The organism is Paenibacillus sp. FSL H8-0104 (assembly GCF_038050215.1).
Lineage (GTDB): Bacteria > Bacillota > Bacilli > Paenibacillales > Paenibacillaceae > Paenibacillus > Paenibacillus amylolyticus.
On record NZ_JBBOTC010000001.1, the window covers coordinates 6,459,213 to 6,516,883 of the forward strand.

The window sequence follows — 57,671 nt, forward strand, 5'->3', positions numbered from 1 at the left end:
TTGAGGTAACTCCCAGTATCTGCGCAACGGAAGGGAGATGTTAAATTCCGTCTCATTTTCCTTCACACTGCTCACCTGAATACGGCCATGCATGAGAATGGCAAGATTCTGGCTTACAGCTAAACCTAGATTGCTTCCAATCAGTTTTTGGATATTCAAATTTTCATCTTGGCTGTTAAAGGTTTGTGTCTTCTTGTCCGATAACATCTGACCCGTGTACTTCACCTTGAGCTGAAGTGTACCGGTCTCCTCCAATTCTCCTCCGTTCACCACTGCTGTGATCAGAACGGAACCTTCACGCGTTGAATCGAGAGCATATTGAATGACGTGTGCAAGCAACTGTCCAATCTTGACTTCATCACCAACAAACACTTGAGATACATTCAGTTCAAGATTTAATCCCAGCTCAATGTTCTTGCCCGTCGCAATCCCGGCATAGAGATACACGGTATTCTCAATGGTGCCTACCAGATCAAACGGATCATCATGTATAACCGTTTTACCTGCTTCATTAATGTTGAAATTCATCATATTATTCAGCAAGGAAAGCAGAATATTGCCGCTTGTCTCAATCATGTTCACATATTCGGACTGCTCCTCAGGCATATCCGGTGTGCGCATCAGATCTGTCAGTCCCAAAATACCGTTCAAAGGATTGCGAATCTCGTGACTCATTAGCTTCAACATCTGTGTTTTGGTCATAGCCTCAGATTCGGCACGTTCTTTCTCTGCCTGGAGCTGTTCTTGCATTTGTTCCGAATCACTCAATTTCTGCTCCTGAACATGCAACGTGCTTTCCAGATCAACAACATAACCCAGGAATACAGCCATTGCCTTCAGTGTCTTCATATCGGTTTCGCTGATCACATAACCAGGATCATCCATCAGACAGATGGTACCAAATGTTTCGCCCGATCTTCTCATAATAGGCACGCCCACGAAGAAGCGATTGCCAAGTCCGCTCGTAACGCCCATGGATCGTGTCATCGGATGTTCACATGTATCCGGGATCGTAAGAACGCTACCGTTGTCTCTTAATACCAGGCTGCAATATGAATCCGTAAATGGAAGTGCACTGCCTTTAACAACTAACTCTTCCGTACGATTAAAGGCCTCCAAAATGACATTGGTCACCCCGTCATTCGTGGCAACAAAGATGGTATTGACCTTCAATATACCACTTAATACGTCTACGATATGAGCCGCAGCTTCCTTTATATCTTCATAGAAGCCTCTTGTAATGCCTTCTGCCGTCCCCATGATTCACCCCTCTTATCTTAGCTGCACTTTCAAATCTGTATTTCAGAATGTTTAATCACGTACAGGGGTCATCAAAAATCCGAATAGCTGTCACAATCTATACTTATATGATTAACACCGTAGAAGTATAAGAGAATCATACTCCCTGCCTATTGCCCATTTGTGGACAAAAGCAGGTCTTAAACGGATGGTTTAACGACCGCGAATTCATTGCAACTCGCCTTTTCAGCTTGATTAAAGTCCATCTTGTCCGACTTCGGATATTATACTTGCAGAATAACTAGAAATTATACGCTTCCGCTCAGACTTTGGGAACCTTTATCCGTAGCAATTAAAGGAAAGTCCACTTTGTTCAGTAAGCTGTGTGATCATTATCACACCCAAAAAACCACATATAGTTTATAAATGGATAAGACGAATCTACATATAGTATTTAACGTGAATTGAATGATAACCAAAATCATTTTAGGAGGAACCTTACATGAACATGCTTGAGTATGCCACCCCACTGGCATCCGATCTATTATCCGACCTGGGAAGACGAATTATTGGCGCAGAAGACGCCGATACGCTGAGGGAAAATGCGAATCTGAACGGGGATTCCTTCAGTGGTAAGATGAGCAGGCTCGGTTCGGAGACCGCCAAGTGGCATGCTCTGCGTCATGTGTTGCCGGAAGAGCTTGCCCAAGCTGTGGAGAATGGGGATCTGTATGTACACGATCTGGATCAGTATGCACTTGGAACGACCAACTGTATCTTTATCCCGTTTGACCGTCTCCTTGCTGCGGGTTTCAACACAGGTAACGGATCGGTTCGCACACCTCAGACGATCATGTCTGCCATGGCTCTGGTTGCGATCATCTTCCAATCCCAGCAGAACAGTCAATATGGCGGTGTATCGGCCAATAAAATTGACTGGGATCTGGCCCCTTATGTACAGCGATCGTTCCGCAAACACTACCGCAAAGGGCAACGGCTCTTTGGTGAAAATGTTCTGATCGGGGATGAACAGCTTCATCTGGATAGCATCGAAGCGAAGAATCAATGTCCGCGGGCATATGCCTTCGCCTATGAAGAGACTGAATTGGAGACAGGACAAGCTGCTGAATCACTGATTCATAACCTGAATACGATGAGCAGCCGGGCGGGTGGTCAGATTCCATTTACTTCACTGAACTATGGATTATGTACTTCTGCGGAAGGACGGTTGGTATCACGCTCGTTGCTGGAAGCAACCATTCGTGGCCTGGGCAACGGGGAGACTCCCGTGTTCCCTCAACATATTTTCCAATGTAAACAGGGGATCAATCAGGCTCAAGGAGAGCCGAACTATGATCTGTTCCGGCTCGCAGTCACCTGTTCATCCCGGCGGATGTATCCTAACTTTGTCAATGTGGATGCCTCTTTCAATCTGCCTTTCTATCATCCGGAAGATCCGGATACGATCATTGCAACTATGGGATGCCGCACACGTACACTGGCTGACCGGTTTGGTCGCAATCGTCAAAGTGGTAAAGGTAATCTGTCCTTCAACACCATTAACCTCGTGAAGCTCGGCATCCGGTTTGGCATCTGCCAAGGTGCAAGAGCTGTCGCTGACCGAGCCGGATTCTATACTGCTTTGGAGTCAGTTATGCATAATGCCGCTTCCGGCCTGTTGCACCGCTACCGAATTCAGACATTGCAGCCTGCCAAGGCATCGGACTTCATGATGCGGGAGGGTGTATGGGAAGGTGGAGAACAGCTTGGCCCGAACGAGCCGGTTGCCGAGCTTTTAAAGCATGGAACATTATCTCTTGGTTTTATCGGTCTCGCGGAATGTATGACAGCTCTCTATGGGCGCCATCATGGGCAGGATCCTCATGTACATCGCGAAGCGCTCAACATTATTCGGACCATGAGAGAGTTCTGTGACCGGATGAGCGAGCAGCATAACTTGAATATCACACTGTTTGCCACACCTGCTGAAGGGTTGTCCGGCAAATTCACGAAGATCGACAGAGAGCGTTATGGCATTATTCCCGGAGTGAATGATCGGGAGTATTATACGAATTCATTCCATATCCCGGTCTACCACACGCTTCCAGCATATCGGAAGATTGAACTGGAGGCCCCATTCCACACTTTATGTAACGCGGGTGCGATCTCCTATGTGGAGCTTGACGGAAACGTTCGGGCCAACACCGCAGCTTTCCTGCGAATTGTACAGTATGCACTGGCGCAGGATATCGGTTATTTCTCCATTAATCATCCAATTGATCGCTGCCCTGCATGTGGTTATGAAGGCGTCATTGGGGATGTATGCCCAAGCTGTGAAGCCCATGAGAACCATGTACACTTCCAGCGGTTACGCCGCGTAACTGGCTATCTGACCGGAGATTACAAAGTACGCTTCAATGCTGCGAAGCAAGCCGAAGTGCGGGATCGGGTGAAACACCGGTGAATCTATATGGTTACATCCCGGAATCGGTTAATGAAGGAATCGGCCTGCGTGCCGTGTTGTTCATCAGCGGATGCCGTCACGCCTGTCCGGGCTGCTTCAGTCCGGATTCATGGAGCTTTCGAGCGGGTGAGCCCTTTACAGAGGAGCGGCAGCAGCAGATTCTGCATGAAGTGACGACCCATCCGTTACTGGATGGCGTTACGTTGTGTGGTGGTGATCCCTTTTTCTCGGCAGCAGAATGTACGTCTTGGGTCCAGCAGCTCCGCGCTACACGTCCTGATCTGACGGTATGGGCCTACACGGGATTCGAATATGAAGAACTGATTACCGACCCTGCAAGAGCGGAGCTTGCCCGGTTGTGCGATGTGATTATTGACGGTCGATACGTTGAAGCAGAGCGTGATGTTTCCCTTCCCTTCCGCGGCAGCCGGAATCAGCGTTTGATTGATGTCCGTGCAACACTAGCCACTCGAACCATCGTTACAATGCAGCTCAGTATGCTGTAAACATTGGTTTTATTCCCCTCACCAACTAACAAGGCACGGGTCCCCAGCGGACTCGTGTCTTGTTGGCGTATAGTGGTCTGCTTTAAGAAATAGGTTTTATCCATTCTCTCTATTTTCTTCTCTATTGCATGACGATATATAATATAGGTAGTTACTAAGTTAGCATTTAAAATTTAACCGTTTACATAAGGTAACCAGGGAGGAATCATCTTTTATATGGATATTGTTCAAGCATTAATTACATGTATGCCTTTCTTTCGAGATACGATTCGTCAGGATGTAACCCTCTCCGTTATTGATCATGAGAAATTCCTATATTTCTCAGCAGGGGAATCGTTAAAGCAACTGAATTATCAACCCGGCGACCCTCTGTTGGATGGAAATCGAAATTTTGCTGATCTCAACGGCGGTACCGTCAAACGATTCGATCACTACCCTAAAGATTTATTCGGTGTTCCTTTTGACGTGGCTTTTATCCCCATTAAAAATGAAAAAGGTGAAGTCATCGCCCTGTTCAACCTGCTCTACAGTATGGATGACCAGGACCAGCTGCAACAGCTCATGGATGCTACCGAAAATCTGACCAACCAGTTAATTGACAGTGTACAGCATGTAGCTGCACACTCCGAGGAACTCAGTGCCACAACCGAAGAGATCCGGAATAATTCCAAACAAGCCGTACAGAAATCAGGCAATGTAACTCAAGTCGCCAGCTTCATTCGTGAAATCTCCGAACAAACCAATCTGCTCGGCTTGAATGCAGCCATTGAAGCTGCTCGTGTAGGTGAAGCAGGTGCAGGTTTTGGCGTTGTTGCCAAAGAAATTCGCAAACTGTCTGTGGATACCAAAGAAGCAACGGCCCGTATTGAAGATTCTCTTCTCTCTGTTCGGCAATCCATTCAAGGCATGGAGAATGAACTTGGTGAGATCACTGCCAGCTCCCAAGAACAGGCTGAACTCGTAAACAATTTCATGAGCACAATTGAGCAGCTGAATGAAACCAACAAACAATTGAAGCAATTTGTGCAAAAAATGATTACGTTTGACGGAAAATAAAAATACGTTTAATGGACAATAAAAAATGCGTTTGATAGCAAACAATAAACAAAAGCCTCCGAATAAGTTCGGAGGCTTTTTCATGAGTTATTTGACTTAACGAATCTTGAAGTGACTGATGCGCACGCCTGCAGACAACACAATGTATACATCCTGCGCACCTGATGCACCTGTGAGTTCAGCCTTCACGGTAGACCACTGCTGGGCTTCACCTTGCGCCAGTTCCACACGTCCTGCGAGCGTACCGTCTGGTGAACCGAGTCGAACTTCTAACACAGCACCTGCTTGTTCTGCGGAGACACGCGCTTCAATTGCTGCTGCCCCACTACCCAGATCGGCATCCTTGAAAGCAATCCATCCTTGCTCTCCAACTACACGGACAGCACTTCCGCCCTCTTTGCTCTCATCCAGATCAACACCCAGGTAAGCATCATAATTCTCGGCACGAGTAGCCACACCTAGATTACGGGCAGGGATCGTCTCTCCTTCTACCGTCAGGTCTGCAACCAGTTGGACATCAGAGGATGACTTGGCAACCATGATGGAGTAAGTTCCACTTTCCACGACATACCGATCACGAGTTACATCCCAGATTGCCAGTTCCTGAACAGGCAAGGTGAAGCTGACTTTCGCTGTAGCTCCCGCTTCGATATGAAGACGACGGAATCCTTTTAACGTTTTGAGTGGACGTTTCACCCGGGATTTGCCTGCACGAACGTACAACTGTACAACTTCGTCACTGGCGATTGAACCCGTATTGCTCACATCTACAGTTACCGTAACGTTGCCCTCTGTACCCACTTGAGCTGGGCTAAGTTCCAAATTGCTGTATTTAAACGTTGCATACGTCAGACCATGTCCAAACGGATACAATACATTACCTTCAAAATATTGATATGTCCGACCAGATTGAATGATATCGTAATCCTTGATGTCGGTCAGTTGATCTGCCGATTGTACCCATGTCATATTCAGACGGCCTGCTGGTGCATAGTCGCCATACAAGACGTCAGCTACTGCGTTACCCAGTTCCTGTCCTGCGTGTGAAGTATACAATACCGCCGGGATGTTCTCCTGAACCCAGTTGGATGTGAACGGATAACTACCCACGATGACAACTACCGTGTTCGGGTTCGCGGCATAGACCGCCTCAACCAGACGTTGCTGGGATCCGGCGAGATCCAGACTTGGACGGTCAATCTCTTCTTTACCATTTACAAGCGGATTATTACCAACAAAAACAATCGCCGTTTCCGCAGCCTTAGCCGCTGCTACCGCTTCTTCAAGTCCGTTCACAATCACATCCTGCTTGAACGTCTCTGTGGCACCAAAGGTTTTCAGTTCTTCGGACACTACTAATGCATCGTTTCCACCATTAGGTGCAGTCACCGTTTTGCCATTCCAAGTAGTCAGACCTACACTGCCATCCTCTTGTGGCAACAGGTGGAATACTTCCTTCACGAACCAGCCGTATACTTCATCAGCGGAAGCCGTTACGGTCTCTTCATCTGTGGTCAGATATTTGCCGTTGCTTTCGGCCTGCAAGTTATAACTTCCGAAGCCCCAGTCGGAAACCATGAACGTCTCCGCTTCTCCCGAAGCAATCACAGGTGATTTTTCACCTTCTGCCAGTCCAATTTTCTTCCCACTGGCTACGGAAGTTAACGTAATACGGTCATTACCATCCTTAAACGATACTTTATCGTTGCCTACTTTGCCACGGATCGCCTCAAGTGGGGATACGTTATACGGCATGGTGCCTGCATACCAGTCACGATAGACGGTTCCGCCCAATTGACCAATCACAGCCACTTTACCAGCTTTTGTTTTGTCCAGCGGGAGCGTGCCTTTGTCATTTTTGAGCAATACCACTTGTTCTCTTGCGGCTCTGAGCGACAGTTCTTTTGCTTTCTCCGTCATCATGGACTCTTCACCAATAGCAGCGTACGGGTTGTCTTCTTCCGGATCGAACTCGCCTAGACGGAAACGCACACGGAACGTATTGAACAACGCCTTATCGATGTCATCCATCGTGAGTGTACCTTGTTCCAATCCTTCACGCAGTGCCTGTTTGGACAGCTCAGCATCATCGGTGATGCTATCAATTCCGGCCTTCACGGATTCTACGGTACCTGGTGTGTGGGAATCATAGTATTTATGATCATTCTTGATGCCCATTACGTCGCCTGCATCACTGACAATGAAACCATCCATGCCCCATTCGCCTTTGACAATCTCGTTCACAAAAGGATGCAACAACGCTGGCGTACCATTAATGGAGTTGTACGCTGTCATCATGGACTGTGCGCCGCCTTCCTTAAATGGCTTCTCAAACGCCTTCAGATAATATTCACGCATGTTACGTGGATCAATGCTGGACGAACCACTTCCGCGATCCACTTCGTTATTATTGGCGAGGAAATGCTTCAAGGTAGCGACCGCTTTGTAATACTTTGGATGGTCACCCTGGATTCCTTTGACCAATGCTGTTGTCAGCTCGGCTGTCAGTTCCGGGTCTTCACCATACGCCTCTTCATTCCGTCCCCAGCGCGGGTCACGTTCCATATCCACTGTAGGTGCCCACAGCGTAAGACCGTTCACTGCCGGATTTCGTTTATAAAATACACGCGCCTCGTCTCCGAGTACGGAGCCAATCTCTTTCATCAGATCCGCATCCCATGTGCATGCAAGCCCCACCGGTTGTGGGAAGGATGTTGCTTCTCCAAGCCAGGCCAAGCCGTGGGCCGCTTCTGTACCATGTTTGTATGCAGGCACACCCAGGCGGTCTACTGCCGGCTGATATTGCAGCATGGATTCAATTTTTTCATCTTCCGTCAAGCGGGATACAAGGTCCTTCACCCGGGTGTCTAACTCTAGTGCTGTATCTTGAAACGGATATTTCGTTTGGTTGGTCGTCATATAGAATCTCCTTTGGTTATCGGTAGTTAATTAAAATGATAGCGAATACATATATTAAGAAAAAACGGGGTTAATTCGGATGAAATCTTTCTTCCGATGAATCAATTAATCCTTTTATAATCAACGTTTATAGGTGTGAAACCTGATCTCCTTTTCAAAACCTAAAACGATTTCGGTAATCTTATCATATAGCATATTTAACAAAAAAAACAGAGGTTCTGCGCAGGAAATTGTGAACATCCCCTCTGCAAAATCTGAACAACACCGTTTTTTCCTGGCATAGTCTGGCAATCATGAATAAGAGTACAACGATGTGCGCTGAACAACACCCCATACGATAGATTGAAGATAATCAAGGAGGAAAAAAAATGAGCGACAATCAGCAGCCCAAGACGGGTCTGCCCCCGGTCCCCGAATCGCTGTGGCGTGCTACGCACCAATTCGATGCCTATCCAAAACTGACCGAAGATATCACCGCGGATGTAGCGATTATTGGTGCCGGTATTGCCGGGATCACTACAGCCTATCTGCTCGCACAGACGGGTATGCGTGTAGTCGTGCTAGAAGCTGGAAAAGTATTGGATGGCACGACCGGTCATACCACGGCCAAGGTATCTGCACAGCACGGTGTCATATTTGATGAAATTATGCATCACTTCGGACAAGAACAGGCTCGGATGTACTATGAAGGCAATGCCGATGCCGCGAAGTGGATGCGCAATCTGGTGAAGGAAAAACAGGTTGATTGCCAGTGGGCAGAGGAAGATGCCTACGTCTACATTCAATCGGAGGAAAACATCAAAAAACTGGAGATCGAGCTGACCGCCTATGGCAAACTCAATATCCCTGGTGAGTGGGTAGACCCACTCCCTATTCCAGTTCCCGCAAGGGCAGGCATTCGCATGCCGGGTCAGGCACGATTTGATCCGCTAGCCTACCTGCACTACTTGCTCGATTCCGCTGTGAAACAAGGAGTACAGATCTACGAGCATACGACTGTTACGGATGTAGAGGAAGACGCTTCCCTGCATGTCAGAACTTATGGAGATGGCCCATCCGTAACAGCGGAACATATTGTTGTGGCTTCTCATTTTCCCGTCTATGATCCCGGATTTTATTTCACACGATTACACGCCGAACGATCCTACGCTGTATTAGTCGAACCGGAGAAAGCCTATGCGGGTGGCATGTACATCTCGGACGATACACCGTACCGCTCCTTGCGTACCGTCTTACATGATGGTAAGGAACTTATCCTCTTTGGCGGTGAAAATCATAAAACTGGACAAGGCATCTGTACCTTTGGTCATTATGAACGCCTAGAGCAGTTCGCAGCGGAGACATTTGGCATTCGCAACATTCCTTTTCGCTGGTCAGCCCAGGATCTGATCTCCATCGACAAGGTGCCTTACATCGGACCGATTACCGGAAGACATGAACGAGTCTATGTGGCGACCGGGTTTGCCAAATGGGGAATGACAACTGGCACGATGGCAGGACACCTTCTTGCAGATCGCATCACTGGACGTGACAACCCTCATGCTGCCATATTCGATCCGGCAAGATTCAAGGCCGATCCTGGTATGAAACACTTTATTGTGGAAAATGTGAATGTAGCAAAGGAATTAATCTCCGGTAAAGTAGGCATTGTGCATAAAAAGGTTAGCGATATTGGTGAAGACGAAGGAGCCGTCGTTCGTCATAATGGCAAACGTGCTGGCGCCTACAAGGACACCAGTGGCAAGCTGTTTCTGGTGGATACTACCTGCACCCATCTGGGTTGCGAAGTCGAATGGAACGAGGGCGAACGTTCGTGGGATTGCCCATGCCATGGTTCCCGCTTTGATTATGCAGGCCATGTCATTGAGGGCCCTGCTGTGGAAGACCTTAAAGTCCTGGATGCACAAGAATAACCGACATTTAGCGATTAACCTGTAACCAAAGAAACAAAAGTTCATCTCACAGACCGGATCGGAATCCGCCTCCAGACGGAAGTAACCGATCCGGTTTTTGCGTATGCTGAATATAGCTAAACAAACAGCTTCAGCTGATCATCAGTATTAAACGAACTTATTATCGATCAATCGTGATACGGAACTATTTTAAAGTCACTACCTTGCATTAAACAGTACTGGATGCTATGATGAATTCACCACTACTGAATAATATACACTAGCTATATAATGAAGCTACTAAGGAGGAACCTGTGTGAATGTGAACATCCAGTTCAAAAAAGGAGTATTGGAGCTGTGCGTCCTGGTATTAATTAACCGCCAGGATCGGTATGGCTACGAACTGGCTCAGGCGGTCTCCAAACATATCGAAGTTGCTGAAGGTGCACTGTATCCCTTGCTTCGCCGGCTTGTAAATGACGGTTACTGCACCACCTATCTGCAAGAATCAAGCGAAGGACCGCCGCGCAAGTATTACCGACTGTCCGATACAGGTCGCGACTACATGACGGCACTGACGACAGAGTGGAATGATTTTGTGCGCAATGTCGCAAATCTGATTGAGGAAGGAATCCCCAATGAATAGACAACAATTTATGAAAGCCATGGAAATTCATCTACGGCCGATGGACCCATTCGAACGGGCTGAGTTGCTCGCCGACTATGATCAACATTTCGAGCTCGGACTACGAGAAGGCAGGCTGGAAGAAGAGATCGCTCGGGAACTCGGACAGCCGGAAGAAATCGCCAAGGAAGCACTCGGTGATCGTTATGACATGCATACGCCGGGTTCAGACGCGTTCTATGCACCGACGTATCGCGAGATGCGGTCACCCAGAAACAACACCAGCGCCACTCGCAAATTTTTCACAGCCATCGGCCTGTTATTCTTGAATCTGATCCTTGGCATTCCTCTTGGTCTCATGATGTGGTCGGTATGGCTTGTTATTGCCAGCCTTTCCTTGCTGGTAGTGGCTCCTGTAGCAGCAGTTGTGGACTTTGTATTCCTGGGCCAACTCGATAAACCGGAAATTTTCGTTGCGATTGGCGCTTTCGGTGTCGGCATTTTGTTTGCCATCGCATCGAAGTATGTTTTTAGAGCCTTCAAAAACACTACTCTTCAATACATTCAATGGAATAAAAATATGATGAAAGGAGATGTTTCCGCATGAGTACCAAAAAATGGCTTGCGCTTGCCGTGATATGTATCGGAATAGGTTTGCTCGGGACATCCATCTATGGCGTTCAGTTCGGGGATGAACGGGAGCATTATTCTAAACGATGGGATTTCAAAGCAGATGAATTGCAGAACATTATCATGAATGCTAATTTCAGTGCAGATATTGAATTTGTCATAAGCCCCGATTCGAATGGTTATATCGAAGTGGATGGTAAATGGGACCCTACCGTAGTCAAAAGCTTCGAACAAGCCACTTTATCCAAAGGCACATTCCAACTGTCTCAGACAGCACGTGAACGATTGCAATTTTTCACCTTGTACTGGAATGATCAAGACTCCACAATAACGGTTGCTCTGCCTGAAGGACACCAATTAAATGAGGTTAAGCTGGACTCCTCTTCAAGTGACTGGGATCTGACAGGTCTGAATGCCAATCAGCTTGAGCTGAACAATACCTCAGGTTCCATACGTCTGGAAAATATTAAGGCGCCCAATATTGAATTGGTTCTAACTTCTGGTGACATTAACGCTTCCATGATTGATGGAGACATGACCGTGAAACAGACATCCGGAAGCTTCACTGCTGATCAGATAGTCGGTCAAGTCAACAGTGAGATTAAATCAGGAGATATTGAGATCACTGAATTGAATGGTGCGGCCGATGTTAAATTCACCTCGGGTAGCATTCATATTGAACAGTCCCATGCTGCGCCAATCAATGCATCCGGAACATCTGGAGATATTTTCATTCAAGCTGCACCTGATTTTGACGGAATCTATGATGCTAAGGCTACTTCCGGAAGTGTCGATGTACCTGAATCGCCAATGGTGAGCCGCGAAGTGATCAAGGCCCGTACTTCTTCTGGTAGCATCGAGATTACCAGATAGTGATGAAGCCAATTTCCGAACTGTGGGTAATAATAGTATAATTGAATGCTAGTCCATTTCTAAGGAGGAATTACCCACATGGAACTTAAAAATAAAACAGCGATCATCACAGGTGCCGGAAAAGGTATCGGCCGTGCGATCGCTGAAGCTCTTGCCAAAGAAGGAGTGCACCTCGGCCTTATTGCACGTACCGCTTCCGATCTTCAGGCTCTGCAACAGTCTCTGAGTCAAGAATACGGTGTGAAAGTAACCAGTGCAGTAGCAGATATCTCGGATCGCACGCAGGCCGAAGCCGCTGTAGCAGCCATCGAGATGGAACTCGGTGCGGTGGATATCCTTATCAATAATGCGGGGATCGGAAAGTTCGGAACGTTCATGGAGATGGAGCCGGAAGAGTGGGAGCGCATCCTGCATGTTAACGTTATGGGTACATATTACGTTACACGCGCTGTCCTTCCGAGCATGATCAAGGAAAGTAGCGGCAGCATTATCAATATTGCTTCCACTGCAGGTGAGCGCGGATTCGCTACAGGTTCGGCATACTGCGCGTCCAAGTTTGCATTGCTTGGCATGACCGAATCTCTGATGCAGGAAGTGCGCAAGTCCAACATTCGTGTAACGGCACTGACTCCAAGCACCGTTAATACGGAGCTTGCGACCAATGCCGGACTGAAAATTGGCGACGAAGATCGCATGATGCAAGCGGAAGATGTAGCTGAACTTGCACTCGCAACGCTCAAGCTGTCCGACCGTGTCTTCGTTAAAGCAGCAGGCATCTGGACGACTAATCCGCAATAGGCAGAGTCTCCCTCTGTCTTTTCTAACGAACTTCTCGCACCCTATTGTTGTCATATGCAGGAAATGAGAAACGTAACGAATCTCAGAAACATTATTTCGCTAAAAGTCTGTGAACTGTAGCCAAAATACACACACAGCAGTGAAATAAAGCGTATGAGGTTCGTTACATCTCTGCACCTGCTTAAACTCACCTAATAGGGCTCGCTCAGTTCGTTAGAAATATAAAAGGACGTTTCCCATTGTACATGTATGCAGGTTCGCATGTTCATGACTTGGGAGCCGTCCTTTTTGTATTTTACAGATGATCCAGACCCAATTCTCTGGACACCGCAATGAGCACCACCGCAGGCTCCTCACCGATATTGGTCACTTCATGGGGCACGATCGCATTCCAGGTAAACGAATCACCCACTTCAAGAACTTCCACATCTTCGCTTTGCTCCGCACGAATCTTGCCCTGCAACACCAGATGACTTTCCTCCCCGGCATGTTTGCTTACCCCGGTCGATGCGCCTGGCGGCAACTCCACAATGGACATACGCATCGCACCTTTGGCTGTAAGCTGCTGCACTTTGATCTGTCCGCTTCCTGCTGTCGTCTCCTTGCGCTCGTTCTTGCGTACCACATTCATCCGTTGCTCCGGTGTCAGCAGCAAATAGGGCAGTGGCACTTCCAGATAATCCGCAATACTTTCAAGCGTAGCAATGGAAGGTGATGTTTTGTTATTTTCCACGTTGCTGATAAAACCTTTGGACAACCCCGTGCCCTCACACATCTGCATGATCGTAATCTGTTTCTGTTTGCGGATCGTACGAATAGCCAAGCCAATATCCATATTGCGTCCCTCCCCTTCTATTCACCTATATAAGACACCAGACGTAAGCTTAGCTACTACAGGTTATCTATTCGGCGCTTGCCTCAACAAATATAATCCGATTACCAAACGGATCTGTCACGGTCATTTCTCTTGATTGCCAAGGGGTCTCCTCTATACCGGGTCTCGCATTTTTGTACTCTTTCTGACGAAGTGCACCATGAAATGTATCCAAGTTATCTGTTTCCACGCGCAAGGCAGCTCCAGGTGTACAATCTCCATGATGTTCGGAGAGATGAATCACGATGGAATCGAGCGAAACCTGCATATATAAGGGCATTTCTTGCTCAAATCGATGTTCCCAATCCAATTGGAAACCCAGGTATTCAAGGTAAAACTCTCTAGCTTTATTTTCATCAAATATTCTCAAAATAGGCACGATACTCTTTAACATCCTGATCACGTCCTCGGGAATAAAATATGAACCATGCGCAACGACACTTCTTTTAAATCCATTCAAGGTTTCTTATAAACAACATATATTCATCATACAAAAAAAGTATTGACCCTACAATGAAACCATGATAAATTTTGTTCATAAATAAGAATATTTATTTCATATTGGTGAACTTTATTGTCAGAACGATATATTTAACTCATTCCTCTTCAGGTGGTGTTTTTAATGAATTCTCCTTATATACATGAAGTCCGATTACCGTCTCATTACAATCCAGATCAACGTTATCCTGTCATTTTCGCCTTACATGGCATGGGATCAGATGAGCAAGATATGCTTCGTTTAATGGAGCCTATGCAGTCTGATTTTATTATCGTCGCCATCCGTGGACCTATCGTTCAGGGTAGTGGTTATGCTTATTTTCAGATCAAAAGCATTGGCAACCCTATCCGTGAATTGTATGATGCCTCCGTGTTGGGACTGCAACAGTTGATTGTTGATCTGTCCGCCAAATATGCTATTGATCCCACACGGCGTTATATCGCCGGATTCAGCCAGGGCGCCATTATGGCAATGACCCTATCGCTGGTGATGGGAGATGCAATTAAAGGCATTGTAGCGATGAGTGGGTACATCCCGCAATTTGTGAAAGACGAGTACATGCTGCACCCCGATTCGGAGCTGTCTGTGTTCATCTCGCATGGAGATCAGGATCATCTATTCCCGCTGCAACTGGGCGAAGATAACGCCAATTTCTTCCGTCAACACACCAATCACGTCACATATGTACCTTACAACGGTGGACACCAGGTGACCCCCGATCTATATCAACAATTCCAACACTGGCTTCGGACGGATGCAAATCTGACTACCGAAGACCCGAAAGGACTGAATTCATAATGATGCCATCTCTTTTTATTGCTCACGGTGCCCCATCACTGGCACTGGAGGAGAATGTGTACACCGAATTTTTGCAAAAACTTGGACAGGAACTGCCGAAACCCAAAGCAATTGTATTGTTCTCTGCTCACTGGGAATCCACAACTCAGCTTGTATCCTCGGTAGCCAACTATGAGACCATTTATGATTTCGGCGGTTTCCAGCCCGAGCTGTATCAGATCAAGTACCCGGCTCAAGGACAGGCAGAGACCACAGCCGAGGTGGAACGTTTATTCACAGAAGCCGGGATTCCGGTACAGACCGATGACGTTCGTGGACTGGATCACGGCGCTTGGGTCGTTCTACGCCTGCTCTACCCAGATGCGGATATTCCTGTAATTGCCTTGTCCGTGAATCGCTATCTGACAGGTGAGCAGCAATATCAGGTCGGACAAGCGCTCGCTTCCTTGCGTGAGCAAGACATTCTTGTCATTGGTAGCGGAGGAACCGTCCACAATCTACGTCGATTGAACTGGGAAAGTAACGGCGTTGACCCGTGGGCATCAGAGTTCGACAACTGGCTGCATGACAAGCTGGTGAGCTGGGATACGGAGTCTCTCTGCTCCTATGATAAACTGGCACCTTCAGCTCAAGCCGCCGTGCCTACGCCGGAGCATTTTGTACCGCTGTTACTCGCCATGGGTGCGGGAGATCAGAACAAACGTGCATCGCTCCTGTTTAAAGCCTATCAGTATGGCAACCTGAGCTTGTCCTGTTGGAAGTTAGATTAAAGAGGACTATATAAAAGGTTAGTTTCACTTATATAGTAGATAAAAAATGTAGCGTGGGTTACAGGGATTACCCCTGTAACCCACGCTTATTTGTTGTTAGGAGTGACTTTCATGATGGTTGTACGTAATCGATTGGAATGGAGACAGGTGTGCTGATATGCAACAACCGCCTATAAATAATGAGACCATTGTATTACATAAGCAAGGTCTCCGGTTTCTTGTGTGCTTTTCCGGATTATAACTATAATATGAGGTGAAATTAGGCACAGTTTGCTCGCATATCACTCACCATATTATCTGAATAGCTCATACGGAGGGAATTGGATGCCAGAACAGCGTATATATGAATTGATGGAAGAACTGGATATGTTGCTGGAGGAGAAGGTACAGGATGAGGAAAACCGGGAGCTCTTGGAGGCATATCGCGAGTTTGAAGGCGTGACGGATGAGCAGCTCGACGCATTCGAGCGTGAACAAGGTATTCGATTACCTGCTGATTTCCGCGCATTTTATAAACGTAAAAATGGGAGTGGTTATGGCTTTCACGTCTTGTATCCAAGCCTTGAGGAAGGACGGGAGTCCGAGCCATTTTACCTATTATCCCTGGAAAAGATTCAAAAGGAGCAGTCCACGCTGGTGGAGAACCGCATGGATGATTATTTTACCGAAGAAGAGATCCGTGAGCTTGATCCCCGAATCAAACCCTACCTTTTTCAAAAGAAATGGATCACGTTTGGCATGCTTGGAGGTGGTTCGCTGTATCTGATGTTCGACTTTGATCCGACAGAGCAAGGAACGGTTGGACAGATTATTATGTACGTGCATGACCCGGATTTTGTATATTATGTCGCTGGGACGTTTACGGAACTATTGGAACAGTCCAACCGCAATTTACGTGCCTTGGAAGCCATTGAGTACTGAAATGCGCATGATGATATGACCTTTTTTGCATAATGCTGGGATATGTCAAAGCGGTTATAATAACATTTAGTGGAAATGCACATGCTGTATAGATAAGACTGCCTTTTCTACACCTAATACATTGATCTGGGAGGAACATACGAAGTGGCTGAACAACCGAAGTCTGAGAGCTTTATGTCTCTCATCAAAAAAGGAAACACATCCTCCGCCGTAGCGATGGCAGGTAATGCTGTTCTTGCTGTGTGCAAAGGGGGAGCCTTCCTATTCAGTGGCAGTGGTGCCATGTTCGCTTCGGCGATGCATTCACTCGCTGATGCCATTAACCAAGGGTTTGTCTTTGTCGGAAGTGTGTTGTCCGAGAAAAAACCTACACGCCGCTTCCCGACCGGATTCGGACGGGTCATTAACATTTTCTGTATGATCGCCGTTATTGTTGTTACCATTATGGCGTATGAAACGATCCATGAAGGCATCCATCTTTTGCAGCATCCTGTTGGTCATACCGGCGGTCTCTGGATTAACATCGGAGTGCTTGTTCTGAACATTCTGATCGACGGTGCCATTCTGATCAAAGCCATGAAGGAAATCCTCAAAGAAGCACGCGCACCCAAAGCCGCCGGATTTGCCTTGGTCCCTGCTGCCATTAAAAATGTAGGCCGTGCTGCACCGCCAACCCGTCTCGTGTTCTACGAAGATGTTGTCGCTGTACTCGGTGCCCTGCTTGCGCTGATTTCCGTCGTGGTGATTGCCTTGACCAACTTTGCATTGCTCGATGGCATTGTGACAACGATTATTGGATGTCTGATGATCGCTGTAGCCTTCCGTGTCGGTTACGATAATATGATCGGATTGATCGGTGTTGCGGCTCCGCAGGATATTGAGGACAAAGTGTCCCAGACTATTCTCGCAGACACACACGTTGCTGACATTCAGATGATGCGTATCATTCAGGAAGGCCGTTATTATCATGTCGAAGGTCTGATTGAACTTACCAAAGGACTCAGCCTGGCTGATGCGGATGACATCAAGTTCCGTATTCAGGAGAAACTGATGTCGAACCCCGACATCGCCGACGCTGCCATCTCCATTATTGAGGATGACGGTGTGAACAGCTGGGGCAAGAAACATTCGGATGTGGTGAAATAACAAGCTTCGCTTTTGATGACTCAGCTTTACCATTCAGTAGTTGCTCAATTTAAGTTTAACTGTTGACTAAACAGTCAACGAATCGTATATTGTTAGTAACAGATCTCGCCCGCACCTCTGCTTATGCATGTGGAACAGGGCGAGACATTTTTGCGTTATGGGGGTATTTTCCTTGCCAGATGAGATTCAGCTACGTGAAATGAAAGCGCCTACTACATATGAAGAACAGCTCGAAAAGTTTAGAAACCGAAAAATGACAATTGAAAATGAAGTAGAAGCGATTACAATCCTGAAACGCATTCATTATTACAGGTTTACTGCATATGCCTTAACTTTTAAACAGGATACTTCGGATAACTACATTGAAGGAACGACTTTCAACAAAGTCTATAAGCATTATTTGTTTGATGCAGCCCTTAGAAATCACTTTATGAAGATTGTCGAGTACATCGAGATTGCCTTAAGATCACAAATTTCATACAAGCTCGCCCACAAGTACGGTGCTCTTGGATATACGAATGCCGCTAATTTTTCTAAAATTCAATTTCACCAACGCTTTATGGAGGATTTGCAAAAATGCATTCAAAAACAGCACAAAGAAGTGCTTATTGCTCATCATAGAGAGAATTACCAAGATAGATATCCTATCTGGGCGGCCTTTGAAGTTAGTACAATTTCTATGATGTCCTCACTCTATAAAAATTTAAAAACGTCTGACAAAAAATCTATTGATCGAGAATACTACCCTTCTCGAAACATAAGTTATAGGGAACTTGAGAACTGGTTCCACGTCTTAACTGTTTTTAGGAATAGATGTGCTCACTACAGCAGACTTTTTAATTATAGAATCCCTGTTACCATAAGATACACACGAAATGATGAATTATTAGGCTTAGACAAAGCCTTTCTTTTTGGAGCTATCTACAATGCGAAGTACCTGATAAAGGATAGAACAATCTGGGATAGTTGGGTGACTGAGCTATCCTCATTAATCGAAGCTTACACTATAGTTGATATATCCCTTTTGGGATTCCCTACAAACTGGGAGCATCTGCTACGAAAGCAATGATAATTCTCTCTTGCAACATGCAAGCCTAAATCACATTTTTCTGTGTAACTTGTTCACCACCGTTTGGCACGGATTGTTTGCATGAAAAAACGACTGAGTATCTTTCGAACCTAGACTTTGGTCTAGGTTCATTTTAACTCCAAAGGCGGAGGATATACTTTTCCAGTTCATGGTATGCTGTGAATAACAAAGTAACTGCTCTACATACAACCGTTCGGAAAATTGATCTTGTATTAAGAAGGAGAGATATTATGGCTAAACGTACGATCCTTGCGCCTGTTCTCATTTTGCTGGGCGTGTACCTGATTCTGAACCAGGGAGGTTCACTCGGTCCGGGTACGATCTTTGCGACTTTCTGGCCCACGTTGTTCGTGATTCCACTAGGACTGTTCTTCCACTGGCTCTACTTCTCCATGATTGGCAGAGGTGTTGGACTACTGGTTCCTGGTGGCTTGTTGCTCACGGTTGGTATCGTCTGTCAGATCGCTATGCTGTTTAACAACTGGGGTACGATGTGGCCGGGCTTTATCCTGGCTGTTGCTGTTGGTTTGTTCGAATTGTATTGGTTTGGTGGTCGGAACAAATGGTTGCTGATCCCCATCAACATTCTAACAGTTATATCGCTGCTGTTCTTCGCTGTGATGTCGATTGGCTCGATGCTGAGCAGCTTGAGCTTTATCCAACCGTTCGTGGCAATTGTGTTGATTATGGGTGGGGCATGGATCATGGTGGGTCGCAAAAAGCGCATGTAGTGGCAATTATATAAGATGAGTAGGTAGGATCAACTAAGCCACTGCGGTGACAGCACAACTTCGGATCGCTGTTATCCCCGGATTTTTTTGAATCCCATCTAGCAATGGGAAAATCCGTTGATAAAGGCGACCGCTTCGCTTCCTTCGTTTGTTCTGTCCCCTCCGTTAACGTTTGATCTTAAATGTTCATCTTATATGGCACTTCAAGCGCTATTGCTCTGAAGTAAGTAATAAAAAAGGGGTGCTACTTGTCATTCAAATGAAATGACGAGCAGCAACCCTTTTTGTTTTTTTTTTCAAATCTAACGAACTGTGCACACGTTATTGGCGGTTATTTGCTGTGCATTTTAAACTCCAGGAATAGGTCGTTATAATGTGAGAGCATTTTTTTACCCAGATTATCGTAGACCTCCAGCTTACCTGTCAGTGTCTCGTCTGGATAGAAACGTTCATCCTCCGAGATGTCCTCTGGCAGCAGTTTAAGCGCCTCGGCGTTCGGAGTGGAATACCCAACATACTCCGCATTGCGAGCGGCATGATCCGGGTCCAGCATGAAGTTGATAAACTGGTGTGCCCCTTCAATATTACTCGCTGTTTTTGGAATAACCATGTTATCGAACCAGAGGTTCGAGCCTTCTTCAGGCACCATGTAATCCAGCTTGTCGTTCTCATCCATAATCTCGGACGCATCCCCGGACCATACAAGTCCAACTGCTGCTTCCTCATTGGCGAGTAACATTTTGATCTCGTCTCCGACAATTGCTCTGACGTTTGGCGTCAGTGTAGACAGCTTCTTCAGCGCTTCTTGCAGATGATCTTCGTTGGTATCGTTCAGGGAATACCCGAGACTGTTCAATCCCATCCCAATGACTTCACGTGCGCCATCAAGGAGCAGGATTTGGTTTTTCAGACGCGGGTCCCACAGGTCGTTCCAGCTATCAAACGTCAATCCATCCACCAGTTCGGGATTGAACACAACCCCCACTGTTCCCCAGAAATAAGGGATCGAGTACTTGTTGCCTTCATCAAAAGACAAGTCCAAGAACCGCGGATCGATGTTGCTCAGGTTAGTCAGTTTGCTGTGATCAATTGGAACAAGTAGGTCTTCCTCTTTCATTTTGCTAATCGCATATTCAGAAGGAATTGCCACATCAAACGTGGTCCCCCCCTGCTCAATCTTGGTCAGCATCGCTTCATTGGAATCAAACGTCTGATAGATAACCTTAATGCCTGTCTCGTCCTCAAACTCCTTGAGCAGATCGGGGTCGATATAATCGCCCCAGTTATAGATGGTCAGCGTGTTGCCGCCAGAATACCCCTGACTCTTGTTCAGATACGAAGCCAGGATCATTAGAGCAAACGCGGCCACAAAAACAAGCGCAAATGTCCGTACCAGTTGCTTCATGGTCGCAGCCCCTTTCCTCCTGGAGGTATCCGTGTTGCACGGCGGTTAATGAAGTAATATCCAACAACTAGCAACACGGTCAGCAGGAACAATAGGGTGGACAGAGCATTGATGGACAACGAAACGCCCTGCCTTGCTCTGGAGTATATCTCTACCGAGAGTGTAGAGTACCCATTACCCGTAACAAAGAATGTTACTGCGAAATCATCGAGCGAATACGTCAATGCCATGAAAAATCCGGCAAAAATACCTGGTTTCACGTATGGCAGCACCACACGCGTCAGAATCTGCCATGAACCAGCACCCAGATCGCGTGCCGCGTCCATCAGAGTTGGACTCATCTCCTGCAGCTTCGGCAGTACCATGATCACGACAATTGGTACGCTGAATGCAATATGAGACAGCAGAACCGAAGTGAAGCCCAGTTTGATACCAATCATGGTGAACAGAATCAGGAACGATGCACCAATGATGACATCCGGACTAACGATGAGCACGTTATTGAGTGACAGTAGCGTGTTCTTGGTCCGTTTGCGACGCACATGGTAGATCGCCAGTGCTCCTGCTACACCAAGGATCGTCGAGATCGCTGATGACAGGAGCGCAATGATAAATGTATTCAGCACAATGATGAGCAGCCGAGTATCAGCGAACACCTCTTTGTACCATTCAAGCGTGAATCCTTCGAAGCTGCGCATGTGGCCGCCACTATTGAAGGAATAGAAGATCAGATACGCAATCGGTGCGTACAATATGGCGAATACAACGGCTAGATAGACGTTAGACAGCTTTCCGTTTCTTCCCATTACGCACCTCCTTCTTGCCTGATCCAGTCAGGAACATAATAATCGCCATCGCAATAATCAAAAAGACGGCAATCGTTGAACCCATCCCCCAGTCCTGGGTGACGAGAAAATGCTGTTCGATCGCTGTTCCCAGCGTAATTACACGGTTCCCTGCAATGAGGCGGGTAATCATGAACAGAGACAGCGCAGGAATAAATACAGCCTGACAGCCTGATTTTACTCCACTAATCGTAAGCGGAAAGATAACCCGGCGGAATGTCAGCCACGATGAGGCTCCCAGATCACGCGCCGCATAGATCAACGATGGATTCATCTCTTCCAGCGCATTGAAGATCGGCAGAATCATGAATGGAATGAAGATGTACACCGAGACAAAAATAAAGCTGAAATCGGTGAACAAAATCTGCTGTGTACCAATACCCACCACTTCAAGCAGGGAGTTGGTCAGACCGTACGTTCCGAACAGGCCGATGAAGGCGTACGCTTTTAGCAAAAGATTGATCCAGCTTGGCAGAATGATCAGCAGCAACCATAGCTGCTTGTGCTTCGTCCGGGTCAGCATATACGCCGTCGGGTAGGAGATTAGTAGCGAGAACGCCGTAATCAGAAATGCATACCAGAACGAACTGAGCGTCATCTGCAAGTACACCGGTGTGAAGAATCTGGCGTAGTTGCCAAACGTAAAGTTACCCTCCACATCGAAGAACGAATAATAGATGACCAGCAGAACCGGCGCCACAACAAACAACACCATCCATAATACATATGGAATCAGATACGCATTGCGTGTGCTGGCCTTAGTCTGCATGAGCGGCCTCTTGGTAGGCTTCGAGTCGTTTGTCGAACTCTTCTTCGGTCTCGTTAAAGCGCATGACGTGTACCGCTTCCGGGTCAAAATACAGTCCAATCCGTGCGCCTACAACGGCTTTTTTGGTTGAATGAACAAGCCACTCATTGCCCGCATCATCGTACGTGGATATCTCGTAATGCACCCCGCGGAATAACTGGGAATCCACATTAACCTTGAGTTTGCCTTGGTCTTCGGTTGTAATCTCCAGATCCTCTGGGCGAATGACAATCTCTACCGGCTCGTCCCGCTGGAGACCCTGATCAACACACTCGTGCTGTGCGCCAGCGAATTCCACCACAAAGTCCTGCTTCATTTTGCCCGATACAATGTTCGATTCACCGATAAAGTCTGCTACAAAGCGGTTAATCGGCTCATCATAGATATCATTCGGTGTACCGCTCTGTTGAATCACGCCGCCATTCAGGACAAAGATCTCATCCGACATCGCCAAGGCCTCTTCCTGATCATGTGTAACAAAAATAAACGTAATACCCAGTCGCTGTTGCAGCTCCCGCAGCTCGTACTGCATTTCGGTCCGTAATTTCAGATCAAGTGCCGAAAGCGGCTCGTCCAGTAGCAGAATTTCAGGTTCGTTCACAATCGCGCGTGCAATCGCGACACGTTGTCGTTGTCCGCCGGACATTTCGCCAATTTCCCGGTTTTCATACCCGGATAGATTGACGAATTTGAGGGCTTCCAACACTTTGCTGCGAATTTCAGCCGTTTTCATCTTTTTGATCCGCAAACCAAAGGCTACGTTCTCAAATACATTCAAATGTGGAAATAACGCATAATCCTGAAATACGGTATTCACCTGCCGCTGGTGGGCAGGCACTCGGTTGATGAGCGCACCGTTAAAATAAATACTGCCCTGTGTCGGCTCCGCAAAACCGGCAATCAGCCGCAATATCGTTGTTTTCCCGCAGCCCGATGGGCCAAGAAGCGTATAAAATTTACCCCGCTCAATCTCAAAGCTGACCGCCTTCAATACGGCTTCATCCTGGTCGTATTGCTGAGTCACCGCTTCGAAGCGGATAATCGGTTGTTGTTCTGACATGCTTCACATCGCCCCCTTATACTTGAGGTACCTCTTAAGTCTGTACACTTTTCGTTCATGCATCCTTATAGATAACCCATCTATTATATATGATTCAGGTATATCCGCAATGGTTTTGATGTAAACGCCGCGTGTCATTTCTTCTTATTTTCAAAAATTCTGCATACATTACGGGTAATGTCGATAATACGTACCCATATGGAGTAAATGAAGGATTTTAGGATTCCATTTTATGTGTGAGAGGAGTCTTGGCTCTTGGATATTCGTCGTAACCTGCCTTTGCTGATGACCATTTGTTTCTTAAGTCAGATGGGCGGATTCATGATCCTGCCCCTATTTCCTTTGTTTATTGAAGAATTCAGCCTGTCCGGCTGGATGATGGGGGTTATTTTTGCACTCTTTTATTTGGGGAAAGTAATTGGTGGCGTTCCAGCAGCGGCAATTTATAAAAAACTAGGTGGTAAAAAGGCTCTCATCCTGATGCTGATCCTGCTGGCTGTCTGTATGGGCGGCTTCGCGCTGTCTACTGCTGTGGTGTTATTCGGCCTGCTCCGACTTCTACAGGGGCTCGCTTCCACGGGTCTTACCGTGGTCGTACGTTCCATCATCGGAGATGAGGGTAATGTAGACAACCGCGGCCTGTACAATGGATATATCAGCAGTAGTGAGGGCGGCGGCATGGTGCTCGGTCCGGTCATAAGTGGCTGGCTCGCGCTGCACTGGCCATTGTCGGTGCCTTTTTTACTCGTTACCGTATGTTGTCTGATGGCCGTGGTCGCTGCGATGGGGATGAAGACAACGGCACAAGCTAGAGCTAATCATGAGTCTGGGGATACGCTAAGTGATCCTCTGATGGAAGAGCCTTCAGCTGGCGTAAAGCAAGAACCTCTGGACAACTTAACACATTCACTAATCTCCACGGATGAAGTTGTAGAACCCACCACAAGTGACTCCCATCCTCATACTACTGTATCAACTGCGCCTCCTTTATCTTCATCACCTTCTGATGCAAAGTATACTCAAGATTTGTCTACAAGGCGCACACAACGTCAACAGCTTCTCGGTTACGGCACAGTACATTTTCTGGAGATGAGCGCGTATGCGGTATTCCTCACCTATTTTGCACTGTATGCAGCTCACATCATGCATTGGGACCCGTTTGCAACCAGTCTCGCCTTCACCGTCTCAGGGATTTCTACGCTTGCCGCTGCTCCCTTTGTCGGTTATCTCTCTGACCGGATGGGCGATCGTCTGCTGCTCTGCATGCTTGGCATGTTCCTGATTGGAATCGAAGTTGTTGTATTTCTAAGCACGTCCTCCCATCTATGGGTCTACGTTGGCATGTTGATTGGCGGGGTTGGCGGTGCATGTTACATGGATTCGTTCTTTGCTCATATTGGCGATCATATCCCAGACGAGAGTCGAAGCTCTGTCATAGGCAAAATTGTCTCTGCGGCCGAGATCGGCTCCATCGTATCTCCACTGGTTGCTGCGTTGCTTACGGAGGTTGGCTCGCTGTACTCCGTGTTTGTGTTTAATCTGGTGCTGATTGCTGTTGCCATTGTAGTTCAGGCTGTGATGCGCAGTCGATATCGATTGAAAGAGGGGTAGTTCTTCGTTCGATAAAAAAGGATCACAAAAAATAACCCGTCTGCACAATTTAGTGTGCAAACGGGCATTTCATTGGTGCATCTCCGGCCTGCGGCTGGTGATTCTCTACCTGTGCATTCTGCTGCTCACTGCTTCGCAGTTCTGCGGCAGATGCCACGCCATCTTTCAGGGTATACGCCTGATCCTGATGGAAAAAGTTCGGCTTCACGATCTCATTACGATAGGAGCTGTGGAAAATATGTGTTGTCGCCGGGGATACTGGCGGAATCAGCCACACCCAATCTCCGGTCAGTTCACGCCCAGCCTTCTCTTCCCGCTGTTCAAATAAATCGAACTGCGTTGCCGCCGTGTGGTGATCCACAATGCTCACACCTGCTTTTTTGAACGAATGCAGCACAGCCACATTCAGCTCAACTAACGCACGATCCTTCCACAGCGTCGTTTCACTCGACGTATTCAATCCAAACGCTTCCGCCACCGCAGGCAGCTTGTTATACCGGAACGTATCCGCCAGATTACGGGCGCCGATCTCTGTACCCATATACCAACCATTAAACGGCGCTGCCGGGTAGGATATACCACCAATCTCCAGTCGCATATCGGCAATCATCGGCACACCGTACCAACGCATGCCCAGATCGGTAATCTCCGCTCGTTCCGGGTGTTCAATCATCACTTCCACAATCTCTTCTTCGGGTACAACATACCACTCCGGAGCTTGTCCTTGTGCCTGAATAATAAGCGGTAATACATCATATGAGGTACCTGCCCCTTGCCAGCCAAGTGACATCGCCGCCTTGGTCAGTTCCACCGAAGCAGGATCTCCAATAATACCTTGCTCTGTCTCATATCCCGCATAACGAATGAGCTGATGATTCCAGACACGTACCGGAGCTCCATTCGGCCCATCCGGTGGAAGGATGGTAATCATCGGGATTACTTTGCCACCGTTGGATGCCACATGGATATGATTCAGCACAGATTCCGCTGCCGTTCCTGCCGTATCAGCGTGACGGGCGTCCACGATCCGCAATTTATCCCAAAACAGACGCCCGATGCAGCGGTTGCTGTTCCGCCATGCCATTTTACAACCCTGCTCCAATTCCTCTGTGGTATGCACATAAGTACCAGTTACTTCGATCTCTCCCATAACGGCAACAAGCCGGGCCTCTGCGTCTTCACGCGAATGGCCCAGCTCTTCATAACATGTATATATAAACCGTTCAGCTTCTTCCTGCAATTGTTCCAGGTCTGACCGCATCGTTCATTCCACCATTCTGTACATCTTGAATGCCATCATTATACGGCAAGCGCACCGGATTTGTAAGCGAACGGACACTTTGTTCACGGACTCTACATATCGTTGTCAGGATGAAGGGTCACTTTGCTTATTTGCCCAGAAATGCGGTTAACATCCAGACCTCTTTATCCAGGGCAGCGGTGAATCCAATCAGCATATCTTCTGTTGCATTATCTTCCGCTTCTCCTGCTTCGTGAATGCCTTGACGAATCACTTCCACCATTGTGCGCAGATCAGCAACTACCGACTCTACCATACGCTCAGCAGTTAACGGACCTTGTGCCTCTTCAATCGGAGACAGACGCAGCTGTTCACCCATCGTAGCCACTGGACGTCCACCAATAGCAAGCAAACGTTCTGCAACTTCGTCCATATTTGCCGTAGCCAAGTTGTACAGTTCTTCGAATTTGGCATGCAGTGTGAAGAAATGAGGCCCTTGGACATACCAGTGGAAGTTATGCAGTTTCGTGTACAACACGGACCAACCTGCGATCTGACGGTTCAAAACCTCTTGAAGTGCTGTGGCGTTGTTAGTAAAAGTGTTGTTTCTAGTTTGGATTGTGCTCATGGAATTTATCCCCTCTCGAATATAAAAATAGAATTTGAATTTTATAATGGATTGCTTTGATTCGCTTCTTTTAATTTAGACTTAATCTAAATCTTGTTTTAATTATAACACCGCATATCCTGTTTGGGAAGGATTTTGCCCTGTCTTGTACATGAAGATTCCATGAAGCTGAGCTTCATCCTATATCATTATAAAGAGTGGAGTTCACTGGCCACACGGCTGATTAATGAGGATCTGTAGTACTGCTTGCACCAGATCCCACTTTTTATTTATACCTTTAATTACGCTCACATACTGCGAATATTCTCACAGTGCAAATAACGCAAAAACAGCCCTTCATCTCCGTGAGATGATAGGACTGCATGAACCCACCTGTACAATTTTATTGCTTAACAAACTCAAAAGTCAGAATACGACTGATCTCTTCATAGCTTGATGCTACAAAATGAGGTTGATGATCGGACTCCGGCAGCGCCTCCCGATGGTTGAACCAGATGACTGTCCAACCTGCATCCACTGCACCTACCACATCATTACGCCACGAGTCGCCGATGTAATAGCTGGAACGGGCATCTGTCCCGGACTGTTTACTCACATATTCGAACAACCTGCGATCCGGCTTCGCATAACCAGTCGTACCGGAGATGAAAATCAGATGCTCGTCCACGAGACTGAGCACATCCAGTGCTTCAAGCTTGCGGCGCTGATGCTCTCCTTCTCCATTGGTGATTAGACCAACGATATGCCCTTCTGCCTGAAGCCTTCTGATTAACTCATACGCTCCTTCAAAAGGTACAATCTCAAACTGTCTGCTCAGATACTGTGCTTGCAGTTTTTCAGCCTGTCCCGATTGTAGGGGTAGTCCAAATTCCTCCATCGTCAACTCAAACCTCCGACGGCGCATTCGCTCTACTGCATCCGGCTCTGGTACAGCGGACAAATCTTCTTGTGCAGACAGCCAGTCACTATAATATCGAAAACGATGATAGGCCTCAGCATAAGGGAACTCATCCGGCAGGCCGAGAACGTCCTGCAACGCGCCACGAAGTGGCTGCAAGTGATCATATAACGTATCATCTACGTCGAAAAATATCGTTTTAGCATTATTTATTTCATTCATAATGGTTGTCTATCCTCCTGCTTTTGCATCCAAACATTCTTTTCTTACTACTATATATGTAATCCTATGCCTCGTCCAAACCATGAAACATCATGCTATGGAGATACATTAATTCCATGGGAGGATTAGCCCATTATTCAGCTGGCATATAGATGATTGCTTCATTCCATTTAATGGAATACAATTATCTAATAACACATTAAACACTAATTACTAAAAGGTGGAATACGCGATGAATACTTCTGAAAAGAAATGCACGGATTGCGGAGGCACGTCTTTCGTACAAGCCTCGGACTTCATCAATCTTCGTCCATTGGACAAGAAAATGGCACTAGGTTCGGAAAGAGTATTTACGGTTTGTTTAGATTGCGGTGAGGTTGTTTCAATAAAAGTAAAGAATCCAGAGAAATTATTATAATCATAAGCAAACGATATACGATATGAAGAGCAGCACACTTTATTGAAGGCATGCTGACGATTATTTTTAATACATTGAGAAACACCCCTGCTCACACTTGTGAGCAGGGGTGTTTTCTCAGATTAAACAATTAACGATACAACCTTACCTGCATTCACATCAATCAGGCCATAGTCCGTAATCTTCAGCGCGGGACTTACCGCAAGGGAGTGCGTGCTAATCGACATGATCGGATTGTAATGCACGTACCCAAGAGACAACATCGCTGCTCTCAGTTCCTTCACTTGATGGGATACCACTGCAAGTGGTTCCTCCGTCAAAATGCCACCTACAGGAAGTTCCAGATGGGACAACACCTTGCCGTCTTCCACCACACAGAAACCACCCTGGCTCGAAATCACTGTGTTAGCTGCCAATATCATATCTTCACGATTACGTCCTACAACCAGCAGGTTGTGATTGTCATGTGAATATGTCGTTGCAATAGCACCGCGTTTGATAGTGTCTCCACCGATCAGACCATGTGCACGATTGCCGTTCACACCATAACGTTCAAAGGTCGCGATCTGCGCATATCCGCTTTCTTCCCAGCGTAATTCACCTTCCGAGGACTGAACCGGTGCAATATGCTCTTCCACAAAGGTAGAACCATCCTTCACCATCATGACACGGCACTGGTGCTCACCTTCACCGGCGAGATCAACACCTGATCCATTGACTTTCGGGTCTGACAACTGAATTGCAAAATCTGCTACGCCCAGCTTCTCCAACTGTACACTCTTATAGAAATGAGGTGGGAACTGCCCGGTTATGCGTTCCTGCTTATACGGTTCGTAATCGTCATAAGCTTTGCGGCCGTTTTTGTACACCTGATCAATAGCGAGCTCCTCCAGGTTAGATAACAACACATAATCGGCTACTTTGCCCGGGGCCACGCTGCCACGATCGGTCATTTTCATCCGGGAAGCAGGGGTTGATGTTGCTGCATAAATCGCGTCTTCCGGACGCATCCCCATCTGAATAGCTTTACGTACGATATGATCCAGATGACCACGCTCCACCAGTGAATCCGGCATCACATCATCCGTTACAAAGCAGAAATGCTGCGCCACATCATGTTGAATCAGGTACTCCATGACTTCCGGGGTCATTGATTTCTCTTGAATTTCAATAAACATACCTGCCGCAATCCGCGCCTGTAATCCCTCAATGCTCTGATGAGTGTGGTCGGAATCGATGCCAGCGTAGATCAGTCGATGCAGATCAAGTCCAAGCAGTTTCGGTGTATGACCTTCGATCACCAGGTCGGGATAGTTTTTGCGAATATGCTGTAAAATCTGGTTTGTCTTGCACTCCGGATCACGGATGACATCGACATAGTTCATGATCTCGCCCAGACAGATGATCTCTCCAGTCGCGAGCAACACGTCCATATCTTCAATCTCAATCGAACCACCTGTTGTCTCCATCGGGGTTGCCGGAACGGAACTCGGGATCGCATAGAACATATCTACTGTCGTCTCCTGACTCACAGCCATCATCTCCTGCACACCCTCCAGCCCGAACACATTCGCCATCTCATGCGGTTCTGCGACAATGGACGTTACCCCGCAGCCAATCAGACCATGGGAGAAGGTTTCCGGCGTCACCATCGTACTTTCGATATGCAGATGGATATCGATCAAGCCAGGAATCATGTATCTTCCCCGCGCATCAATGGCTTCGTCTGCCTGAATCATCTCAGGTCCACCGGGTCCAACATATAGGAATCTGCCGTCCAATACAGCGACGTTGTTCATTTCAAACCGTTTATAATAACTGTTATACACATGTACATTCACAATCAGTTGATCTGCACGCATGGGGCATAATCTCCTTCTTCACAAGCATTTCACCACGATGCGAACCGGACAATGAACCTGCACTTTAATCTGCTGTACTGCACATGACTGCGCACCACTGCCATCGTCCGGAAATCATCGCATGAATTGCCTTCTTTACTGCTCTTATTTCTTAAAGCTACTCGCTACATTCACGACTACTCTACCAATACAAGCTTGTCCTGTGGGAAGATCAGGCTAACACGTTGCCCGCTAAGGTATGGTGTTTCCATCTCCTGATTTGCTGTAAAGTCACCGAGTTCCGTCTCGATCACATACTGATAACTGCGTCCCAGATACGTGCTGACCTTGATAATCCCCGGCAAAGCATTCACCACATCCGCAGAAGTATCTCCACTAACGATCAGATCATCCGGGCGAATCGCACCTTTGCGTGCACCAGGACGTGCTGTTCCAGGATGTGCGGTTGCTGTAAATGTGCGTCCACCTGCGGTCAGTGTAATCATTTCACCTGCATCACTGCGCTCCGCGAATTCAATGAAATTATGGAACCCGATGAATCGTGCTACAAACTCCGTTGCCGGATATTTGAAAATGGTTTCCGGGCGGTCGAGCTGCTCAACCACGCCTTTGTTCATAATCGCTACCTGATCCGAGATCGAGAAACACTCTTCCTGGTCATGAGAGACATACAGCGTTGTAATACCCAGCTCTTGCTGAATGCGGCGAATCTCCACCCGCATGTTGAGACGCAGGTTGGCATCCAGGTTACTGAGCGGTTCGTCAAACAAGAGCAGATCAGGCTCAATGACCAATGCACGAGCAATGGCTACACGCTGACGCTGTCCACCGGACAGTTCTTGTGGAAAACGTTTCTCAAATCCATTCAGGTTAACGACTTCCAGGATTCGCATCACACGGGAAGAGATATCCTTGTCTTTCACCTTGCGCATCCGCAGGCCAAAGGCCACGTTGTCATAGACAGACAGATGCGGGAATAACGCATAACTCTGAAATACAAATCCGAAGTTCCGCTTGTTCGCCGGAACCTTCGTATAATCCTTGCCGCCGAACATAAACTTGCCCTGTGATGCTTCCAGAAATCCGGCGATGAGGCGCAGCGTAGTTGTTTTGCCGCAACCGCTCGGTCCGAGCAGGGAGAGCAGTTTACCTTTTTCCAGCTCCAACTGAAAATCCTTCAGGATTGTCTGCTTATCGTATGCCACGGATACGTGGTCTAATGTCAGCAATGCCATAGCGTTCTGCGCCTCCAATTAACGTTTAGTAAAGTATGAAAATCCGCCCATGATCCGTTCGATCACGAACATTAAGAGTCCGGTCAGTACCATCAATAGCACGGAAATCGCTGCAATCGTTGGGTCAAAATAATTCTCCACATACGTCAGCATCTGGATCGGTAATGTGCTTACCCCTGGTCCGGTCATGAACACCGAGATGTCCACGTTGTTGAAGGACTCCAGGAAGGCAATCAGCACGGCAGCGATAATTCCTGAGCGGATGTTAGGAAGCACGATCGTGAAGAACGTTCTTACCCGTCCCGCACCAAGACTCAGCGCAGCTTCTTCCACTGCAAAGTCAAAGCTCGACAGACTCGACGCGATAACCCGAATGATAAATGGAAGCATGATAATCGTATGACCGATCAGCAATCCGAGGTACATCGGCAGATGGTAGATTACGATCAGGTATTTCATTAATGTAAAACCAAGTACGATTCCCGGGATCAGTACCGGGGACAGGAACAGTGCGTTCAGCACGGACTTGCCTTTGAAATCGTAACGACTAAGTGCATACGCAGCCGGAACTCCGAGCACCAGTGCCAACAAGTTTCCCAGTAAGGAAATGATGATGGACGTCTGGAATGTGCGGAGGAAACCGCCTGTGTTGAAAATATTCTCATACCAGCGGAAGGAGAACCCTTCCGGCGGAAATTTGAGTACCGTTCCCGGTTCAAACGAAGTGACCGATATGATCAGAAGCGGGCCCAGCAGAAAGATAAAGACCAGCAGACTGAACAGGCCCAGCCCGATATGTTTCTCCCGCATATGTCTACCCCTTCGGATTTAAAGTTTTAGCCATTTTGTTCATGACACCGACCACGACAAATGTAATTACAATCATAATCGCGGCAACAACCGAGGCCAGATACCAGTCGTTGAGGGTCATGGCGTTTTGATACAGGAACGTAGCAATTACACGTTGCTTGCCTCCAAGGAGGGCAGGTGTGGTATACGCCGTCAGGCTTCCGACAAAAACAAGCACAGCTCCGATCACAAGTCCTGGCACAGCCAGCGGGAACACGACCCGGCGGAATGCCGTAATGCGCGATGCACCCAGACTTTGTGCTGCTTTGAGCAGGTCACCGTCAATGTTCTCCAGCACGCCCACCAGAGAGATAATCATCAGTGGCAGGAACAGATGCGTCAGACCAATCATCATCGCTGCTGGTGTATACAGAATATCCAGCGGCTTGTCCACGATACCCAGACCAACAAGGGTGTTATTGATCAACCCTTTGCGTCCAAGAATGATCATCCAGCTAAACGAACGCACGACCGGGCTCGTCAGCAGTGGGAAGATCGCCAGTGCCAGCAAAATACCTTTGCGGCGCGGCGCTTTCTGCGAGATATAATAAGCTGTCGGGAATCCGAGCACCACACAGACGATGGTAGTGACCACGCTGACTTGCAGCGTCGTAAGCAATATTTTCAAAAAGTATGGGTCTCTGAAAAAATGCATGTATCCTTCAAACGTGAAGGAGTTTTCTTGGAAAAACGTCGACCCGATCGTCAGGACAATCGGAATGATCATAAATGCCGCCAAAAACACGAATCCCGGCAGCAATAGCCAGTAGATTACTGATTTCTTCATCGCGATACTCCTGACTTGTAAATTTAATTCGAGATTGATACTTGAATACTCCGATTGCAGTACCGTCCTTCGATCCCTGTTATCCCCCGATTTATTGATTCACTTTCATAGGTAAAAATCGGGGGATAAAGGGGAACGCTTCGCTTCTCCAGATCGGTTCTGCACTCTCCGCAATCGTATAAATATCTAATTGGGGCAGAGCAACTACGCGTTTAACGCGTTGATAAACAGTTCAAGGAAGCTTTCTGCGTCTACAGTTTCGCAGACGAGCGTGTTGGGCTGCTCGCCCAAACGGTTTTGGAAGTCACATACCATCTGGCCATCGCACAAGCGGCTGGCGGTTTCGACATCGACGTAATACGATTTACGTCCTACCAGTTCAGGAGCGAGGGCTACGCCCACGGCTAGTGGATCATGTAAAGCGCAAGCGCGGACGCCGTTCATTTGTTCGTAACGGTTAATGTAAATCTCCGTGCTCTGAGCCACGTACGCGCGCAGCGCAGGATCAGTGAGACGCTCAATCGTTGCTTCATTCAGCAATGTTTGACGCGTCACATCCAATCCGACTTGGGTAAGCTTCTCGATGCCTGCGTGCAGTACGATGCGTGCGGCCTCTGGATCAGCGTATGTGTTGTACTCGGCGGTTGGTGTAATGTTGCCATGTCCACGAACTACGCCACCCATGAAGATGACTTCCTTCAATAAAGAAGGCAATTCAGGACACTTCATCAGCGCGAGTGCCAGGTTAGTTAAGGGTGCGGTCATGATCAGGGTCAGTTCTCCGGGATACAACTTGGCTTGCTCCACGATAAAGTCTGGCGCAAAACCTTCCTCGGCTTTCTTGGACACGGCCGGATCAGGCAGCGCACCGCCCAATCCATCCTGTCCATGTACCCGGTGTTCATAATGCGACTTGCGAGTGAGTGGTCCAGCTGCTCCGGCAATGACCGGGATCGTTGGTGCACCCGCGAGTTCAAGAATTTTGCATGTATTCTCTGTTGCCTGCTGGAGTGATACGTTCCCACAGACTGTGGTGATGCCGAGAATGTCCAACTTCCGACTTTTGACGGCCAGCAAAATCGCCAGTGCATCGTCAATCCCCGTGTCCACGTCCAGAATGATGCGATTTTGCGCTTCACTCATCCGTTCTCAACTCCTATGCGGTGATATGGTTGCTTGCTGCAAATGATAAGTTGAACTAAAGAATATTTACACTTACCACTCCGATGACAGAATAACCTTCCGATCGCTGTTATCCCCAGATTTTTTTGAATCCCTTCTTCAAGGGGAAAATCCGGGGATAGCGCGTGCTTCCGAAGCAGCTTTCTTTCAGAAAGCTTTTAGGCGAACGCTTCGCTTCTTCACGTTATTTCTGCCCTCTCCGTTCTCGTGTAAAAAGTTTAGTTAAACTATATAGGATCAAAGATAACTATTTAGTCGGTTACTTGTTTATTGTGCAATCTCACGGTTCCAGCGATCTGTCCAGCCTTTAACCTGTTGATTCACGAATTCCATATCCAGCTTGTTCAGCTTCTCAACAACTTCAGCGCCATATGTTACGCCTTCTGCTTCTTCAGCAGTCAGTTCAACCTTTGTATTAACCGGGGAATCGACTTTAGCTTTGGCAGATTTTGCTTGTATATCCTGGCTAAGCTGCCAGTTGATGAACTCTTCAGCCAGCTCTTTGTTTTTGCTGCCCTTTACGACATTGATTGTGTTCATCACGGCATATGCACCTTCGCTAGGTGTAACAAACTTTGCATTAGGCACGGCTGCTTTCAGATCTTTGAAATACATTTCCATGATCGGTCCGCCAGCAATCTCTTCTTGGGAGAACATGTTCACGAATTCGGATGTTTGGCTGTAGAATTTCACTACATTGCCGCTCAGTTTTTTCAGTTCAGCAAATGCCGCATCTTCATTAAATGTATCGTTACCGGCTACACGGGAAGCTGCATCCACAACCATTGGGCCTGCTGTTGCCGTAATATTCGGGATGGTCAGGTTACCTTCGAACGCCGGGTCCCACAGGTCACTCCATGAAGTCACTTCTTTGGATACGAGATCCGGGTTATAAGCGATACCGAGCTGTCCAACCGTGTAGGCCGGGCCATAATCCTCACCAAGTGGTGCTTTGGCAATATCATAAATGTCATTTACATTTGGAATTTTGGAGCGGTCAATTTTCTCAAACAGACCTTCATCGATACCTTGTTGTGCATAGTAATCAGACAGGTAGATAACATCGACATTTGATGTCCCTTGACGAATTTTATTCAGACGTTCAGCATTATTGCCGACTTCGAGCACGATGTCTACATTATGTTCTTTTTCGAATGGACCAAATACTTCTTCATTGAAGAAATCTTCAGAGAAGCCCCAAGTGGAGATAACCAAATTGTTCGCTGCGGTTCCCCCACTCCCTGATCCGCCTGTTGCATCATCCGTGCTGCTGCCACAACCTGCAAGTAATACCGATGTCATTGCCACTGCTGCCAAACCGCTAATCCACTTTTTCATCATGATCCTGATTCCCCCTGATATATGTGATGTGTATGAAAAAACAAAAAGAAAAGTGCTCTTGTATAAACAAGAACACTTTTCTTCGTAAACAAAGGAAAGCGACACCCGCTGCCGGTACATCATCGGTTTCTGCTTCAGAATCAATCCAAAGACAGACGCCATCATATGAAATTGTACGGAACCTGATCATGAATCCGGGCCATAACCTCCGTATGGTTCAACAAGAATTAATCCTGCCGCTCCATCCTTAGGCCTGTTCCAGAATCACATTTGTGATTGCCCACTGAGTGGACGCATCATAATCCCGCAATATAGCTTCAATTGGCAAACCCATGTGTTGCTCGAGCTTCTCCCGGAATTTCTTCTTATATAAGACAGACATGCGGAAGTCCACTTCCAGCTTTAAGCCGGGGGCCTCCCCTTCCAGGGCGTCAGAGCGCGGTGAACGTCGGTGCTTCGCGTAGAAGGTCACAATATTCTGGTCAATGGTCACTCTCAGGAGAGTGGTGCCAAATCCGAACAGTTCCTTCGAGATTTCGTTATAATACTGGCACATCTTCTTCTTGCTCTCATTGCTGTCCAGTAGTTCCATGAACTCACCCACATCTCTTACTACCGTACATTCGACGTGTTAACACGATTGATTATACATAAATATACGATCATAGGCAACCCAAAAGATATAGTTAACATGAGAATAACACATAAAAGCGAACGATGAGGCATTAGCAGTCGAAAACAATTCGTCTTAAACCACAGTGAATTTACATTAATATGCCTGCATGTCATTCCTATACTATTGTTGCTTCTACACTCCGTTTTCATACACAGGATTCGAGGCTTTGTTTCAACTTTCCCTAAATGGGTACTAATTCCTGCGAAACATAGACAAACTTCGTCATTAACCGTTAAAATGAGACACAATGTTGACATGTTTTTATTTTCTAGAAATTGGAGGCTTATACCATGAAATGTCCAGTATGTAATCACGAAAATGGAGATGCCCATTTTTGCGAGAGGTGCGGCTCTAATCTAACGCAAACAACCTCATCACCAACTCCTGTACCGAACTCGAAATCTGCTGCTTCCGAACCCGAATATACCCGTTGGTCCAGCACGCAGGCTACCTCTTCCCAGGCATCCGTTCCATCCAACACACCATCCGTCTCCATTCACAAGGAACAGGCGAGAGAATCAACAGGTACCAATGACCATGCTTCTGCAGGAGACAATAGCTCCAATCAGTGGAATAATATTGTGCAGAATGAGAAGGTTCAGCAAGCCAAAGAAGTAAGCAAACAGTATCTATCCTATTTCCTCAGTGTATTGGCCCGTCCTTATCAGACGATGAAAACCGTTGGTGACCAGCATTCCCTAAACGGATGGCTAACGATGGCGCTAATTGCAGTTCTATCTTCTACATACTTCTTAATTACCTTTAGTCGCATAGGCATGGACGGCTTGTTCATTGGTGGATTTTTAAGACCGCTGTTGTTCACCGTCATTATCCTGATTGCCTCTATTGCACTGATGTACGCTATTCTAAAGATTGAAAAAATAACCTTCCGTCCCAAAACACTGGTTGCCCAGTTTGGTACATTGCTTGTTCCTGCTGTCGTATCCCTTGTTCTGGCGAATCTGTTTATTATCATCTCATATTCCATCGCGATTTCATTGCTTGCTGTCTCGTATATCATTATCTTTGTTGCTCTGAACTCGGTGCTGTTCCAGTATCCACTGAATCGTACCCAAGCAGCCATCGACAGCATGTACAGCGTGCTGATCGCCAATGTGGTCGTATTCTTTATTCTGTATCGATTGTTGGGTGAGATTATCATTGGACTGATTGGCATGATGCTTTCGCCTTTTGGACGTCTGTAAACTATATCAGTTGGAATAAAGCTGTTTACACTCGTTACTTCGATGACAGAACAACCTTCCGATCGCTGTTATCTCCAGATTTTTTTATTCACTTTTACAAAGGTGAAAATCTGGAGATAAAGGCGAACGCTTCCGCTTCTTCAGGTTCTTTCTGTCCTCTACGTTTCGTGTAAATGGTTATTTCAATAAATATAAATCTTACTGACTCTTTGGATTTATATTAAGGCCTTCCTTGCTCATGCCGGGAAGGCCTTTTTTAGGTTTTCTATGGCAGCGTTGCGCCGAGCATGTATCATACACTATAATGTGTAGTGCAACATGTATGTTCTTATTTACGTAACAAACACGGAACTAGCAACTCCCGTTACGTAATGAGTGGATTCACCACTGCCACCAACACTACATTGTGTAGTGTATTAATCACTCATTTTACAAAGAAAGCAGGGGAACTCTCTATGGACATGACTCATATGAATCATATGCAAATGGAGCACGAGGCAGGTACCTCCTACCTGTGGCTCATCGTAGGTGTAATTGTATTGCTGTTCTCCATCGCCACCTATATCTGGGCATCACGCACACAGGGAAAAATCCTGGGCCACATGAAAAAGAAAGAGCGGGCGGACATCCAAAAAAAAAGTCGATCCCTTCGGCTGGCTGCACATGTAATGATGGCTGTATCGATTATTACGTTTGGCCTGTTCTTCATGCAAGGGGCAGGTAAAACATATAATGTAGCCGATCTGAAGTCCAACGCGACAATCGACGTGACGGACGATAAATATTACGGGGCAGACCATACGGAGGACCCCATTCAGTATGAGATGACAATTCCAACATCGGGACCGCATAATCCGCATGATATCAAGTTTGGATTTTACACCGACTTCCCAGGCTATAATTATCTGGTACACAATCTGGAGCACGGGGACATCATCATCTATTATCGTGAGAACGCCAGCGAGGATTTGAAGGAACATCTGAAATACCTCGCCAAATTCCGCGAAGCTGGAGCAGGTATTCTGGCTGTACCCAACAAGGATATTCCCGAAGGCAGTGAAGTCGTGGTGACCGCATGGACCAAAACGATGAAACTCGACCAATTCGACGATGCCAAAGTAGGTACTTTTATCAATAAATATATTAATCAGGGACCTGAAAAGATTCCTGCCTCTGTTCGCCAGGGCGGCGGAACGATGTAATGACGTAATCACTCAGTCATGTGAAGCCCCTCTATGTAGTGACAATGAGGTGTGTTCCAATGATGAGCATGGTCAATATAGGATTGAAACGAAACCAGCTCCCGGGTCAAATTGACTCGGGAGCTAATTCTTTATGGACCGGATGCCGATATTTCAAGTAGAAAACTGTATATTTGATATACAATACATACGAACCAAAGAAGAACGACAAGCACCAAGTAAAGAGACAAAAAGACGATTGATTTAACAGATCAAGGGGGAACACTTTTACCAATGAACAGTTTGTTTATGAGGATCTTTTTATTTTTTTCCTGTCTGATGCTGGCCGCGGGTGCGGTTCTTGGCATTACCATGTACCGTTCATCGGCCCAACTGGTCGAGCAATCCATGGGGATGCAAGCACAGGCTGTGGGTGAACGGGCAGCTGCATTAATTGACACCTCTCTGTATGCACCACTCAGTACCGGACAGGACGAGACAGCGTATTACGGCATATTGCGTGAGCAGCTTAGTCAGCTGCGAGAGGCCAATGGACTCAAGTATCTGTACACCCTTGGTACACGCGAAGAAAATGGAACAAATACATATTTCTACGTTGTGGATGGGGCTGCTGCCGATGTGGCAGAGGATGACTTCTCCCCTTACGGTTCCGCAGAAGAGACCCATTATGAAGGAATGCTGCAAGCTTTTGAACAGAATGAGCCTATTCGGGGTGAACTCACACAGGATGAATATGGCGCTACCATTACAGCATATGTGCCGATCCATGGGGCTGACGGGAAAGTACTAGGATTGGTCGGTGCGGATCTGGATTCCACTGCGGTCTATGAACTGATGTCCCGCAACCGTATGACCATGATCTGGACAGCCTTGGCTATTGTTCTGCTGAGTGTCTTGCTGGTGTATGGATTCGCCCATTACTTGACCCGACCATTGGTGAAGTTGAAGAAGTTAATTACCCAGGTAGGAAAAGGCGATCTGACCGTCAACGTTGAACTTAGTCGCAAGGACGAGGTAGGACAACTCGCTTCCGAGTTCAAACATCTGGTTACAGGTACCCGTGATGTCATGACGGGCATCCGTCAAAGCTCCGATTCTCTGCTACAAGCTGCAGAAGGAGTATCCAAACATTCGCAGGCAACTGCCGAAGCTAGCCAGCGTATTGCCGAGCATACGAATCATACGGCCAATGGAGCTGCTGAACAGGTGGCTCGTGCGGGTGAAGTTACGGTAGCCATGGAAGAGATTACACGCAGCATGCAGCATATTGCGAATTCTTCTTCTATAGTCGCGGATGTATCACAGGAAACGACCAATAACGCGGTGCAAGGTCAAGCCAACATCAACACGGCGATGGACAGTATGGACAAAATTCATCAAGCAAATGTACAGATGGTGGCCTCCACCTCTCAGCTGGAGCAGTACTCAGGTAAAATTGAGTCGGTAGCACATCTGATGAAAGGCATCGCTTCACAGACCAATCTGCTCGCACTTAATGCTAGTATTGAAGCGGCTCGTGCAGGAGAGTATGGCAGCGGGTTTGCCGTGGTTGCCTCAGAGGTTCGCAAGCTTGCGGGGGAATCAGAGCAATCGTCCCAGCATGTAACCGAACTGATCGCCGAGATGACACGCCAGACTGCCCTGTTGTCAGAACATATGTCTGCCAGCACATCAGCAGTCCAATCCGGTCTCGCTGTTGTTCAGGAGGCAGGCCGTTCATTCACATCCATTCATACCGGGATTGAGACGATGAATGAACGTCTGCACGAAGTATCCGCAGCATCCGAGCAGCTGTCTGCCAGTGCAGAAGAAGTATCCGCTTCTGTGGAGGATATGGAACATATCTCACGCGAATCCTCTTCAAGTATCCAGAAGGTATCGCACGCTACCGGTAGCCAGCTGCAATCCATGGATGAGATGAGTGCATCCGCCGAATCTCTGCGGGTATTGTCCAGTGAGTTAAACGGATTGATTGGTCGATTTAAAATATAGCGGGCAGCTAGATTACTATATAAATCAGCCCAAAACAAAAAGCCGCACGGCAGGGACGGGATCATGGGGTTCAACCCCATACCCAGACCACTGCCTGCGGCTTTATTTTTTGTTGTCCTTTAATGTTGGCAAGCCTTACAGCTGCCTGAATTAGTAGCGCTGCGGAGCAGCTTTTTTACCCAAATCCGTCATGTACGTAAAGAACGCTTCCGGATCGGTATCATACACCAGTTGTACTGGACGTCCGTCTGCTTGCTCCACCGTGCGGCCTTGGCTAGGACCATCCGGGATGACAATACAGTTTACGGTTTTTTTCTTCACGATGTCCTCGCGTCCAACGGAAGCCGTTGTCAGCACATCCCACAGATAGTATGTGGAATTCGTCTCACTGTACACCAGTGGCGGACAACCTGCGTAACAGTTACCCAGGAAGTCAACGCCTTCGAAGCGACGCTCTGCTGCCCAGCGGTTACGAACGGCTGGAGTCAGAGGTACTTTGTTCGTGCTTTCCAGTGCAACCAGATCGATCTGGATACCACTCTGCCATACACGGTAAGCCGCTTCCGGGTCCCAGAATACGTTCCACTCTGCTGTGCCATCATGCTCAGGTTCTTCTACGTTACCACGCTCAAATGTACCGCCCATCCATACCAGCTTGTCGATTTTCTCTTCAATGTCTGGTGCTTCGTCCAGTGCACGCGCAAGGTCTGTCAGTGGGCCTGTGAACAGGAGCAACGTTTTGCCTTCGGTATTGCGCACTTTCTCGATCAGATGCTGGTGTGCCGGAACGGCAGAGAGTGGTGCTTCCATTTTGCCGGACTCGTTCAGTACAGGAAGTGCATCTACATAGAAGGAATGCAGTCTCCACGCCGCAGGAAATGGATTTTTCCCTCTGGAGTTGGATTTGGATACCTCTACGGAATATGTACCGAAACGATCGATAATTTTACGGCTGGCATCTGTTGCTGGCTCCAGATATCCGTCTGCCGGAATAACCGATACGCCGGTTACATGTACATTGTCCATTTGCAGAAGCATGAACAGCGATACGAGGTCATCCACGCCGCCGTCATGGTTAAAATACACATTAAGTTGGTTCGTCATGCTTGCTTTCATCCTTCCCCTGGTTGTCCCATTGATGTTGATCATCCGTCTGCCCAAGGCCGACGCTCTCTCTATTATGTCCCATAACCCTTGGTTACGTAAACCTTCCCCATACAAAGAAAACAAGGATCACGCCTCATCCTGCGGATATTTTACAGTTCCACCATTCCATCTCAGGAGGACAACTGGTAGAGGTCATCATCGTTCGGAAAATAAAGAAATGGACAGCAGGCTTGAAGCCCCGCCGTCCATCTCACCCAATCCATGCATTACATGGACTGGTTTTGTTTCTCCTCATTCTTCTCTGCAATCGGAACATACTTGCCTGGCCAGAAGGCCCATTTACCCAGCAATGCGGTGATCGCCGGTACCATGAACGGGCGAACCAGGAAGGTATCCAGCATCACACCAACGGCTGTGATTATACCAAACTGCACCAACACCTGAATTGGCAATGTAGCAAGTACCGCAAACGTTCCTGCCAAGATCAGACCTGCAGATGTAATAACAGAGCTTGTCTCGCCAACACCTTCTCTGATCGCTTGACGAAGCGGCATCGTTTTGCGTTTCTGCCAGATGCTAGAGATCATGAAGATGTTGTAGTCTTCCCCCAGTGCCACGAGGAATACGAAGGAATACAGCGGAATCGCTCCCTGAATGGCATCTGCGCCAAGTCCGTAGTGAATGATGATCCAACCCAGACCCAGTGCAGAGAAATACGACAGAACAACAGTTGCAATCAGGTATGCTGTGGCTACGATTGAACGCAAGTACAACAGTAGTAACAATGTAATCATGCCGATGACCACCGGAATAATGATCTTGGCATCCCGTTCTCCGGTTACTTCAATGTCATACTGTTCAGCCGTCTGACCATCAATCCAGACTTGACTGTCCACATTAGCTACACCAGCATCTTGAAGCGCCTGTTCCGCAGTAGCCCGCAGATCTGGAATATGCTGCATTGCCTCCATGGAATATGGATTCAGATTAAATTCCACATCAAAGGCGGTAATGTTGGCATTCTCGGCACCCTGCTGAGCATCGCCTACTTTACTAATGTAATCCAGCGATTCGAGACGTTGCTTCAGATCAGTTTCTTTGCCTTCGGCATCAACGATCACTTTGACTGGAGCCAGCTCACCTTGGGAGAACTGTTCGCCGATGACCGTGAAACCTTCGCGGGAAGGCACATCCTCGGGGAAGGAAGACAACAGATCATACGTGAATTTAACCTGAGTAGAGAATGCCGCCAGTCCTCCCAGCAATACCAACGTAATTGCAAGAACGGTCCATGGCTTTGTTATTACAACACGGCCAATCCAGCTTTCCTTCACTTTGCGCGGGGCAGGAGCCGGTTTGCCTTTTTTCTTAGCACGCTCCACTTCCATCTCATGTGTACGTGGTACGAACGGATAGAATGAACCCCGACCGAAGATCGCCAGAAGCGCCGGAACCAGCGTCAGACTTGCAATAAACATAATAAAGATGGACAGACTGAATGGTACGGCAAAGCGATGATATGCACCATATTCAGCCAGCAACAGCACGAGCAGTGCTGCAACGACTGTGAATCCACTCATGGCAATGGCGCCAGATGATCCGGTGATTGCCTGGAAAATGGCTTTCTTTTTGTCCGGCTCATGATAGAGAATCTGGCGGTATCTGGAGATCATAAACAGACAGTAATCCGTTCCTGCTCCAAATAACAATACAGTCATGATGGAGATCGACTGTGCGTCCACCGTAATCCAGCCCTGATCTGCCATGAATCCCAGAATGGGGCTTGTCACCATATACGCGAATCCAACCGCAATGATCGGGATAATTGCCAGTACAGGCGAGCGGTAGATCAACAGCAACAGTACTAATACCAATACAACCGTAGCGATCAGCAAGGATACATCGGCGGAGGAGAATAGCCCGCTCGCATCAATGGATATCCCTACTGGCCCTGTCACACGGGCAATCAGTGTATTTGCATCATCTATGGCTACATCGAACGGATTTGCCCCGAAGATATCTTGTGTTTTTTGCTCAAGTGCTTCAATAGCTTCCTTCAATTGTTCCGAATCGGCACCTTCATTGAAGAAAAGTGGCATAACCAAGGTACTTCCGTCTTCCGAAAGCTGGCCTTTCAATGCCTGTGGAGGTAATTGATAGAGTGGCACAACGGACTGTTGTTGTTCTACCGGATCTTGATCCAGTCGCTCCGTTAATGCCTGAATGTTCTGAATCTGTTCATCTGTCAGACCGCCGGCTTGACGCCATACGATCAGCGCGGGCAGTCCTTCACCACCAGGGAATTCCTTCTCGGCAAGTGCAGCTGCCTGAACCGATGGTTTGGATTCACTCAGATCCTGTGCGTTATTGGTTTCACGATCACCTACAGCAGGCCATACCATGCCAAGCACAACGGCGATAATGATCCATACCAACAGCGTAATCCATTTGCTTCGTTTGCCGGCAACCCAGCGGCCGTAACCCGAACCTTCCTGCATTGTCTCTTCATCTCCCTATTCTGTTTCTATGAAGCCCTAATATATATGATGGTGTAGTAATGAACCACGGGTCATAGTATAATCGAGTTAATTATATATACCGGAAGGTTAATTTTGCAATGCCTAATTTTGTGAACACTTCTAACAAGCAATTAAATACGTAAAGAGGTATGTACTTATGAGCAAAAAAACAAACATTCCCCGTTCACCGGGTAGACCCAAAACAGCTGTGGATCAAGCATCTGTTCAAACCAACATATTGATGACCGCGTCACGTCTGTTTATGGAATACGGGTATGAACCCGTCTCTCTCCAGCAGATCGCTTCGTTATGTAATGTGACCAAAGCATCAATCTATTATCATTTCACCAGCAAAGCCGACCTGTTCACCGTTGCCATCACCCGCATGATGGCGATGGGCATGCAGCAGACTTCGCTCCGTCTGGATGAACCTGGTACGTTGCAAGAACGACTGGTTAAGGTTGCCGAAGCCAAGATGCAGCATTCCCATATTGAAACGGAGACCATGATGCGAGAAGCCGAGAAACATCTGGACACGGAGCAGCTCGCTCAGATTCGGGAAGCAGAGCTTCGCATATTTGAAGTACTAGCTACCCATTTTCAGAAGGAGATGGATAATGGTTATTTGCGGGTCGGGAACCCTATGCTGCTTGCCCATGCATTTACGTCACTGCTGATGCTCGCGAACCGCGAAGATGTACGCAACATGAATGGCGGCAGCATCGAGGAACTTGCGCAGGAACTGGTGGCGCTGTTTCTGGATGGAGCGGTTAAACGGAACTGATGCTAGCTCCAGATTCTAGCCAATGCGGCAATACCCGGGTCAATGCGTTCCAGCTCTATTCCGGCAAAACCGATAATGAACTCTCTTTTGCCGTCTGCTGGTCTGCTCCCGTTCGCCCACAAATATTCAGTTGAACTGATCTGTATCCCTGCCTCTATCGCTGCGGTTACCAATTCTGTGGCTGACTGTTTGGTTACCATTCGCAATACCAGATGGAATCCGGAATGTTGACCCCTTATTTCAACCCGATCTCCAAAATGCATCTGAATGGCCTGAACGATCAGGTCATGCTTTCGTTTGTAGACATTACGCATTTTACGGATATGCTTGCCCAGTTCTCCTTCACGCATGAACATCTCCAATGTTCGCTGATGGAGTCGGGAGGCTGATTGCTCGAATAGAACATTCTTATACATTTCGCGAAAATCATCCATTAATTCTCTCGGAAGCACCATGTAATGGATACAAAGAGCAGGTGCGAGCACCTGCGAGAAACCACCCATATAGATTACGCGACTTCTCTCGCGTAGCCCCTGCATTGATGGGATTGGTCTTCCATGATACCGGAACTCTCCATCGTAATCATCCTCGATAATGTATGCCTTTGTTCGTTCCGCCCATTCGAGCAACGCCAATCTGCGAGTGATCGGCATGGTCATACCTAGTGGAAATTGGTGAGAGGGTGACACACCCGCCAATTTTACCCCGGCCTGTTCCAGCTCCGTTAAGTTTATGCCATCAGGATCCAGAGAGATCGGGACAACCCGATAACCATAATTGCGGAATGTACCAGGTAACAGTCGGTATCCAGGATTCTCTACACCGATGGAATGCGTTGATTCTCCTTTGTGAAGAAGGGTCTGTGCTAATAGAGACATTAGCAGATGCTGTTCAGCACCCACAACAATCTGCTCTGGAGAACAGCTGACTCCCCTGAACTGCGCAAGATAGACAGCAATCTCACATCGTAGTCCCCATTCTCCCTGAGGGTCTCCATAGAACAACAACTCCTTCGCTTCTTCCCGCCAGATTCGATTAACATATTGGTGCCACTTGGCAATTGGAAACAGGCTGAAATCATTGCGTGACATATGAAAATCATATTGAACTGCTCGGGCAGGGCGTATTGCCTGATGGTCTGACCACGTCTTTTGGGCCACGGGAGCTTGTCCGGCTGTCTGTTTATCTGTTTGCCCAATCTGCATGGCATGATCGCTGTCCACCATGGCACGAACATGATAGCCACGACGTGGCTGACTGTATATATATCCTTCGGCGATCAATTGCTGATAGGCCCATTCCACCGGAGTAGTGCTTATTCCAAGCATCTCGGCAAGTTTTCGCACCGAAGGCAATCGGCTATGTTCAGCCCAATCCCCGTGAATGATTTCCCTTTTGATATGATCCGAGAGCTGTACATAGATTGGCGCACTATCGTTCTCGTCTAGCTTCGGTAATGTAATCATCATGATGCACCTCATCTGTCCTGCAAAATTAATTAAAACTGTATATTTGGAAGTATACAGTATTGGGATATACTCATGTCATCATCAATGTGTAACGCCAACTTTAAGAGGCAGGGCCATCTCGATCAGTCCCGCCTTGAACCTATAGGAGGAACAACTAATGTCACATTCAAAACCTTCCCCACGTATCCCACGTCTGCTGGAAACGTCACGCATATATCTGCGTCCCTTCGAGATTACAGATGTGGATGCATACTTCCCCGGTCTGTTTGACGCCGAGATGCGTAGGCTGACGGGAACACAGAACAGTTTCACACGCGCTCAGGTCGAAAGTTATGTTGAGAGCGCTGCACAAGATGACACCAGACTCATGCTACTTATTGCTTTACAGGAAAATGACCAGATCATCGGAGATGTCGTCCTGATGGACATGCATGCCAAGAATCGCAGTGCACATATCCGGGCTGCCATCGATCAGGCGGAGCATCAAGGAAAAGGTTACGGTAGCGAGGCGTTGTTACTTATGCTGGACTACGGCTTCGGAATCTGTAACCTGCATCGAATCGAGCTTGAGGTGTACGCCTTCAACGAACGAGCCATTCGCACGTATGAGAAGCTTGGATTCCAGCGCGAGGGTGTGAAGCGGGATGTCTTGTTCTACAATCATGAATACCATGATGCCATTCAGATGAGCATGCTTGAGGATGAGTTCAGGCAACGTGATATGAGAGATCAGCCAGGGAATGTTTAAGTTTTCGATCAACTAAAATCAAACTAAAAAACCGGGGGATTTAATAACCCTCCCCGGTTAGAAACTTCAGATGACCCGTCAGCACCGACAGCTCGGCGGGTGTCTTCATATACAATTCGCCGTCCGTGTCAGCTGACATCGGCGCATCCGTCTTCACTTTTAACGTAGATGCCTTGAAGTATGAAATACTCTCACTCTGAGGTTGCCATTCTCCCTCTGGCTTGTGCGACAGAATCTCTCGCAGCAGCGGAATGCCTGTCTCATGAATAATGAGCACGTCCAGTTCGCCATCCTGCAACGCATCCGGTGCAAAGGGCAATGCATTTGTTCCCAGAAAACGGCCATTGGCTGCATAGATCATCACCGCTTCGCCTTCCATCTCTTTCCCATCCGCCTCCAGTTGGTAACGAAACGGCTCTGTATGACTAATTGTCTGTAAAGTGCTGATAAAATAACTGAGCTTCCCCAGCGCGCCTTTCAGATTCTCGTTAATATTCTGCGATGCATCACTGATCAAGCCAATGCCAAAAAAGTTCGTGAACACCCGATCATTAGCTCGTCCAACATCAATAGATACCACCCGACCTGCCAGCATTTCTTGTGCCGCAATCTCTGCATCCGGTGAAATCCCGAGCGAACGCGCAAAGTCATTACAGGTGCCTCCAGGCAATATACCAATCAACGGAGGATGTTGCAGATCGGCCAGTCCATTCACGCATTCATGCACCGTGCCATCCCCACCCAGGATAAACACCACATTGAATTGCTCCCCGCGTTCACGACACAACTTCTCTCCTTCACCAGCTTCATCCGTACGCACAATGACGAGTTCATGGACAGCGGGAGCCAGCACACCAGCCACAAGGCCCACTGTATTCTCACGACTGGCCTTGCCCGAATGATGATGATGAATTAACAACGCTTTGTTAAACTCCATCCCTCTTCCTCCATTCCAATGCTTGTTAACCTTTACCCACAAAGGTTGAAGCCGTAAACAAGCCCTTCGCTACGCACTCATCATGATTCCAAATAGGTTTCCCAATCAGGTATGCATCCTACTCCTCATTCATTCGTAATAGCTATATAAGTTCAACTTAAGAATATTCACACATGCCACTCCGATGCCAGAATAACCTTCCGATCGCTGTTATCCCCAGATTTTTCTGATTTACTTTTACAAAGGTGAAAATCTGGTGATAAGCGTATGCTTCCGATGTAGCTTTCTTTCAGAAAGCTTTTAGGCCAACACTTCGCTTCTTCAGGTTATTTCTGTCCTCTACGTTCTCGTGTAAATGTATAGTTAAACTTAAATAGATAACCCTTTTATCTAACTAGCCAATTCCTTTTTTAACCAGATGTATGCATGAGAAAAAGGGTTTCTCGGCACCTTAATGTCATAAGGTTGCAAATTTTGCTGGTGAGAACCCATTCAAATTGAGTCAAAACGGTTATATCTATACCATATACGAATGGAGGGATTCCCTATGATTCCGGCAACGTTGGAACAGTTGGAGCAAGTTCGCAAGGAATGCCGTACCATGGTTCGCAAAAGAGCTACCGCTTCTGCCGGTACAACACTCGTTCCGCTACCCGGTACAGACGTACTGGCTGATGTGGGGATGCTGATGCAGCTGTTGCCTGCCATTAACAATAAATTCGGATTATCACAGAAACAGTTGGACGGCATGGACCCCGAGACCAAATCCATGATCTATGGATTCGTGATGTCCATCGGAAGCAAAGTCATTGGTCGTATGATCACCAAGGAATTGGTTGTCCAGGTTCTGAAAAGAGTCGGTGTACGCGTAGCCACCAAATCGGTCGCCAAATTTGTTCCTTTTGCAGGACAGGGATTGGCTGCCGCACTCAGCTTCACAGCCATGCGCTATGTAGGTAACAAACATGTGGATGACTGTTATGAGGTTGTCAAACGCATGATTGAGCAGCGCGAATTAATCCCGGGCGAACCCGCTCCGTCTGCGCTGGAGGAAGCTAACAGCGACGACGTGAAGGCAGAAGTAAGGTCGGTCTCTAGCAATGACACTGATGAACCTGCGAACGATTATAAGGATCAGTAAAATGCGGGTCATGCTATGCCCAAACTGAGGCTTACAAAGTATCTTATGACTAATCTGGATGTCCCACTCGGTGAGCTTATGCTCGTATGCTTGTATCTAGATTGATGTACAATGAATTCAAAATATAAATAAACGGGACAAAGCAGTGTAGTTACACCGCTTCGTCCCGTTTTTATTTTTGCACGCATGGCATATGTAAGACAATTATGACTAAGGTTTATTAGAATATTTTAACGAACTCAGCACACTCTAATAGGCACAATTCCACAATACCGGCGTTCTAACGAATCATAGACACTTTATTTCCGCATTCTGCAGTTTATTTTACCGCTTTGTGTTGCTTATCAGAGAAATAACATGTCTCAAGTTCGTTAGAATTGGGAGTGCTTGATAATCCTCCATATAAGGTGTCTACGATTCGTTAGCATGGACGAAGGATGACCCCTCATCCTGTCTGCACCTCACGCAAACAACTGAAAGGCTGACGAGCACCACAACCCAATTACTATGCCAACGTTCCTTCATATCTTATAGATCCATCGTATCCAAACGAATCCAATCTGCTCCACATTAGAATCGACTCCTCTGGATACACGACAAATAGCCGGGAGCACCCCTAAGAGTGCTCCCGGCTATTCTAGTTAGTTACAGTGTAATCAGATCGCCTGCGGTTGTTGCTCCGCAAACTGACTATTGTACAGATCGGCGTAGAAGCCCTGACTTGCCATCAATTCATCATGATTACCCTGTTCAATCACGTTACCATGATCCATAACCAGGATCAGATCAGCGCCGCGAATGGTAGACAAACGGTGTGCAATGACAAAGCTCGTGCGATCCTTCATCAGATCATTCATTGCTTTCTGGATAAATACTTCGGTCCGTGTATCCACGCTACTTGTCGCTTCATCCAGAATGAGGATGGCCGGGTTCGCCAGAATTGCTCTTGCAATGGTGAGCAACTGTTTCTGCCCTTGAGAGATGTTCGACGCCTCTTCATTCAGCACCGTATCATAACCATCAGGCAGTGTACGGATAAAGTGATCCGCATGTGCCGCAACGGCTGCCTTAATTACATCGTCTTCCGTAGAACCTTCTCGACCATAGGCGATGTTGTCCCGAATCGTTCCGTTGAACAACCAGGTATCCTGAAGCACCATGCCGAACAGACTGCGCAACTTGCCACGCTCCATGTCCTTAATGTCGGCACCGTCAATCGTAATCCGACCATCCTGAATTTCGTAGAAACGCATTAACAGGTTGATCAGGGTGGTTTTACCGGCTCCCGTTGGTCCAACAATGGCTACCGTCTGTCCCGGTTTTACATCAATATTCATGTTATGAATGAGCAGTTCATTTTCTTTATATCCAAAATTAACACCTTGGAATGCAACCGCACCTTTAGGCTGCTGTAATTGTACGGGTTGTTTGGACTCCGGAACTTCTTCCTCTTCATCCAGCAACTCGAATACCCGTTCTGCCGAAGCAATCGTTGATTGAATAATATTCGAGATATTTGCAATCTGGTTAATCGGTTGTGTAAATTGACGGGAATATTGTGTGAAGGCCAGAATATCCCCAATAGAGATAGAACCACGTGTAACGAAGATCCCACCGACCACACAGATCAGTACATAACCCAAGTTACCCACAAAACTCATGAGCGGCATAATAATACCGGAGATAAACTGAGCTTTCCAGCCAGATTCATACAATTCTTCATTGACCTTCTCAAATTGCTGTACGGATTGTTCTTCGCGTCCAAATGCTTTGACGACCTTGTGTCCCGTGTACATCTCTTCGACATGACCATTCAGTTCCCCAAGGGATTTCTGTTGACCCGCAAAGTGTTTTTGCGAACGAGATGCAACCAGCATGACAACAACTACACTGAGTGGCAACGTCAAAATCGTGATCAGCGTCATCCATGGACTAATCGTCAGCATCATGATAATTACGCCGACAATTGTGACGATGGACGTAATGAACTGTGCCAAACTTTGCTGAAGTGTATTACTGATATTGTCCACGTCATTCGTGGCACGGCTAAGTGTCTCCCCAGTTGTGCGGGAGTCAAAATATTTCAAAGGAAGACGTCCAACCTTCGCACTGATCTGCTCACGCATGTCATACACAACACGTTGGGCCACACCGGCCATCAGGTATTGCTGAACATACATAAATGCAGCACTGAACAGATAGAGTCCGCCAAGCAGGTATAATACTTTTATCAATGCAGGAAAATCAATCCCGGCTCCCTGTACACCCTGAAGGATGGCAATGGCGCCTTTACTGAGAATATCCGTTCCTTCGGCCATAACTTTTGGACTGATGATGCTGAATACGGTACTCAAAATGGCTGCAACCAGCACACCTAGCAGACGAGAACTATGGGGCTGGAGATAACGAATCAAGCGACGCAGTGTGCCTTTGAAATCTTTTGCTTTCTCAGCGGGAGGTCGCATGCCCATTCCGGGACCTGGACCCGGCCCACCATGGGGACGAGGCGACTTACGTTCTGTACGTTCACTCATGCGATCTCCTCCTCTGTCAGCTGGGAGGATACAATCTCGCGATACACTTCATTGTGCTCCAGCAGCTCTTTATGTGTTCCTGAACCGACAATTCGGCCCTCATCCATAACCAGAATGCGATCAGCATCCATTACTGTACTTACGCGTTGCGCAACAATCAGCACAGCCGCTTCTGTCGTTTCGGACTTCAGCGCAGCACGAAGTTTAGCATCCGTTTTGAAATCGAGAGCAGAGAAACTGTCATCAAAGATATAAACTTCCGGACGGCGAACAAGTGCGCGAGCGATGGACAGACGTTGCTTTTGTCCACCAGATACGTTGTTACCACCTTGAGCGATAAGGCTGTCATATCCCTCTTTCATCTCGGTAATGAAGTTCTCCGCCTGAGCTGTACGGGCCGCATGAACAACTTCATCCATTGTGGCATCATCTTTCCCGTGACGAATATTCTCCGTAATCGTACCCGTAAAGAGGACTGCTTTTTGTGGTACAAAGCCAATTTTGGCACGCAGATCTTCCTGCCGAATTTCACGCACATCCGTACCATTTACCCGAACACTGCCTTCGGTCACATCATAAAATCGTGGAATAAGGCTGAGCAATGTCGATTTCCCAGAACCCGTACCACCGATAATGGCTGTTGTCTCACCTGAGCGAGCTGTGAAGGAGATATCGGACAAAGCTGGATTCTCTGCGCCCGGATAACGGAAAGTTACATTGTCAAACTCAATCATACCCTGCATGGATTTCATACCACGAGGCTGCTCGGGATTGCTAAGATCCGGCTGCATATCAAGCACTTCGTTAATCCGTTCTGCCGATGCTGAAGCTCTTGGAATCATGACAAAGATCATCGAAACCATAATAAGTGAGAACATGATCTGCATTGCATATTGGATGAAGGCAATCAATGCACCGATGTTCATATTACCAGTGTCGATCCGCATTCCACCAAAATAAAGGATGGCAATCATCGAAAAGTTCATAACCAGCATCATCACAGGCATGATGGTCGCCATGAGCACATTAACTTTGATCGATGAATCTCTCAGTTCTGTATTGGCCCCGTTAAAGCGCACTTTCTCATGCTCCCCACGGTTAAAGGAACGAACAACCCGAATCCCTGTTAACTGCTCACGCAGCACCAGGTTGAGTCGGTCCAGCTTTTTCTGAATGGTTTTGAACAAAGGTAAACCCTTGGCACCAATCAGCGCAATAGCTCCACCGAGTACCGGAAGCACGACCAGGAAAATCGTAGATAATTTGGCGTCCTGAGATACCGCCATGAAGATACCCCCGATACACATGAGCGGAGCCATAATCATCATGCGCAGCATCATTGTAAGTACATTCTGTACCTGTGTGATGTCATTCGTCGTTCGCGTAATCAGCGAAGCAGTACCCATCTTATCGAACTCTTGGAGAGAGAAGTTCTCCACATGGCGGAATACTCTGCTACGCAGTTGTTTGGCAAATCCACCCGCTGTTCGAGATGAGAGATAACTGGCAATCACCGAACACGCTGTTCCGCCAATCGCGATGACCAACATCCATCCACCAATCTGCCAGATATACGGGATATCCCCTTTAATGATGCCGTCATTCACAATATCTGCCATTAACGTAGGCAGGTACAATTCAGCAAGCGACTGAAACAGTACCAACACCAGAATAAAAATAATCGGAATTTGGTATGGCTTCAGCATGCGAAACAGTTTCATCATGGCTTATCATCTCCTCTTGTCGAATCATCCTTTTGCAAGGAAGTTAATGTATCAAAAAAGGTGTATACCTTGGTCAACAACTCAGCCAGCTGAGTACTGTCTTGCTCACCCAAATGCTCAACTAACTTATTGAATATTTCCATGCGTTCTTGGTGAGCAGCCCGAATAATTTCACGACCTGCTTCAGTAATCGTGATGCGGACAGCACGGCGATCCTCCGGGTCCATCGTCCGTTTGACCAGCCCCTCATCTTCAAGGCCACGAATAACAGGTGTAATGGTCGGTGACTTCACTCGTAGCAATGCGCTGATTTCCGAGACTTTCATCCCGGGGTGATTGGATTCGATCGTGTCATTGAAATCAGGCGGATTGTCCTGCCAGTTCAATTGTTCTCCCGGATGCATCCCGTGGAGTAAACAACCCAGCACCATAATTTCATTGTGATTGCGCCCATGAGGTTTATGTTGCCTCCATTTGCCTTTATTAAACTGCATAATGGAGTACAAAAGCTTCTGAGCGACCGGATCTATACCAGTCATAATGGGTCCCTCCTTCTTTCTTTATCATTCCATAGACATCCAACATCATAGGACATCTATTAAATAGTAATACAATTAAATAGATGCACAATTAATTAGGTGTACTAAGTATATTATCGCAAGAAGCCATTGTCAAACATCTAAAAATAACCAACATAAACCCATAACCAAGAGCATACACGCGCTTGATTATGGGTTTATGTCATATGGCCTCCATTGGAGCCCACTATAGTTATTATGTACAATTCCATGAATTCAACTTATAAAGAAACTCCCGTTCATTACTCCGGTGGATGATGGCCCGGAGGTAAGGAAGGGGAGCATTTTATTACGATTGAAAAGTAGACACAAAAGAATCTTCTTATTGCATAAATTGCATGATTAGGTGCGTTTGTTACTCATCAGGACTGTGAAGCAGAGACTGTTTTAGGCACTGAGGCAAACGGGAAATACTCTTTTGCATTGTTGTAGGCAATACCCTGTACGATCTGACCGAGCAACTCCATATCCTGCGGTGCCTCCCCTTGTTCGGCCCATTCACCGATGAGGTTGCAGACGAGACGACGGAAATACTCATGCCGGGTGTAGGACAGGAAGCTGCGTGAATCGGTTAGCATGCCGACAAATCGGCTGAGCAGACCTACATTCGCCAGGGCTTTCATCTGGGCTAACATGCCATCCTTCGTATCGTTAAACCACCAGGCTGCACCAAGCTGGATTTTGCCCGGAATACCCCCGCCCTGGAAGCTGCCGATGATCGCCGCGAGCACTTCGTTGTCCCTTGGATTCAGAGAATACAGAATCGTTTTGGGCAGTGCTTGTTGTTGCTCCAAAGCGTCGAGCAATCCAATCATCGCTGCGGAAAGCGGCGTATCATTCACGGCATCGTAACCAGTATCCGGCCCAAGTTTGGCAAACATCCGTGTGTTGTTGTTACGGGCTGCATTAATGTGGAACTGCATCACCCAGCCCCGATCTGCATACAGTTTGCCAAGGAACGTCAGCGTTACCGTCTTGTACTTGTCCTCTTCCTCACGAGTTACCTTCTGACCCGCAAGTACCTTTGCAAAGATGGCAGCTGCTTCTTCGCGTGTAGCCACGCCGTAAGGAACATAATCAAGTGCATGGTCAGAGACTCTGCCGCCGACGGAATGGAAAAATTCCACACGTGACTCCAGCGCAGCAAGGAAGGATTCATAATCTGAAATGGCAGTGCCAGATGCCTGCGACAGCTTGCCCACCCATTCCACGAAGGTATCCCGGTTCAATTCCAAGCCTTTATCCGGGCGGAAAGAAGGTAATACCGCCGTATCAAAGCCTTCGATTTCCTGAATTTTCAGATGATACTCCAGAGAATCCGTTGGATCATCGGTTGTGCACACAACAGTGACATTGGATTTGGTAATCAGATCGCGTGCACCGAATCCGTCACTGTTCAGTTTGGCATTTACTTTTTCCCAGATGGCCGGTGCGCTTGTCTCATTCAATACTTCGTAGACGCCGAAATATCGCTGTAATTCCAGATGAGACCAGGCGTACAGTGGATTACCAATCATCATCGGTACCGTTTTGGCATAAGCCATGAAACGATCGTAATCGGTTACTCCCTCGCCGCCGGTCACATATTGCTCTTCAATTCCGTTTGCGCGCATGAGCCGCCACTTATAGTGATCACCGTATAACCAAGCCTCTGTAAGATTGCCAAAGGTTTTGTTCTCGTAGATCTCCTGAGGACTGAGGTGGCAATGATAATCAATAATCGGCATGTCTTTGGCATAATCCTCATATAACTTGATCGCCGTTTCATTGTGCAGCAAAAATTGTTCATCCAGAAAAGATTTCATTCGCCTCGCACGCTCCCTTTAGGTGAGTTTACGTTCATATGGGTTCACTTCCCATCTTTACGCTACACTGTTTATCATCAAAGTTCAATATAAAATGATAGCGTTATCAAAAAAGGTTGATTTAGGCATATATTCGGGAACAAGGTATACTGGATTTAACGCAAGGATGCTGATCTGAAGATCACACAAGGAGATGAAATGAATTGAAAATCACTTTTCTCGGCACAGGAGACATGTTCAGCGTGGAGCAGCACCACAATAGTATGTTGGCTGAATTCGGAGACACGCATCTGGTCATTGATTTTCCAGAATCAAATGCCAAAGCACTTAAGGAATATGGATTCGCCATGACCGATATCCACAACGTGTTCATTACGCATCTACATGAAGATCATATTAATGGTGTACAGATGCTAGGTTATTACGCACAGATCGTAGGCGATCGCAAACCCCGTCTGTTCATCCACGAACAATTGGTAGATCCGCTCTGGAACATTCTATCCCCCGGCATGCGCTACACAACGGATGGTGAACGTACCATGAGCGATTACTACGATGTCGTTCCCCTGCCAGATGGAGGCACATTCGAACTGGGAGGCGTGACGTTTGAGACGTTTCGGACGCAACATGTTCCCGGTATGGTCAGCAATGGGCTACTCGCCAAGCCTTACTTCTATTACAGTGCTGACAGTACACTCGACCAGGAACGGGTGGAGCAAGTTGCCGCTGATGTGCAGCTGATTTTCCATGAATGTCATATGCACGATCTGGTCATCAAGTCACACACTTCACTGAACGATTTGGAACAACTGCCTGCCGAAGTGAGACAGAAAACTGTACTAATGCATTATCATGACGAGTACGCGGATGCGGACAAACGGAAACAATTCAACCGCGAGTATGATCTGCGGATGGTTGGCACGTTGGAATCATTTGAACTGGAGTAGGTAAACAAAAGTCTGGAGCATTTTCAATGGAACGAAGTGAGTTCAATCGAATGTGGGATACGATGAATCAGTATTTTGAAA

49 protein-coding genes (1 of these 49 only partly in view) are annotated in these 57,671 nt (G+C 47.2%); 23 read left to right on the forward strand and 26 right to left on the reverse strand.

Annotated elements, in window-relative coordinates; all coding sequences use genetic code 11:
• Nucleotides 1–1,260, reverse strand: partial view of a hybrid sensor histidine kinase/response regulator gene (locus NST38_RS28365; RefSeq protein ID WP_076253688.1) — the 5' portion only. Its footprint begins 378 nt before the window's first position; 1,260 of the gene's 1,638 nt are visible here — the first part of the coding sequence; it begins with the start codon at nt 1,258–1,260; its stop codon lies off the left edge, out of view.
• Nucleotides 1,261–1,741: 481 nt separating this feature from the next.
• Here NST38_RS28365 and NST38_RS28370 point away from each other — a divergent pair, with 481 nt between their 5' ends.
• The 3 genes from NST38_RS28370 (at nt 1,742) to NST38_RS28380 (ending at nt 5,265) form a co-directional block, all read left to right on the forward strand.
• Complete coding sequence (locus tag NST38_RS28370; RefSeq protein WP_051447284.1) at nt 1,742–3,703, forward strand: anaerobic ribonucleoside triphosphate reductase; 1,962 nt, start codon at nt 1,742–1,744, stop codon at nt 3,701–3,703.
• A complete protein-coding gene (gene nrdG / locus NST38_RS28375; RefSeq protein WP_076253689.1) occupies nt 3,700–4,209 on the forward strand; it encodes an anaerobic ribonucleoside-triphosphate reductase activating protein in 510 nt (169 codons plus the stop codon). The genes NST38_RS28370 and nrdG overlap by 4 nt, the downstream gene beginning before the upstream one ends.
• 216 nt (nt 4,210–4,425) lie before the next feature.
• Nucleotides 4,426–5,265 carry a methyl-accepting chemotaxis protein gene (locus tag NST38_RS28380; RefSeq protein ID WP_036612816.1) on the forward strand — a complete coding sequence of 280 codons (840 nt, stop codon included), beginning with the start codon at nt 4,426–4,428 and terminating at the stop codon, nt 5,263–5,265.
• Nucleotides 5,266–5,361: 96 nt separating this feature from the next.
• On the opposite strand, the gene NST38_RS28385 is transcribed toward NST38_RS28380, so the two are convergent.
• Nucleotides 5,362–8,184, reverse strand: coding sequence for a glycoside hydrolase family 3 C-terminal domain-containing protein (locus tag NST38_RS28385; RefSeq protein ID WP_076253690.1), 2,823 nt, complete (start codon nt 8,182–8,184; stop codon nt 5,362–5,364).
• A 368-nt stretch (nt 8,185–8,552) separates the two neighbouring features.
• Between NST38_RS28385 and NST38_RS28390 the strand changes: the two genes are divergently transcribed.
• The 5 genes from NST38_RS28390 (at nt 8,553) to NST38_RS28410 (ending at nt 13,002) form a co-directional block, all read left to right on the forward strand.
• Nucleotides 8,553–10,097, forward strand: coding sequence for an FAD-dependent oxidoreductase (locus tag NST38_RS28390; RefSeq protein WP_076253691.1), 1,545 nt, complete (start codon nt 8,553–8,555; stop codon nt 10,095–10,097).
• A gap of 295 nt (nt 10,098–10,392) precedes the next feature.
• Complete coding sequence (locus NST38_RS28395) at nt 10,393–10,722, forward strand: PadR family transcriptional regulator (RefSeq protein ID WP_076253692.1); 330 nt, start codon at nt 10,393–10,395, stop codon at nt 10,720–10,722.
• Nucleotides 10,715–11,308: a DUF1700 domain-containing protein gene (locus NST38_RS28400; RefSeq protein ID WP_076253693.1), complete on the forward strand. Its 594-nt coding sequence runs from the start codon at nt 10,715–10,717 to the stop codon at nt 11,306–11,308. The genes NST38_RS28395 and NST38_RS28400 overlap by 8 nt, the downstream gene beginning before the upstream one ends.
• Nucleotides 11,305–12,204 carry a DUF4097 family beta strand repeat-containing protein gene (locus NST38_RS28405; protein ID WP_036667854.1) on the forward strand — a complete coding sequence of 300 codons (900 nt, stop codon included), beginning with the start codon at nt 11,305–11,307 and terminating at the stop codon, nt 12,202–12,204. The genes NST38_RS28400 and NST38_RS28405 overlap by 4 nt, the downstream gene beginning before the upstream one ends.
• 78 nt (nt 12,205–12,282) lie before the next feature.
• Complete coding sequence (locus NST38_RS28410) at nt 12,283–13,002, forward strand: 3-ketoacyl-ACP reductase (RefSeq protein ID WP_017691809.1); 720 nt, start codon at nt 12,283–12,285, stop codon at nt 13,000–13,002.
• A gap of 295 nt (nt 13,003–13,297) precedes the next feature.
• On the opposite strand, the gene NST38_RS28415 is transcribed toward NST38_RS28410, so the two are convergent.
• Both NST38_RS28415 and NST38_RS28420 read right to left on the reverse strand, forming a co-directional pair.
• A complete protein-coding gene (locus tag NST38_RS28415; protein ID WP_076253694.1) occupies nt 13,298–13,837 on the reverse strand; it encodes a helix-turn-helix domain-containing protein in 540 nt (179 codons plus the stop codon).
• 67 nt (nt 13,838–13,904) lie between these two features.
• Nucleotides 13,905–14,270 carry a glyoxalase superfamily protein gene (locus NST38_RS28420; protein ID WP_047840788.1) on the reverse strand — a complete coding sequence of 122 codons (366 nt, stop codon included), beginning with the start codon at nt 14,268–14,270 and terminating at the stop codon, nt 13,905–13,907.
• Nucleotides 14,271–14,498: 228 nt separating this feature from the next.
• Between NST38_RS28420 and NST38_RS28425 the strand changes: the two genes are divergently transcribed.
• The 6 genes from NST38_RS28425 (at nt 14,499) to NST38_RS28450 (ending at nt 19,831) form a co-directional block, all read left to right on the forward strand.
• Nucleotides 14,499–15,173: an alpha/beta hydrolase gene (locus NST38_RS28425; RefSeq protein ID WP_341344233.1), complete on the forward strand. Its 675-nt coding sequence runs from the start codon at nt 14,499–14,501 to the stop codon at nt 15,171–15,173.
• A complete protein-coding gene (locus tag NST38_RS28430; protein ID WP_341344234.1) occupies nt 15,173–15,943 on the forward strand; it encodes a dioxygenase family protein in 771 nt (256 codons plus the stop codon). The genes NST38_RS28425 and NST38_RS28430 overlap by 1 nt, the downstream gene beginning before the upstream one ends.
• Nucleotides 15,944–16,267: 324 nt before the next feature.
• On the forward strand, nt 16,268–16,864 hold the full coding sequence (locus tag NST38_RS28435; protein ID WP_036667858.1) for an SMI1/KNR4 family protein: 597 nt from the start codon (nt 16,268–16,270) through the stop codon (nt 16,862–16,864).
• 144 nt (nt 16,865–17,008) lie between these two features.
• Entirely contained in the window at nt 17,009–18,010 is a 1,002-nt protein-coding gene (locus NST38_RS28440; RefSeq protein ID WP_341344235.1) for a cation diffusion facilitator family transporter, read from the forward strand.
• A 172-nt stretch (nt 18,011–18,182) separates the two neighbouring features.
• Nucleotides 18,183–19,079, forward strand: coding sequence for an Abi family protein (locus NST38_RS28445; RefSeq protein WP_339195961.1), 897 nt, complete (start codon nt 18,183–18,185; stop codon nt 19,077–19,079).
• Nucleotides 19,080–19,330: 251 nt separating this feature from the next.
• Nucleotides 19,331–19,831 carry a hypothetical protein gene (locus tag NST38_RS28450; protein ID WP_036612842.1) on the forward strand — a complete coding sequence of 167 codons (501 nt, stop codon included), beginning with the start codon at nt 19,331–19,333 and terminating at the stop codon, nt 19,829–19,831.
• Between the two features lie 331 nt (nt 19,832–20,162).
• Here NST38_RS28450 and NST38_RS28455 read toward each other — a convergent pair whose 3' ends face one another.
• Genes NST38_RS28455 through NST38_RS28470 form a run of 4 tightly spaced genes read right to left on the reverse strand, consistent with a single transcriptional unit; the run spans nt 20,163 to nt 23,949 of the window.
• Nucleotides 20,163–21,236, reverse strand: coding sequence for an ABC transporter substrate-binding protein (locus tag NST38_RS28455; protein WP_091036006.1), 1,074 nt, complete (start codon nt 21,234–21,236; stop codon nt 20,163–20,165).
• Entirely contained in the window at nt 21,233–22,042 is an 810-nt protein-coding gene (locus NST38_RS28460) for an ABC transporter permease (protein ID WP_036612847.1), read from the reverse strand. Before NST38_RS28460 ends, NST38_RS28455 begins: the two co-directional genes overlap by 4 nt.
• Nucleotides 22,017–22,850 carry an ABC transporter permease gene (locus NST38_RS28465; protein ID WP_017691799.1) on the reverse strand — a complete coding sequence of 278 codons (834 nt, stop codon included), beginning with the start codon at nt 22,848–22,850 and terminating at the stop codon, nt 22,017–22,019. The genes NST38_RS28460 and NST38_RS28465 overlap by 26 nt, the downstream gene beginning before the upstream one ends.
• Nucleotides 22,840–23,949 (reverse strand): ABC transporter ATP-binding protein, encoded by a 1,110-nt coding sequence (locus NST38_RS28470; RefSeq protein ID WP_036612848.1) that lies wholly within the window; start codon nt 23,947–23,949, stop codon nt 22,840–22,842. Before NST38_RS28470 ends, NST38_RS28465 begins: the two co-directional genes overlap by 11 nt.
• A 255-nt stretch (nt 23,950–24,204) precedes the next feature.
• Here NST38_RS28470 and NST38_RS28475 point away from each other — a divergent pair, with 255 nt between their 5' ends.
• Nucleotides 24,205–25,560: an MFS transporter gene (locus NST38_RS28475; RefSeq protein WP_341344236.1), complete on the forward strand. Its 1,356-nt coding sequence runs from the start codon at nt 24,205–24,207 to the stop codon at nt 25,558–25,560.
• A gap of 49 nt (nt 25,561–25,609) precedes the next feature.
• Here NST38_RS28475 and NST38_RS28480 read toward each other — a convergent pair whose 3' ends face one another.
• The 3 genes from NST38_RS28480 to NST38_RS28490 form a co-directional block, all read right to left on the reverse strand.
• Nucleotides 25,610–26,821 carry a nitric oxide synthase oxygenase gene (locus tag NST38_RS28480; protein ID WP_341344237.1) on the reverse strand — a complete coding sequence of 404 codons (1,212 nt, stop codon included), beginning with the start codon at nt 26,819–26,821 and terminating at the stop codon, nt 25,610–25,612.
• A 127-nt stretch (nt 26,822–26,948) separates the two neighbouring features.
• On the reverse strand, nt 26,949–27,428 hold the full coding sequence (locus NST38_RS28485) for a Dps family protein (protein ID WP_341344238.1): 480 nt from the start codon (nt 27,426–27,428) through the stop codon (nt 26,949–26,951).
• 382 nt (nt 27,429–27,810) lie between these two features.
• On the reverse strand, nt 27,811–28,548 hold the full coding sequence (locus tag NST38_RS28490; protein ID WP_339195964.1) for an HAD family hydrolase: 738 nt from the start codon (nt 28,546–28,548) through the stop codon (nt 27,811–27,813).
• Nucleotides 28,549–28,780: 232 nt separating this feature from the next.
• On the opposite strand from NST38_RS28490, the gene NST38_RS28495 reads away from it, so the two are divergent.
• Entirely contained in the window at nt 28,781–28,966 is a 186-nt protein-coding gene (locus tag NST38_RS28495; protein WP_047840795.1) for a hypothetical protein, read from the forward strand.
• A gap of 122 nt (nt 28,967–29,088) precedes the next feature.
• Here NST38_RS28495 and NST38_RS28500 read toward each other — a convergent pair whose 3' ends face one another.
• From NST38_RS28500 to NST38_RS28530, 7 genes are all read right to left on the reverse strand, one after another.
• On the reverse strand, nt 29,089–30,828 hold the full coding sequence (locus tag NST38_RS28500; RefSeq protein WP_341344239.1) for an adenine deaminase C-terminal domain-containing protein: 1,740 nt from the start codon (nt 30,826–30,828) through the stop codon (nt 29,089–29,091).
• 176 nt (nt 30,829–31,004) lie between these two features.
• Nucleotides 31,005–32,063 (reverse strand): ABC transporter ATP-binding protein, encoded by a 1,059-nt coding sequence (locus tag NST38_RS28505; protein ID WP_341344240.1) that lies wholly within the window; start codon nt 32,061–32,063, stop codon nt 31,005–31,007.
• Nucleotides 32,064–32,081: 18 nt separating this feature from the next.
• Entirely contained in the window at nt 32,082–32,873 is a 792-nt protein-coding gene (locus NST38_RS28510; RefSeq protein WP_017691790.1) for an ABC transporter permease, read from the reverse strand.
• A gap of 4 nt (nt 32,874–32,877) precedes the next feature.
• On the reverse strand, nt 32,878–33,699 hold the full coding sequence (locus NST38_RS28515; protein WP_036612869.1) for an ABC transporter permease: 822 nt from the start codon (nt 33,697–33,699) through the stop codon (nt 32,878–32,880).
• A gap of 204 nt (nt 33,700–33,903) precedes the next feature.
• Complete coding sequence (locus NST38_RS28520) at nt 33,904–34,842, reverse strand: nucleoside hydrolase (protein ID WP_341344241.1); 939 nt, start codon at nt 34,840–34,842, stop codon at nt 33,904–33,906.
• Between the two features lie 306 nt (nt 34,843–35,148).
• Nucleotides 35,149–36,219 (reverse strand): ABC transporter substrate-binding protein, encoded by a 1,071-nt coding sequence (locus tag NST38_RS28525; protein ID WP_076253735.1) that lies wholly within the window; start codon nt 36,217–36,219, stop codon nt 35,149–35,151.
• Between the two features lie 250 nt (nt 36,220–36,469).
• Complete coding sequence (locus NST38_RS28530; protein WP_017691786.1) at nt 36,470–36,814, reverse strand: Na-translocating system protein MpsC family protein; 345 nt, start codon at nt 36,812–36,814, stop codon at nt 36,470–36,472.
• A 374-nt stretch (nt 36,815–37,188) separates the two neighbouring features.
• Between NST38_RS28530 and NST38_RS28535 the strand changes: the two genes are divergently transcribed.
• The 3 genes from NST38_RS28535 to NST38_RS28545 all read left to right on the forward strand — a co-directional run bounded on the left by NST38_RS28535 (nt 37,189) and on the right by NST38_RS28545 (nt 41,297).
• Nucleotides 37,189–38,103: a hypothetical protein gene (locus NST38_RS28535; RefSeq protein ID WP_076253708.1), complete on the forward strand. Its 915-nt coding sequence runs from the start codon at nt 37,189–37,191 to the stop codon at nt 38,101–38,103.
• Between the two features lie 455 nt (nt 38,104–38,558).
• Entirely contained in the window at nt 38,559–39,305 is a 747-nt protein-coding gene (locus tag NST38_RS28540) for a DUF3105 domain-containing protein (protein WP_076253709.1), read from the forward strand.
• A gap of 273 nt (nt 39,306–39,578) precedes the next feature.
• The gene (locus tag NST38_RS28545; RefSeq protein WP_076253710.1) at nt 39,579–41,297 is read left to right on the forward strand and encodes a methyl-accepting chemotaxis protein; all 1,719 of its coding nucleotides are present in this window, start codon (nt 39,579–39,581) and stop codon (nt 41,295–41,297) included.
• 150 nt (nt 41,298–41,447) lie between these two features.
• On the opposite strand, the gene NST38_RS28550 is transcribed toward NST38_RS28545, so the two are convergent.
• Together NST38_RS28550 and NST38_RS28555 are read right to left on the reverse strand one after the other, a co-directional pair.
• A complete protein-coding gene (locus NST38_RS28550; RefSeq protein WP_017691781.1) occupies nt 41,448–42,401 on the reverse strand; it encodes a nucleoside hydrolase in 954 nt (317 codons plus the stop codon).
• A gap of 269 nt (nt 42,402–42,670) precedes the next feature.
• A complete protein-coding gene (locus tag NST38_RS28555; protein WP_076253711.1) occupies nt 42,671–44,902 on the reverse strand; it encodes an MMPL family transporter in 2,232 nt (743 codons plus the stop codon).
• A gap of 178 nt (nt 44,903–45,080) precedes the next feature.
• Here NST38_RS28555 and NST38_RS28560 point away from each other — a divergent pair, with 178 nt between their 5' ends.
• A complete protein-coding gene (locus tag NST38_RS28560; protein ID WP_076253712.1) occupies nt 45,081–45,707 on the forward strand; it encodes a TetR/AcrR family transcriptional regulator in 627 nt (208 codons plus the stop codon).
• A gap of 2 nt (nt 45,708–45,709) precedes the next feature.
• On the opposite strand, the gene pdxR is transcribed toward NST38_RS28560, so the two are convergent.
• Nucleotides 45,710–47,176 (reverse strand): MocR-like pyridoxine biosynthesis transcription factor PdxR, encoded by a 1,467-nt coding sequence (gene pdxR / locus NST38_RS28565; protein WP_306068785.1) that lies wholly within the window; start codon nt 47,174–47,176, stop codon nt 45,710–45,712.
• A gap of 157 nt (nt 47,177–47,333) precedes the next feature.
• Between pdxR and NST38_RS28570 the strand changes: the two genes are divergently transcribed.
• Nucleotides 47,334–47,924 (forward strand): GNAT family N-acetyltransferase, encoded by a 591-nt coding sequence (locus NST38_RS28570; RefSeq protein WP_076253713.1) that lies wholly within the window; start codon nt 47,334–47,336, stop codon nt 47,922–47,924.
• A 40-nt stretch (nt 47,925–47,964) separates the two neighbouring features.
• Here NST38_RS28570 and NST38_RS28575 read toward each other — a convergent pair whose 3' ends face one another.
• On the reverse strand, nt 47,965–48,861 hold the full coding sequence (locus NST38_RS28575; protein ID WP_076253714.1) for a diacylglycerol/lipid kinase family protein: 897 nt from the start codon (nt 48,859–48,861) through the stop codon (nt 47,965–47,967).
• A gap of 547 nt (nt 48,862–49,408) precedes the next feature.
• On the opposite strand from NST38_RS28575, the gene NST38_RS28580 reads away from it, so the two are divergent.
• Nucleotides 49,409–50,002 (forward strand): hypothetical protein, encoded by a 594-nt coding sequence (locus NST38_RS28580; protein ID WP_076253715.1) that lies wholly within the window; start codon nt 49,409–49,411, stop codon nt 50,000–50,002.
• Nucleotides 50,003–50,658: 656 nt separating this feature from the next.
• Here NST38_RS28580 and NST38_RS28585 read toward each other — a convergent pair.
• From NST38_RS28585 to uxaC, 4 genes are all read right to left on the reverse strand, one after another.
• Nucleotides 50,659–52,536: an ABC transporter ATP-binding protein gene (locus NST38_RS28585; RefSeq protein WP_076253716.1), complete on the reverse strand. Its 1,878-nt coding sequence runs from the start codon at nt 52,534–52,536 to the stop codon at nt 50,659–50,661.
• Nucleotides 52,533–54,260, reverse strand: a complete 1,728-nt coding sequence (locus NST38_RS28590; protein WP_076253717.1) for an ABC transporter ATP-binding protein — start codon at nt 54,258–54,260, stop codon at nt 52,533–52,535. Before NST38_RS28590 ends, NST38_RS28585 begins: the two co-directional genes overlap by 4 nt.
• Nucleotides 54,257–54,799, reverse strand: a complete 543-nt coding sequence (locus NST38_RS28595) for a MarR family winged helix-turn-helix transcriptional regulator (protein ID WP_036612904.1) — start codon at nt 54,797–54,799, stop codon at nt 54,257–54,259. Before NST38_RS28595 ends, NST38_RS28590 begins: the two co-directional genes overlap by 4 nt.
• 401 nt (nt 54,800–55,200) lie before the next feature.
• A complete protein-coding gene (gene uxaC / locus NST38_RS28600) occupies nt 55,201–56,643 on the reverse strand; it encodes a glucuronate isomerase (protein ID WP_036612908.1) in 1,443 nt (480 codons plus the stop codon).
• 203 nt (nt 56,644–56,846) lie between these two features.
• Between uxaC and NST38_RS28605 the strand changes: the two genes are divergently transcribed.
• Nucleotides 56,847–57,590, forward strand: a complete 744-nt coding sequence (locus tag NST38_RS28605; RefSeq protein ID WP_076253718.1) for an MBL fold metallo-hydrolase — start codon at nt 56,847–56,849, stop codon at nt 57,588–57,590.
• Nucleotides 57,591–57,671: the final 81 nt, after the last annotated feature.

Coding starts and splice junctions, on each gene's coding strand:
- NST38_RS28575 (WP_076253714.1), bottom strand. CDS start 48,861: ATGGAGTTTAACAAAGCGTTGTTAATTCATCATCATCATTCGGGCAAG.
- NST38_RS28580 (WP_076253715.1), top strand. CDS start 49,409: ATGATTCCGGCAACGTTGGAACAGTTGGAGCAAGTTCGCAAGGAATGC.
- NST38_RS28370 (WP_051447284.1), top strand. CDS start 1,742: ATGAACATGCTTGAGTATGCCACCCCACTGGCATCCGATCTATTATCC.
- NST38_RS28510 (WP_017691790.1), bottom strand. CDS start 32,873: ATGCGGGAGAAACATATCGGGCTGGGCCTGTTCAGTCTGCTGGTCTTT.
- NST38_RS28505 (WP_341344240.1), bottom strand. CDS start 32,063: ATGGCATTGCTGACATTAGACCACGTATCCGTGGCATACGATAAGCAG.
- NST38_RS28560 (WP_076253712.1), top strand. CDS start 45,081: ATGAGCAAAAAAACAAACATTCCCCGTTCACCGGGTAGACCCAAAACA.
- NST38_RS28400 (WP_076253693.1), top strand. CDS start 10,715: ATGAATAGACAACAATTTATGAAAGCCATGGAAATTCATCTACGGCCG.
- pdxR (WP_306068785.1), bottom strand. CDS start 47,176: ATGATGATTACATTACCGAAGCTAGACGAGAACGATAGTGCGCCAATC.
- uxaC (WP_036612908.1), bottom strand. CDS start 56,643: ATGAAATCTTTTCTGGATGAACAATTTTTGCTGCACAATGAAACGGCG.
- NST38_RS28520 (WP_341344241.1), bottom strand. CDS start 34,842: ATGAGTGAAGCGCAAAATCGCATCATTCTGGACGTGGACACGGGGATT.
- NST38_RS28495 (WP_047840795.1), top strand. CDS start 28,781: ATGAATACTTCTGAAAAGAAATGCACGGATTGCGGAGGCACGTCTTTC.
- NST38_RS28380 (WP_036612816.1), top strand. CDS start 4,426: ATGGATATTGTTCAAGCATTAATTACATGTATGCCTTTCTTTCGAGAT.
- NST38_RS28490 (WP_339195964.1), bottom strand. CDS start 28,548: ATGAATGAAATAAATAATGCTAAAACGATATTTTTCGACGTAGATGAT.
- NST38_RS28420 (WP_047840788.1), bottom strand. CDS start 14,270: ATGTTAAAGAGTATCGTGCCTATTTTGAGAATATTTGATGAAAATAAA.
- NST38_RS28550 (WP_017691781.1), bottom strand. CDS start 42,401: ATGACGAACCAACTTAATGTGTATTTTAACCATGACGGCGGCGTGGAT.
- NST38_RS28525 (WP_076253735.1), bottom strand. CDS start 36,219: ATGAAAAAGTGGATTAGCGGTTTGGCAGCAGTGGCAATGACATCGGTA.
- NST38_RS28590 (WP_076253717.1), bottom strand. CDS start 54,260: ATGATGAAACTGTTTCGCATGCTGAAGCCATACCAAATTCCGATTATT.
- NST38_RS28390 (WP_076253691.1), top strand. CDS start 8,553: ATGAGCGACAATCAGCAGCCCAAGACGGGTCTGCCCCCGGTCCCCGAA.
- NST38_RS28545 (WP_076253710.1), top strand. CDS start 39,579: ATGAACAGTTTGTTTATGAGGATCTTTTTATTTTTTTCCTGTCTGATG.
- NST38_RS28410 (WP_017691809.1), top strand. CDS start 12,283: ATGGAACTTAAAAATAAAACAGCGATCATCACAGGTGCCGGAAAAGGT.
- NST38_RS28430 (WP_341344234.1), top strand. CDS start 15,173: ATGATGCCATCTCTTTTTATTGCTCACGGTGCCCCATCACTGGCACTG.
- NST38_RS28585 (WP_076253716.1), bottom strand. CDS start 52,536: ATGAGTGAACGTACAGAACGTAAGTCGCCTCGTCCCCATGGTGGGCCG.
- NST38_RS28485 (WP_341344238.1), bottom strand. CDS start 27,428: ATGAGCACAATCCAAACTAGAAACAACACTTTTACTAACAACGCCACA.
- NST38_RS28470 (WP_036612848.1), bottom strand. CDS start 23,949: ATGTCAGAACAACAACCGATTATCCGCTTCGAAGCGGTGACTCAGCAA.
- NST38_RS28465 (WP_017691799.1), bottom strand. CDS start 22,850: ATGCAGACTAAGGCCAGCACACGCAATGCGTATCTGATTCCATATGTA.
- NST38_RS28540 (WP_076253709.1), top strand. CDS start 38,559: ATGGACATGACTCATATGAATCATATGCAAATGGAGCACGAGGCAGGT.
- NST38_RS28535 (WP_076253708.1), top strand. CDS start 37,189: ATGAAATGTCCAGTATGTAATCACGAAAATGGAGATGCCCATTTTTGC.
- NST38_RS28455 (WP_091036006.1), bottom strand. CDS start 21,236: ATGAAGCAACTGGTACGGACATTTGCGCTTGTTTTTGTGGCCGCGTTT.
- NST38_RS28530 (WP_017691786.1), bottom strand. CDS start 36,814: ATGGAACTACTGGACAGCAATGAGAGCAAGAAGAAGATGTGCCAGTAT.
- NST38_RS28555 (WP_076253711.1), bottom strand. CDS start 44,902: ATGCAGGAAGGTTCGGGTTACGGCCGCTGGGTTGCCGGCAAACGAAGC.
- NST38_RS28450 (WP_036612842.1), top strand. CDS start 19,331: ATGGCTAAACGTACGATCCTTGCGCCTGTTCTCATTTTGCTGGGCGTG.
- NST38_RS28425 (WP_341344233.1), top strand. CDS start 14,499: ATGAATTCTCCTTATATACATGAAGTCCGATTACCGTCTCATTACAAT.
- NST38_RS28515 (WP_036612869.1), bottom strand. CDS start 33,699: ATGAAGAAATCAGTAATCTACTGGCTATTGCTGCCGGGATTCGTGTTT.
- NST38_RS28435 (WP_036667858.1), top strand. CDS start 16,268: ATGCCAGAACAGCGTATATATGAATTGATGGAAGAACTGGATATGTTG.
- NST38_RS28570 (WP_076253713.1), top strand. CDS start 47,334: ATGTCACATTCAAAACCTTCCCCACGTATCCCACGTCTGCTGGAAACG.
- NST38_RS28460 (WP_036612847.1), bottom strand. CDS start 22,042: ATGGGAAGAAACGGAAAGCTGTCTAACGTCTATCTAGCCGTTGTATTC.
- NST38_RS28500 (WP_341344239.1), bottom strand. CDS start 30,828: ATGCGTGCAGATCAACTGATTGTGAATGTACATGTGTATAACAGTTAT.
- NST38_RS28595 (WP_036612904.1), bottom strand. CDS start 54,799: ATGACTGGTATAGATCCGGTCGCTCAGAAGCTTTTGTACTCCATTATG.
- NST38_RS28415 (WP_076253694.1), bottom strand. CDS start 13,837: ATGGATATTGGCTTGGCTATTCGTACGATCCGCAAACAGAAACAGATT.
- NST38_RS28405 (WP_036667854.1), top strand. CDS start 11,305: ATGAGTACCAAAAAATGGCTTGCGCTTGCCGTGATATGTATCGGAATA.
- NST38_RS28480 (WP_341344237.1), bottom strand. CDS start 26,821: ATGCGGTCAGACCTGGAACAATTGCAGGAAGAAGCTGAACGGTTTATA.
- NST38_RS28385 (WP_076253690.1), bottom strand. CDS start 8,184: ATGACGACCAACCAAACGAAATATCCGTTTCAAGATACAGCACTAGAG.